General features: G+C 42.4%; 55 protein-coding genes, 2 tRNA genes, 2 rRNA genes and 1 pseudogene (2 of these 60 running past the window's edge). 57 read left to right on the plus strand and 3 right to left on the minus strand.

Annotated features, from left to right (window positions below; translation table 11 throughout):
- From ACN6MY_RS02120 to rsmI, 13 genes are all read left to right on the plus strand, one after another.
- Positions 1-1,027, plus strand: a 23S ribosomal RNA gene (locus tag ACN6MY_RS02120); it begins 1,904 nt to the left of the window's first position.
- Between the two features lie 52 nt (positions 1,028-1,079).
- Positions 1,080-1,196: ribosomal RNA gene (rrf, locus tag ACN6MY_RS02125) — 5S ribosomal RNA — on the plus strand.
- Between the two features lie 605 nt (positions 1,197-1,801).
- Entirely contained in the window at positions 1,802-2,005 is a 204-nt protein-coding gene (locus ACN6MY_RS02130) for a sigma factor G inhibitor Gin (RefSeq protein ID WP_371261482.1), read from the plus strand.
- A 168-nt stretch (positions 2,006-2,173) separates the two neighbouring features.
- Complete coding sequence (locus ACN6MY_RS02135) at positions 2,174-3,613, plus strand: aminotransferase class I/II-fold pyridoxal phosphate-dependent enzyme (RefSeq protein ID WP_419882597.1); 1,440 nt, start codon at positions 2,174-2,176, stop codon at positions 3,611-3,613.
- Between the two features lie 63 nt (positions 3,614-3,676).
- A complete protein-coding gene (gene tmk, locus ACN6MY_RS02140) occupies positions 3,677-4,324 on the plus strand; it encodes a dTMP kinase (protein ID WP_419882598.1) in 648 nt (215 codons plus the stop codon).
- 109 nt (positions 4,325-4,433) lie between these two features.
- Complete coding sequence (locus ACN6MY_RS02145) at positions 4,434-4,763, plus strand: cyclic-di-AMP receptor (protein WP_419882599.1); 330 nt, start codon at positions 4,434-4,436, stop codon at positions 4,761-4,763.
- 23 nt (positions 4,764-4,786) lie between these two features.
- Entirely contained in the window at positions 4,787-5,227 is a 441-nt protein-coding gene (locus ACN6MY_RS02150) for a YaaR family protein (RefSeq protein WP_419882600.1), read from the plus strand.
- A gap of 139 nt (positions 5,228-5,366) precedes the next feature.
- Entirely contained in the window at positions 5,367-6,374 is a 1,008-nt protein-coding gene (gene holB / locus ACN6MY_RS02155) for a DNA polymerase III subunit delta' (protein WP_419882601.1), read from the plus strand.
- A complete protein-coding gene (locus ACN6MY_RS02160; protein ID WP_419882602.1) occupies positions 6,367-7,197 on the plus strand; it encodes a PSP1 domain-containing protein in 831 nt (276 codons plus the stop codon). The genes holB and ACN6MY_RS02160 overlap by 8 nt, the downstream gene beginning before the upstream one ends.
- Positions 7,198-7,210: 13 nt before the next feature.
- Positions 7,211-7,582 (plus strand): DNA replication initiation control protein YabA, encoded by a 372-nt coding sequence (gene yabA / locus ACN6MY_RS02165; RefSeq protein WP_419882603.1) that lies wholly within the window; start codon positions 7,211-7,213, stop codon positions 7,580-7,582.
- Between the two features lie 72 nt (positions 7,583-7,654).
- Complete coding sequence (locus tag ACN6MY_RS02170; RefSeq protein ID WP_419882604.1) at positions 7,655-8,398, plus strand: tRNA1(Val) (adenine(37)-N6)-methyltransferase; 744 nt, start codon at positions 7,655-7,657, stop codon at positions 8,396-8,398.
- Complete coding sequence (locus ACN6MY_RS02175; protein ID WP_419882605.1) at positions 8,385-8,672, plus strand: GIY-YIG nuclease family protein; 288 nt, start codon at positions 8,385-8,387, stop codon at positions 8,670-8,672. Before ACN6MY_RS02170 ends, ACN6MY_RS02175 begins: the two co-directional genes overlap by 14 nt.
- Complete coding sequence (rsmI, locus tag ACN6MY_RS02180; protein ID WP_419882606.1) at positions 8,650-9,531, plus strand: 16S rRNA (cytidine(1402)-2'-O)-methyltransferase; 882 nt, start codon at positions 8,650-8,652, stop codon at positions 9,529-9,531. The genes ACN6MY_RS02175 and rsmI overlap by 23 nt, the downstream gene beginning before the upstream one ends.
- 42 nt (positions 9,532-9,573) lie before the next feature.
- Here the strand turns inward: rsmI and ACN6MY_RS02185 are convergent, their stop codons facing one another.
- Entirely contained in the window at positions 9,574-9,858 is a 285-nt protein-coding gene (locus tag ACN6MY_RS02185) for an AbrB/MazE/SpoVT family DNA-binding domain-containing protein (protein ID WP_071353037.1), read from the minus strand.
- Positions 9,859-10,669: 811 nt separating this feature from the next.
- Here ACN6MY_RS02185 and metG point away from each other — a divergent pair.
- The 26 genes and pseudogenes from metG to ACN6MY_RS02315 all read left to right on the plus strand — a co-directional run bounded on the left by metG (position 10,670) and on the right by ACN6MY_RS02315 (position 36,847).
- Complete coding sequence (metG, locus tag ACN6MY_RS02190) at positions 10,670-12,661, plus strand: methionine--tRNA ligase (protein WP_419882607.1); 1,992 nt, start codon at positions 10,670-10,672, stop codon at positions 12,659-12,661.
- Between the two features lie 299 nt (positions 12,662-12,960).
- Positions 12,961-13,728, plus strand: a complete 768-nt coding sequence (locus ACN6MY_RS02195; RefSeq protein WP_419882608.1) for a TatD family hydrolase — start codon at positions 12,961-12,963, stop codon at positions 13,726-13,728.
- Positions 13,729-14,008: 280 nt separating this feature from the next.
- Complete coding sequence (locus ACN6MY_RS02200) at positions 14,009-15,154, plus strand: ubiquitin-like domain-containing protein (RefSeq protein WP_419882609.1); 1,146 nt, start codon at positions 14,009-14,011, stop codon at positions 15,152-15,154.
- 246 nt (positions 15,155-15,400) lie between these two features.
- A complete protein-coding gene (gene rnmV / locus ACN6MY_RS02205; RefSeq protein WP_071353033.1) occupies positions 15,401-15,964 on the plus strand; it encodes a ribonuclease M5 in 564 nt (187 codons plus the stop codon).
- Positions 15,957-16,850, plus strand: a complete 894-nt coding sequence (gene rsmA, locus ACN6MY_RS02210) for a 16S rRNA (adenine(1518)-N(6)/adenine(1519)-N(6))-dimethyltransferase RsmA (protein WP_419882610.1) — start codon at positions 15,957-15,959, stop codon at positions 16,848-16,850. Before rnmV ends, rsmA begins: the two co-directional genes overlap by 8 nt.
- Before the next feature lie 186 nt (positions 16,851-17,036).
- Positions 17,037-17,915 (plus strand): sporulation peptidase YabG, encoded by an 879-nt coding sequence (gene yabG, locus ACN6MY_RS02215; protein WP_419882611.1) that lies wholly within the window; start codon positions 17,037-17,039, stop codon positions 17,913-17,915.
- A gap of 325 nt (positions 17,916-18,240) precedes the next feature.
- Positions 18,241-18,509 (plus strand): annotated as a pseudogene (gene veg / locus ACN6MY_RS02220) (biofilm formation stimulator Veg).
- A gap of 131 nt (positions 18,510-18,640) precedes the next feature.
- Entirely contained in the window at positions 18,641-18,826 is a 186-nt protein-coding gene (locus tag ACN6MY_RS02225; protein ID WP_419882612.1) for a small, acid-soluble spore protein, alpha/beta type, read from the plus strand.
- A 262-nt stretch (positions 18,827-19,088) separates the two neighbouring features.
- Positions 19,089-19,958, plus strand: a complete 870-nt coding sequence (gene ispE, locus ACN6MY_RS02230) for a 4-(cytidine 5'-diphospho)-2-C-methyl-D-erythritol kinase (RefSeq protein WP_419882613.1) — start codon at positions 19,089-19,091, stop codon at positions 19,956-19,958.
- Between the two features lie 63 nt (positions 19,959-20,021).
- On the plus strand, positions 20,022-20,843 hold the full coding sequence (gene purR / locus ACN6MY_RS02235) for a pur operon repressor (protein WP_419882614.1): 822 nt from the start codon (positions 20,022-20,024) through the stop codon (positions 20,841-20,843).
- Positions 20,844-20,871: 28 nt separating this feature from the next.
- A complete protein-coding gene (locus tag ACN6MY_RS02240) occupies positions 20,872-21,246 on the plus strand; it encodes a RidA family protein (RefSeq protein ID WP_419882615.1) in 375 nt (124 codons plus the stop codon).
- Positions 21,247-21,553: 307 nt separating this feature from the next.
- Entirely contained in the window at positions 21,554-21,850 is a 297-nt protein-coding gene (spoVG, locus tag ACN6MY_RS02245; RefSeq protein ID WP_071353024.1) for a septation regulator SpoVG, read from the plus strand.
- A 400-nt stretch (positions 21,851-22,250) separates the two neighbouring features.
- Positions 22,251-23,624 (plus strand): bifunctional UDP-N-acetylglucosamine diphosphorylase/glucosamine-1-phosphate N-acetyltransferase GlmU, encoded by a 1,374-nt coding sequence (gene glmU, locus ACN6MY_RS02250; protein ID WP_419882616.1) that lies wholly within the window; start codon positions 22,251-22,253, stop codon positions 23,622-23,624.
- 17 nt (positions 23,625-23,641) lie between these two features.
- Entirely contained in the window at positions 23,642-24,595 is a 954-nt protein-coding gene (locus tag ACN6MY_RS02255) for a ribose-phosphate diphosphokinase (protein WP_419882617.1), read from the plus strand.
- Between the two features lie 315 nt (positions 24,596-24,910).
- Positions 24,911-25,540: a 50S ribosomal protein L25/general stress protein Ctc gene (locus tag ACN6MY_RS02260; RefSeq protein WP_419882618.1), complete on the plus strand. Its 630-nt coding sequence runs from the start codon at positions 24,911-24,913 to the stop codon at positions 25,538-25,540.
- 261 nt (positions 25,541-25,801) lie between these two features.
- Positions 25,802-26,359 (plus strand): aminoacyl-tRNA hydrolase, encoded by a 558-nt coding sequence (gene pth / locus ACN6MY_RS02265; RefSeq protein ID WP_419882619.1) that lies wholly within the window; start codon positions 25,802-25,804, stop codon positions 26,357-26,359.
- 87 nt (positions 26,360-26,446) lie between these two features.
- Positions 26,447-26,677 carry an anti-sigma-F factor Fin family protein gene (locus ACN6MY_RS02270; protein WP_090991321.1) on the plus strand — a complete coding sequence of 77 codons (231 nt, stop codon included), beginning with the start codon at positions 26,447-26,449 and terminating at the stop codon, positions 26,675-26,677.
- A 359-nt stretch (positions 26,678-27,036) separates the two neighbouring features.
- On the plus strand, positions 27,037-30,573 hold the full coding sequence (mfd, locus tag ACN6MY_RS02275) for a transcription-repair coupling factor (RefSeq protein WP_419882620.1): 3,537 nt from the start codon (positions 27,037-27,039) through the stop codon (positions 30,571-30,573).
- Between the two features lie 191 nt (positions 30,574-30,764).
- Entirely contained in the window at positions 30,765-31,301 is a 537-nt protein-coding gene (gene spoVT, locus ACN6MY_RS02280) for a stage V sporulation protein T (RefSeq protein ID WP_419882621.1), read from the plus strand.
- Positions 31,302-31,505: 204 nt separating this feature from the next.
- Positions 31,506-33,122, plus strand: coding sequence for a putative polysaccharide biosynthesis protein (locus ACN6MY_RS02285; RefSeq protein ID WP_419882622.1), 1,617 nt, complete (start codon positions 31,506-31,508; stop codon positions 33,120-33,122).
- Between the two features lie 18 nt (positions 33,123-33,140).
- Positions 33,141-34,610 carry a nucleoside triphosphate pyrophosphohydrolase gene (mazG, locus tag ACN6MY_RS02290; RefSeq protein ID WP_419882623.1) on the plus strand — a complete coding sequence of 490 codons (1,470 nt, stop codon included), beginning with the start codon at positions 33,141-33,143 and terminating at the stop codon, positions 34,608-34,610.
- Positions 34,611-34,631: 21 nt separating this feature from the next.
- Complete coding sequence (locus ACN6MY_RS02295; protein WP_419884047.1) at positions 34,632-34,895, plus strand: RNA-binding S4 domain-containing protein; 264 nt, start codon at positions 34,632-34,634, stop codon at positions 34,893-34,895.
- Between the two features lie 80 nt (positions 34,896-34,975).
- Entirely contained in the window at positions 34,976-35,284 is a 309-nt protein-coding gene (gene yabP, locus ACN6MY_RS02300) for a sporulation protein YabP (RefSeq protein WP_419882624.1), read from the plus strand.
- 41 nt (positions 35,285-35,325) lie between these two features.
- Positions 35,326-35,913 carry a spore cortex biosynthesis protein YabQ gene (yabQ, locus tag ACN6MY_RS02305; RefSeq protein ID WP_419884048.1) on the plus strand — a complete coding sequence of 196 codons (588 nt, stop codon included), beginning with the start codon at positions 35,326-35,328 and terminating at the stop codon, positions 35,911-35,913.
- 39 nt (positions 35,914-35,952) lie between these two features.
- Entirely contained in the window at positions 35,953-36,318 is a 366-nt protein-coding gene (locus ACN6MY_RS02310) for an FtsB family cell division protein (protein ID WP_419882625.1), read from the plus strand.
- A 79-nt stretch (positions 36,319-36,397) separates the two neighbouring features.
- Positions 36,398-36,847, plus strand: a complete 450-nt coding sequence (locus tag ACN6MY_RS02315; protein ID WP_419882626.1) for a S1 domain-containing RNA-binding protein — start codon at positions 36,398-36,400, stop codon at positions 36,845-36,847.
- 164 nt (positions 36,848-37,011) lie between these two features.
- On the opposite strand, the gene ACN6MY_RS02320 is transcribed toward ACN6MY_RS02315, so the two are convergent.
- Together ACN6MY_RS02320 and ACN6MY_RS02325 are read right to left on the minus strand one after the other, a co-directional pair.
- Positions 37,012-37,083 (minus strand) — tRNA-Glu (locus ACN6MY_RS02320).
- A 10-nt stretch (positions 37,084-37,093) separates the two neighbouring features.
- Positions 37,094-37,167, minus strand: a tRNA-Met gene (locus tag ACN6MY_RS02325).
- A 323-nt stretch (positions 37,168-37,490) separates the two neighbouring features.
- Here ACN6MY_RS02325 and spoIIE point away from each other — a divergent pair.
- The 18 genes from spoIIE to lysS form a co-directional block, all read left to right on the plus strand.
- A complete protein-coding gene (gene spoIIE / locus ACN6MY_RS02330) occupies positions 37,491-39,965 on the plus strand; it encodes a stage II sporulation protein E (protein ID WP_419882627.1) in 2,475 nt (824 codons plus the stop codon).
- A gap of 97 nt (positions 39,966-40,062) precedes the next feature.
- Complete coding sequence (locus tag ACN6MY_RS02335) at positions 40,063-40,800, plus strand: VWA domain-containing protein (RefSeq protein WP_419882628.1); 738 nt, start codon at positions 40,063-40,065, stop codon at positions 40,798-40,800.
- The gene (locus tag ACN6MY_RS02340) at positions 40,766-41,758 is read left to right on the plus strand and encodes a protein kinase domain-containing protein (protein WP_419882629.1); all 993 of its coding nucleotides are present in this window, start codon (positions 40,766-40,768) and stop codon (positions 41,756-41,758) included. The genes ACN6MY_RS02335 and ACN6MY_RS02340 overlap by 35 nt, the downstream gene beginning before the upstream one ends.
- A gap of 123 nt (positions 41,759-41,881) precedes the next feature.
- Positions 41,882-43,849, plus strand: a complete 1,968-nt coding sequence (gene hpt / locus ACN6MY_RS02345) for a hypoxanthine phosphoribosyltransferase (RefSeq protein ID WP_419882630.1) — start codon at positions 41,882-41,884, stop codon at positions 43,847-43,849.
- Positions 43,850-43,952: 103 nt separating this feature from the next.
- On the plus strand, positions 43,953-46,025 hold the full coding sequence (gene ftsH / locus ACN6MY_RS02350; RefSeq protein ID WP_419884049.1) for an ATP-dependent zinc metalloprotease FtsH: 2,073 nt from the start codon (positions 43,953-43,955) through the stop codon (positions 46,023-46,025).
- A gap of 154 nt (positions 46,026-46,179) precedes the next feature.
- A complete protein-coding gene (locus ACN6MY_RS02355) occupies positions 46,180-46,959 on the plus strand; it encodes a type III pantothenate kinase (protein WP_419882631.1) in 780 nt (259 codons plus the stop codon).
- A gap of 21 nt (positions 46,960-46,980) precedes the next feature.
- The gene (gene hslO, locus ACN6MY_RS02360; RefSeq protein WP_419882632.1) at positions 46,981-47,859 is read left to right on the plus strand and encodes an Hsp33 family molecular chaperone HslO; all 879 of its coding nucleotides are present in this window, start codon (positions 46,981-46,983) and stop codon (positions 47,857-47,859) included.
- 20 nt (positions 47,860-47,879) lie between these two features.
- Positions 47,880-48,773, plus strand: a complete 894-nt coding sequence (locus ACN6MY_RS02365; RefSeq protein WP_419882633.1) for a peptidyl-prolyl cis-trans isomerase — start codon at positions 47,880-47,882, stop codon at positions 48,771-48,773.
- A gap of 155 nt (positions 48,774-48,928) precedes the next feature.
- The gene (cysK, locus tag ACN6MY_RS02370; protein ID WP_071353004.1) at positions 48,929-49,852 is read left to right on the plus strand and encodes a cysteine synthase A; all 924 of its coding nucleotides are present in this window, start codon (positions 48,929-48,931) and stop codon (positions 49,850-49,852) included.
- A 330-nt stretch (positions 49,853-50,182) separates the two neighbouring features.
- The gene (locus tag ACN6MY_RS02375; protein WP_419882634.1) at positions 50,183-51,601 is read left to right on the plus strand and encodes an anthranilate synthase component I family protein; all 1,419 of its coding nucleotides are present in this window, start codon (positions 50,183-50,185) and stop codon (positions 51,599-51,601) included.
- A gap of 3 nt (positions 51,602-51,604) precedes the next feature.
- The gene (gene pabA / locus ACN6MY_RS02380) at positions 51,605-52,210 is read left to right on the plus strand and encodes an aminodeoxychorismate/anthranilate synthase component II (RefSeq protein WP_419882635.1); all 606 of its coding nucleotides are present in this window, start codon (positions 51,605-51,607) and stop codon (positions 52,208-52,210) included.
- Positions 52,211-52,234: 24 nt separating this feature from the next.
- Positions 52,235-53,131, plus strand: coding sequence for an aminodeoxychorismate lyase (gene pabC, locus ACN6MY_RS02385; RefSeq protein ID WP_419882636.1), 897 nt, complete (start codon positions 52,235-52,237; stop codon positions 53,129-53,131).
- Positions 53,115-53,960 (plus strand): dihydropteroate synthase, encoded by an 846-nt coding sequence (gene folP, locus ACN6MY_RS02390; protein ID WP_419882637.1) that lies wholly within the window; start codon positions 53,115-53,117, stop codon positions 53,958-53,960. The genes pabC and folP overlap by 17 nt, the downstream gene beginning before the upstream one ends.
- Positions 53,953-54,312: a dihydroneopterin aldolase gene (gene folB, locus ACN6MY_RS02395; protein ID WP_419882638.1), complete on the plus strand. Its 360-nt coding sequence runs from the start codon at positions 53,953-53,955 to the stop codon at positions 54,310-54,312. Before folP ends, folB begins: the two co-directional genes overlap by 8 nt.
- Before the next feature lies 1 nt (position 54,313).
- A complete protein-coding gene (gene folK, locus ACN6MY_RS02400; protein ID WP_419882639.1) occupies positions 54,314-54,847 on the plus strand; it encodes a 2-amino-4-hydroxy-6-hydroxymethyldihydropteridine diphosphokinase in 534 nt (177 codons plus the stop codon).
- Positions 54,799-55,011, plus strand: a complete 213-nt coding sequence (locus tag ACN6MY_RS02405) for a helix-turn-helix domain-containing protein (RefSeq protein ID WP_071352997.1) — start codon at positions 54,799-54,801, stop codon at positions 55,009-55,011. The genes folK and ACN6MY_RS02405 overlap by 49 nt, the downstream gene beginning before the upstream one ends.
- 32 nt (positions 55,012-55,043) lie before the next feature.
- Positions 55,044-56,042 carry a tRNA dihydrouridine synthase DusB gene (gene dusB / locus ACN6MY_RS02410; RefSeq protein WP_419882640.1) on the plus strand — a complete coding sequence of 333 codons (999 nt, stop codon included), beginning with the start codon at positions 55,044-55,046 and terminating at the stop codon, positions 56,040-56,042.
- A gap of 200 nt (positions 56,043-56,242) precedes the next feature.
- Positions 56,243-57,500, plus strand: partial view of a lysine--tRNA ligase gene (gene lysS / locus ACN6MY_RS02415; RefSeq protein WP_419882641.1) — the 5' portion only. Its footprint extends 224 nt past the window's final position; the window shows 1,258 of its 1,482 coding nt (coding positions 1-1,258); it begins with the start codon at positions 56,243-56,245; the stop codon falls past the right edge of the window.

A 57,500-nucleotide genomic window follows, 5' to 3' on the forward strand; every position in this document is an offset into this window, starting at 1 on the left:
GCGAAGCTTTGAACCGAAGCCCCAGTAAACGGCGGCCGTAACTATAACGGTCCTAAGGTAGCGAAATTCCTTGTCGGGTAAGTTCCGACCCGCACGAAAGGTGTAACGATCTGGGCACTGTCTCAACGAGAGACTCGGTGAAATTATAGTACCTGTGAAGATGCAGGTTACCCGCGACAGGACGGAAAGACCCCGTGGAGCTTTACTGCAGCCTGATATTGAATTTTGGTACAGCTTGTACAGGATAGGTAGGAGCCTGAGATGCCGGAGCGCCAGCTTCGGTGGAGGCGTCGGTGGGATACTACCCTGGCTGTATTGAAATTCTAACCCGCGCCCCTGATCGGGGCGGGAGACAGTGTCAGGTGGGCAGTTTGACTGGGGCGGTCGCCTCCTAAAGAGTAACGGAGGCGCCCAAAGGTTCCCTCAGAATGGTTGGAAATCATTCGCAGAGTGTAAAGGCACAAGGGAGCTTGACTGCGAGACCTACAAGTCGAGCAGGGACGAAAGTCGGGCTTAGTGATCCGGTGGTTCCGCATGGAAGGGCCATCGCTCAACGGATAAAAGCTACCCCGGGGATAACAGGCTTATCTCCCCCAAGAGTCCACATCGACGGGGAGGTTTGGCACCTCGATGTCGGCTCATCGCATCCTGGGGCTGTAGTCGGTCCCAAGGGTTGGGCTGTTCGCCCATTAAAGCGGTACGCGAGCTGGGTTCAGAACGTCGTGAGACAGTTCGGTCCCTATCCGTCGTGGGCGCAGGAAATTTGAGAGGAGCTGTCCTTAGTACGAGAGGACCGGGATGGACGCACCGCTGGTGTACCAGTTGTCTTGCCAAAGGCATAGCTGGGTAGCTACGTGCGGACGGGATAAGTGCTGAAAGCATCTAAGCATGAAGCCCCCCTCAAGATGAGATTTCCCATAGCGCAAGCTAGTAAGATCCCTGAAAGATGATCAGGTTGATAGGTCTGAGGTGGAAGCGTGGTGACACGTGCAGCTGACAGATACTAATCGATCGAGGACTTAACCAATGCAAAAACCTTCTTCTATTATCCAGTTTTGAAGGAACAACGTTCCTCATAGTTTGGTGGCGATAGCGAAGAGGTCACACCCGTTCCCATTCCGAACACGGCAGTTAAGCTCTTCAGCGCCGATGGTAGTTGGGGGTTCTCCCCCTGTGAGAGTAGGACGCCGCCAAGCAAAACGAAAGGCCAGCAGAGATGCTGGTCTTTTTTGTGTGCAGAAATGGATATTTCATAAGAGCTCAAAAGAGGAAACGAGTCCAGTAAGCCAAAATCAAGGAGGGCGGGGTGCGAAGGACTGAAGCTGACGAAGCAATACGCCAGATATTGCATTCCGGATTTTGAACAAGGCCGTTAAGCTCGCACGCTGATGACTGCAAGACAAGAAGCTTCTGCTAAACCTGCCGCGTCCTGTGCAAGTCCTGAGAGAGCTGGACGCCCCCACACAGATGAAAGACAAGCAGCGGTACTGGTCTTTAAGGCAATAGTGAATTAAGCTTTAACACGCCCCTGATACCACATAAGCTAATACCCTTGCAGCCTGTCTATTTGGCAGCTTGAAAGGCCCTTCCCCGTGGAGAAATCCTTTATAAAAAGGTTTATCCTCACTGTTGAGAGTATGGAAATTTCCTATATTTGATTTTTTCAGGCAGAGACATACACTCAAAGCCCAGTGCCCTCATATATTGATATAGAAATTAAACAGCAGCTGACATGAACTATTCTAAAAATTGTATACAACATTTAGATTTTGGAGAGAATGCAGGTATGGAGGTGGGGATATTGAGTTCAGCAGCAGCCAATAAAGCACCAGCGGAAACTTGCGTGGTTTGTGAAAAGACAAAATCGGTTGGCATACATCTTTATACATCATTTTTATGCGAAGAATGTGAACATGATATCATAAATACGGGAACGGATAATCCGATGTACCATTATTATTTAAAACAGCTGAAGAAAGTAAATGTTCCAGAAATTTGTTCTTAAGAAGAAGAGGAATTGGCATTTATGAGAGTCAGAGACTATGAAGAACCGCCTTAAGGTTTTTTATGGTTTCTGATTTTTTTATTTCCATTATTAAAATTGGACAAGCTGGAGTCTGCCCTTGCATTTGTCTGATAAAATAAACAAAGAATAATAAAAAGGAAGTATACCATGAAATCAACAGAGAAAACGCCATTATTTGATGCTCTTGTAAAGCATAGAAAAAAGGAAAGCCTTTCTTTCCACGTTCCCGGCCATAAAAACGGCCGTATATTTAATCATTGGGGCAAACACATTTTTGATCCTGTGCTGTCCATCGATCTGACAGAGCTCACCGGTCTTGATGACTTGCATGACCCAGGCGGCCCCATTTTGGAGGCGGAACAGCTTTTGGCTGATTTGTATGGCTCCCAAAAAAGTTATTTTCTTGTGAACGGTTCTACCTCGGGCAATATTGCCATGATTCTCGCTGCCTGTGAGGAGGGAGATACAGTGCTTGTACAAAGGAATTGCCATAAATCTGTTTTGCACGGCCTGATGCTTGCAAATGTTAAGCCAGTTTTCATATCTCCTGACATCGATGACCAGTTGGAGATTGCAGGCAGTGTAACTGTATCTGCTGTAAAAGAGGCAATCAGGCTTTATCCCGAAACAAAGGCCATTGTTTTAACCTATCCAACCTACTATGGAACCGGCAATGCAGTTTCAGAGATTATCTCATTGGCTCATCAGCACAGCATTACTGTGCTTGTGGATGAAGCTCATGGGGCCCATTTTTGCCTTGGTGCTCCTTTTCCGGAATCTGCCCTGGCAGCAGGTGCAGATGTGGTGGTTCATTCTGCGCATAAGACACTTCCTGCCATGACGATGGGATCGTTTTTGCATTGCAGCAGTGAATTGATCGATTCCAGGAAGCTGGAGTACTGCTTACAAATGCTGCAGTCAAGCAGTCCATCTTACCCGATTATGGCATCACTGGATCTTTCGAGGGCATATCTGGCTACTTACAGCCAGGACGATATAGAAGCATTGAAACAAGCAGTGGGTGACTTCAAGGGGGAACTAAACAACATTTCAGGAATCCATGTGGCAGAGAGCAAATCAGGCATCAGTGATCTCCTTAAGCTTACAATCCGGTCTGAGAAGGGGCATTCTGGCTTTCAATTGCAGCAGATACTTGAAAGTGAAGGGATTTTTACGGAGCTTGCCGATGTGAGAAATGTACTTATGGTGCTTCCGCTAATAAAGAAGAACAGTGATTTTCCATTTCAGGAAACGCTAATGAGAGTTGAACGTGCCATGGAGAATAGCGAAGATGCGGAGGATCATGTATCCTCTCATTCCCTTTTTCAGGAACAGTCCATTCAGCCGCTTGCCCTGACTTATCAGCAAATGAAAAAAAGACAGAAAAAGCTTGCGGCGTTAACTGACTGTTTAGGAGAAATCTCGGCTGAAATGATTACTCCTTACCCTCCTGGCATTCCATTAATAATGCCGGGTGAAAAAGTAACGGCGGGAAAAATAAATAGTATTGAGGAGCTGCTGAGAAAAGGGGGAAGGTTCCATGGGGGCCCTGAGCTTGAAAGCGGGCAGCTGTGGATCTACGAATAAGTTTTCCTTTTTGAATTAGAAAATAGTATACTTAAACCGCAAAGTGATAGTTGGAGGTCATGTATGAATCAAGGAATATTTATAACCATGGAAGGACCTGAGGGTGCAGGGAAAACAACCATTCTGCATATGCTTGGAGAACTCCTTACAGATATGGGGCACAGTGTGCTCATCACTAGAGAACCCGGAGGCATCCCTATTTCAGAACAAATCAGGGAAGTCATTTTAAATAAAGTAAACACAGCTATGGACAGCAGAACAGAAGCCCTGCTGTATGCTGCAGCAAGGAGGCAGCACCTTGCTGAAAAAGTGCTGCCTGCTTTAAGTGAGGGGAAAATTGTACTGTGCGACCGCTTTATTGACAGCTCTCTGGCTTACCAGGGATATGCAAGGGGCCTGGGAATGGATGAAGTCTATTCAATCAATCAATTTGCCATCAATGGAGTTATGCCGGATCTTACGATTTACTTCGATATTGACCCGGCTCTTGGCCTGGAACGCATTGCATCCAACGGAGAAAGGGAAGTAAACCGCCTGGATATGGAAGCTCTGCACTTTCATGAAAAAGTAAAAGAAGGATATATGCTTATTATAGAGAAGTGGAAAGAAAGATTCTTTATTGTAGATGCATCCCAATCACTTGAACGGGTATTGGAGCAAACTGCATCCAAGGTGTACCAGGTTATTAGCAGGGAGGCGGCCTCACGATAATATTTATCGTAAAATGCCTGCAAACCTCCTTTTTGGGGTATAGATAATTGTTATAATATAAATTAAACAAAGCAGAACACATTTGGTGTTCAAGCGGAGGATGATAGATATGAAAATGATTATTGCAGTGGTACAGGATAAAGACAGCCATAGATTGCTGAATGAACTTGTTGAACATAACTTCCGGGCGACCAAGCTTGCCAGCACCGGAGGGTTTTTAAAATCAGGCAATACAACCTTTATGATAGGTACCGATGACATTCGCGTTGAAAAAGCCCTTGAAATTATTAAAAATAATTGCGAGTCCCGGCAGCAGCTGGTAGCGCCTGTATCCCCAATGGGAGGAAATGCCGATTCATATGTTCCATATCCAGTTGAAATCCAGGTTGGCGGAGCGGCAGTATTTGTATTGCCAATCGAAACTTTTATGCAATTTTAACGTACGAAAGCAGTGTGGTATGAATGAAAATTAACCAGGACCTTCCTTTAAGCCTGGATAAAGCCAGGCAAGACAGCAAGCAGGTTCAAACTGGTAATGGAAAATTTCAGCAGCTGGTACAAAAGCAGGATCAAAAAATGCAGTATGCCTCACTGAACCGGCTGCTGAGCGATATTGAGGGAGCTGGCGGCAGACTGGGCAAATCCCGCACTTTTAAGGATATCGCAAAATTCAAAACGCTGGTCAAGCGTTTCGTAAAAGAAGCTGTTGACTTTGGAATGGATCTTAAGCATTCGAACAGCTGGAATCAATTTGGGCAGAGCCGCCCGCTGAAAATTGTCGAAACAATCGATGATAAATTGGTTGAGTTAACCGAAGCTGTATTGTCCAAAGAAAAGACCTCTGTGGACGTTTTGGAAAAAATAGGTGAAATTAAAGGCCTGCTGATTAATTTATACACGTAAAATATCACCGTCCTTTTTTCTGAACCTGCGGATAATAGGCGAATGTTACCCAATTAGGGCCAGTAAATAAAAAAAGAGTCATATTTTTAATATAGTGTTTATATGATGAAATGGACTTACTTAAGCGAGTTGATTGGTTATGACGGAAACTTGGAACGAACTAGCTGATATTCAGCCGACAATCATGGGAATGCTGAAAAATGGCATGCTAAAAAACCGGGTTGCTCACGCCTACCTTTTCGAAGGTGAAAAAGGTGTCGGAAAAAGAGAGGCAAGCATCATTTTCGCCAAGAGCCTGCTGTGTGAGCAGCAGATTGACGGGTATATGCCATGTGAAAAATGCAAAAACTGCAAACGCATAAACAGCGGGAACCATCCGGATGTGCATCTGATTGAACCAGATGGATTGTCTATCAAAAAGGAACAGATTAAAAGTCTTCAAGAGGAATTTTCAAAGAAAAGCGTTGAGGCCAATCGTAAAATTTATATGATTTTCAATGCGGACAAAATGTCAGTGCAGGCAGCAAACAGCTTGCTTAAATTCCTCGAGGAACCTTCTTCAGACACAGTTGCCATTTTGGTTACAGAGCAAATACAGCGAATCCTGCCTACCATCCTGTCACGCTGCCAGGTATTGTCTTTTAAGCCTCTTTCTCCTGCAATTCTTAAGGAAAAGCTGATAAATCAAGGGGTAAACAGCCAAGACTCATCTATAATCCCCCACTTAACCCACAATTTTGAAGAAGGAATAAGAATAAGTAATGAGGAATGGTTTGCACAAGCCCAAAAAATAGTGGTAAAATTATATGAAGTGCTAAACCAAAATCCCATGAAGGCATTATTATATCTTCAGGAAGAGTGGTTTGTGCACTTTAAAGAAAGGGAGCAAATGGACAGAAGTCTTGATTTGTTATTTCTTATCTATAAAGATTTATTATATATTCAGTTGGACAAGCGTGAACTTGCCGTATTTCAAAATAAAACCGGGGAATTTGAAACACACGCTCTTCATCTTTCCCAGAGGCGCCTTGCAGACTGCATGGGCTATATTTTAGAAGCGAAAAGGAAACTGCTGTCCAATACAAATCCACAGCTGTTGATGGAACAGCTTGTGCTGAATTTGCAGGAGGGATCATCATTTGTATGATGTAGTAGGCGTCCGCTTTAAAAAAGCGGGTAAAATATACTACTTTGACCCGGGAGAGCTCGCCATTCCAAAGGATGAGTTTGTTATAGTGGAAACTGTCCGCGGAGTTGAATTTGGCAAGGTTGTAACTGCCCGGAAACAAGTAGATGATAATGATGTTGTGCTGCCGCTGAAAAAGGTTCTCAGGATTGCGGATGCAAAGGATAGGCTGATTGTTGAGGAAAATAGATCGGCAGCATCTGAAGCATACGGAACCTGCTGCCAAAAAGTAGAGGAACACAAGCTTGATATGAAGCTCGTTGATGTTGAATACACTTTTGACAGAAATAAAGTAGTGTTTTACTTTACTGCAGATGGACGAATTGATTTCCGTGATTTAGTGAAGGATTTGGCGGCGATTTTTAGAACCAGGATTGAATTGCGCCAGATAGGCGTCAGGGATGAAGCCAAGATGCTTGGAGGCATAGGGCCATGCGGAAGAATGCTTTGCTGCTCGACATTCCTGGGTGATTTTGAACCGGTTTCCATTAAAATGGCCAAGGATCAAAATCTATCGCTGAATCCGACCAAGATTTCTGGTCTGTGCGGCCGGCTGATGTGCTGTCTTAAGTATGAAAACGATGAGTATGAGAGTGCGAAGGAAATGCTTCCGGATTTGGGTGAAATCATTAAAACCCCTCATGGAAAAGGCAAGGTAGTTGGGCTTAATATTCTAGAACGAGTACTTCAGATTGAATTTGTCGAACAAGAAAGAGTTTTAGAATATACGTTAGATGAGATTCTAAAAGAGGGAGCCGTTTCTATTCAAGCCACAGATTATTAAGGTGGTGGAGAGCGTGGATAAAAAAGAAATTTTTGAATCGGTCACTAATATGGAAACCCAAATCGGCCATCTATACAAGCAGCTTGGTGAGATGAAACAGCATTTGGCGGAGGTTCTTGAAGAGAATAATTCGCTGAAGCTTGAAAACAGCCATCTTAGGCGGCGGTTAGATCAGCTGGAAACAGCAGGAACCAGCGTGAAGGAAAAAAATAAAGTAAAAAATAAGCAAACAGCCCAGGGCGATAAGATGCTCGATATAGGGGAAGGCTACGATAATCTTGCCCGTTTGTATCAGGAAGGCTTTCATATTTGCAACCTTCATTTTGGAAGTTTAAGAAAAGATGGGGACTGCCTGTTTTGCTTATCATTTTTGAATAAAAAATAATCTCAAGCCTTTCCTGTCAAGGGAAGGCTTTTTTAATAACCGAGGGAAATGCATCCAGAGGAGGTATGAGAATTGTTGGAATTAAAAGGTGATGAACGGCTGGATTATCTTTTGGCTGAACGTTTGAGAATTATTCAAAGCCCTTCAGTTTTTTCGTTTTCACTAGATGCTGTTCTGCTATCGAAGTTCGTCAGTGTGCCGATTCAAAAAGGCAAGCTGATTGATATGTGTTCAGGAAATGGAGTTGTGCCGCTATTATTAAGCACGAGGACTAAAGGAAGCATGATTGGTGTGGAAATTCAGGAAAGGTTATATGATATGGCGAAAAGAAGCATTGATTATAATGGGCTTTCCGGGCAAATACATATGATGCATGGAGACATTAAGGAAATCCCTGGACTGCTTGGCCACAGCAAGTTTGATGTGGTAACCTGCAATCCTCCATACTTTCCAACTCCATCAAAAGAAGAAATCAATCAAAACGAACATTTTGCAATTGCCAGGCATGAAATTTACTGTACCCTTGATGATGTGGTGCGCACAAGCAGCCAGCTGCTGCGCCAGGGAGGCAAGGCTGCCTTTGTACATAGGCCTGGAAGGCTGATGGACATACTGAGCCTGATGAGAAAATACCGGATTGAACCAAAACGATTACAGTTTGTTTATCCGAAGGCGGGCAAGGAGGCCAATACCATTCTTATTGAAGGAATCAAGGATGGAAAGCCTGATTTAAAAATACTTCCTCCGCTTGTAGTTTATAATGAGGATCATGAGTATAATCCGGAAATCAGAAGGATTTTATATGGAGAAGAATGAGCATTTTTTTTATGTGCTGAGATGCAGGGATGGCAGTTTTTATGCAGGCTATACAAATGATATAAAAAAGCGGGTAAGCATGCATAATGAAGGAAAAGGGGCAAAGTACACTAGAGGCAGGGGACCGGTGGAGCTGATCCATTATGAGGTCTTTGCAACGAAAACGGAAGCAATGCGTGCCGAGTACAGCTTTAAACAGCTGAATAGGGCACAAAAAGAACAAATTATTGATAAAAAGGAGAAAACTGTTCATGCAGCAGCAGAAAAGCTATGAAAAAGAAGGACTAGAACCGGCTCTGTACTTGGTGCCTACTCCTATTGGGAATTTGGAAGATATGAGCTTCAGGGCTCTGAGAATATTGAAAGAGGCAGATGTGATAGCTGCTGAGGATACACGTAATACTAAAAAACTTTGCAATTACTTTGAAATCGAAACCCCGATCGTCAGCTATCATGAACATAACAAGCAAAAAAGCGGCAAGCAGATGATTGAGCGCCTCCGTTCCGGGCAAATGATCGCCCTTGTCAGTGACGCAGGAATGCCCACGATTTCCGATCCCGGGTATGAACTTGTAACAGAGGCACTGGCAGAGAATATCACTGTAGTCCCGCTTCCTGGCGCAAATGCTGCGTTAACTGCATTGATTGGCTCAGGCCTTATCCCTCAGCCTTTTTATTTCCATGGTTTTCTGCAAAGAAGCAATAAAGAAAAAAAGGCAGAACTGGAAAGATTGAAAAAAATGACGTCGACCTGGATTATTTATGAATCTCCCCATCGTTTGAAGGAAACGCTTAAAAGCATGCTTGGGGTACTTGGAAACAGAAAAATCGTGCTTTGCCGTGAACTTACAAAGAAATTTGAGGAATTTATCAGAGGCACCATTGAAGAAGCTTTAGCATGGGCTGAAGAATCAGAAATCCGTGGCGAATTTTGTCTTGTCATTGAAGGGTCTCAGGAAAGTGAAGATACTGAGGAGAAAAAGTGGTGGGACAACCTGGAGGTTTCAGCTCATGTAGAGGCCTACATCCAGGAAAAAGGCCTGTCTTCCAAGGAAGCCATCAAGCAGACCGCTAAGGACAGAGGCATACAGAAACGGGAAGTATATCAATCGTATCATGTAGATGAAGAATAAATAAGCATAAAAAAGGCTTCCGGATAGGAAGCCTTCACTGTATTATTTTGATGTTTCGAAGCTTTGCTGAATTTCTTTAATCAGCATTTCAGCACCTTCGCGGCTAAGGATAAGCTTGCCGCCAGCAAGAGTCAAGTTTTCATCAGAAACTTCACCAGTTACTTGGCAAGTCATATTTGGCTTGTATTTTTTTAGGATGATGCGTTCGTCATCCACATAAATCTCAAGTGCATCTTTTTCTGCAATTCCAAGCGTACGGCGAAGTTCGATTGGAATAACCACCCGTCCTAATTCATCAACCTTACGAACAATTCCTGTAGATTTCATTCTGTAAATCTCCTCTCAGACTATACTAGTACCTTTTTCTCTTTATCTATTTTCGTCATTATTCGACAATTTTTTTTATAAATTTAATAATACCAGCCATTCCCAAATACGTCAATCATTTTATTTTTAACTTAAGATAAATTCAGCAAGAAAACGTAAAACCCTTTATCCTTAAGGCTTTAAGCTGTTTCCTTAAGTAGGATAAATCCTTTTTTGTATGATATTGGACCTGTTTTATTTTATTACGATAATAAAAATAAGAATAAATCCCTAATAAATTCGACTAAATTCGACAAAAACAAACAAAAGCCAACATAATCCTATCTTTATGCTGATGTTAAAATGAGTAAAGAGACATATTTTGGGATTAGGGGAGAAGGAATGCTTTTAGTAAAAAGAAGACATCGGGGAATTTGAGTAAGGCCTTACTCTTTTTATTGCACAATTTAATTTTTTTAGGTATATTTTGTTCATATAAGAGGTAATGCTGACATCATAGAAGTGTTAAAAAGTCAGGATTACTGCTTTTCACTTTATAAAGCATGTTAACTGAGCGGCCTCTAAAGACCCGTCTCAACATTGTACAGCCATTGAAGCAGTTTAAGCAGGAGCTGACTGCCAGTGAAAGTCTGATATTTTCAGCTAACCATCCCGGGGAAGGCCTCCTGTGGAGGGAAGCTTCACTTTATTTAGCTCGCGTCCTGTTGGGCGTGAGTTTTTTATCGCTCTTCTGTTTATATAAGGGTAAAATGGAAGCAGGTATGCAAGGCAAATTATTATTGCTGTCTATTATTTTTAAGGAGGGAAAAAAATGAAAGAAAAACTGAAAACTTTTTATATCACAACGCCGATTTATTATCCGAGCGGAAATTTACATATTGGCCATGCCTACACGACTGTAGCCGGTGATGCTATGGCCCGTTATAAGAGGATGCGGGGATTCGATGTAATGTATCTGACGGGTACAGATGAGCATGGACAAAAAATCCAGCGTAAGGCTGAAGAAGCTGGCATCACTCCGCAGGAATATGTGGACGGCATTGTATCTGGAATCAAGGACTTGTGGAAGAAGATGGACATCTCTTATGATGACTTTATCCGCACAACAGATGAAAGGCATAAAACGGCAGTAACAAAGATGTTTAAGCAGCTGCTGGACCAGGGAGATATTTATCTGGATGAATATGAAGGCTGGTATTCTGTATCTGATGAAACCTATTATACAGAGCTTCAGTTGGCAGACCCAGTTTATGAGAATGGAAAAATAGTTGGAGGCAAGAGTCCTGACAGCGGCCATCCGGTTGAGCTTGTGAAGGAAGAATCCTACTTCTTCAGGATGGGCAAATATGCAGACAGGCTGCTGAAGTTTTACGAAGAAAATCCAGAATTCATTCAGCCTGAGTCCAGGAAAAACGAAATGATTAATAATTTCATTAAGCCGGGACTAGAGGATCTGGCTGTTTCAAGAACAACCTTTGACTGGGGCATCAAGGTGCCTGGAGATCCGAAGCACGTAATTTATGTCTGGATTGATGCTTTATCAAACTATATTACAGCTCTTGGATATGGAAATGAAGATGATGCCAAGTATTTAAACTACTGGCCAGCTGATGTCCACTTGATGAGTAAGGAGATTGTGCGTTTTCATACCATTTATTGGCCAATCATGCTGATGGCCCTTGACCTTCCTCTTCCAAAAAAGGTCTTTGCCCATGGCTGGCTGTTAATGAAGGACGGAAAAATGTCCAAATCAAAGGGGAATGTTGTTGACCCTGCTACTTTAATCGACCGTTATGGCCTTGATGCATTGCGCTACTACCTGCTGCGGGAGGTACCATTTGGTTCTGATGGCGTCTTTACTCCTGAAGGGTTCGTGGAAAGAATTAACTTCGACTTGGCTAACGACCTTGGTAACCTTTTGAATCGGACTGTAGCCATGATTGATAAATATTTCGATGGGATGATTCCTGAATATAAAGGCGCACTAGGGGAGTTTGATGAATCTCTAGAGGCGAAGAACAGAGAAACGGTTTCCAAGTATGAAGAAGCGATGGAGAAGATGGAGTTTTCAGTTGCCTTATCTACCATTTGGCAGCTTGTCAGCAGAACAAATAAATATATCGATGAAACAAAACCGTGGATTCTGGCTAAAGATGAGGAGAAAAAAGGCGAACTTGGCAGTGTGATGAGCCACTTGGCTGAATCATTAAGAAGAACAGCAATTCTCCTTACGCCATTTTTAACTCAAACTCCGGGTAAAATCTTTTCTCAGTTGAATATTGAAGATGAATCTCTTAAGTCATGGGAAAGCCTTGAAGAGTTTGGAAAAATCCCTGCAATGACCAAAGTGAGTAAAGGGGAGCCGATTTTCCCTCGCTTGGAGATGAAGGATGAGATAGAATATATCAAATTGCAAATGCAGGGCAGCTTGCCTCAGGAAGAAGAAAAGAAGCCTGCAGAGCAAGAGATACCTGAAGTGGAAGAAATCACGATTGATGACTTTATGAAAGTAGAATTGCGGGTTGCCCAGGTACTTGAGGCGGAATCTGTGAAAAAAGCCGACAAGCTTCTTAAACTGCAGCTGGATCTTGGCTATGAAAAAAGACAGGTTGTTTCTGGAATTGCTCAACACTATAAGCCTGAGGAATTGATAGGGAAAAAAGTTATTTGTGTAACTAATTTAAAGCCTGTCAAACTGCGCGGAGAATTATCACAAGGAATGATATTGGCAGGAAGCAGCGATGGAGTTTTGTCTGTGGCTACTGTTAATGATTCGCTGCCGAACGGTTCAAAAGTTAAATAATTCCCAATTAATAACATAAAAATGTTTCACATGGAACATTTTTATGTTATTTTTTTTGCTTTTTTGGGTATGGTGTAAAAATCCATAAAAGAGTGCAGGCAAATCATTTTCCAATGTACATACTTATTTCGTAAAATATAGAAAATCAGCGAGGGACTGGCAAGAGGATAATGCAAGAAGTAAAAGCAGATAATACAAAAGCGGGACACTTACGGCCGTTTGTCATCATTTTGTTACATAATTGTGAGGCATGAAAACTTTTATTCAACAATAGACTATTGCTAGAAAGGGAGAAAATAATGTTATTTGATACACATGTTCATTTGAATGATCTTCAATTTTCTGAGGACTTGGAAGAAGTAATAGATAGAATGAAAGAAGCGGGAGTATCCCATGTAGTTGTTGTCGGCTTTGACCGGCCTACCATCACAAGGGCCATGGAGCTTGTGGAGACATACGAATTCATGTATGCTGCCGTGGGCTGGCATCCTGTAGACGCCATTGATATGACGGATGGCGATCTGGAGTGGATTGAAGAGCTTTCAAGTCATCCTAAAGTTGTGGCAATCGGAGAAATGGGCCTGGACTACCATTGGGATAAGTCTCCGAAAGATGTCCAAAAAGAAGTGTTCAGGAAACAAATCAGGCTGGCGAGGAAGGTTAAGCTTCCGATTATCATCCATAACCGGGAGGCAACGGCAGACATTGTAGACATCTTAAAAGAAGAGCATGCCTCAGAGGTTGGCGGCATTATGCATTGCTTCAGCGGAAGTGCAGAGACGGCAAAGGAATGCATTGATATGAATTTTTACATTTCACTTGGGGGGCCTGTTACATTCAAAAATGCCAAAAAGCCTAAGGAAGTAGCAGCTGAGGTTCCTTTGGACCGCCTGCTGATTGAAACGGACTGTCCTTATTTAGCTCCGCATCCATACAGGGGGAAACGGAATGAACCAGCATATGTGAAGTTAGTAGCCGAACAAATTGCTGAGATAAAAGGGGTTGCACCTGAGGAAATAGCAGCTGTGACTACACAGAATGCAAAGAAATTATTCGGCATAAAATGATAGCACATTTTGTCAGTTTGTTTCTAAGTTTGTCTGCAGAAAAACTGAATTCAAGAAAGTAATGCAAATCTTCGTCACTTTATGGTATGTCCATGTCGATAAGTCTCCCTTTTCAATTAGATAGAGAGTATGCATAATAGAAATTAACTTTCAAGGCTTTCTATAAATCGGATGGGAGTCCGGCAGGGAGTACTATACAATCACCGAGAGGAAGGAGGAGTTTTTCATTTCTTTTAAAAATATGAAAAACTTGATTCCCAAGTCTTTTGGGAAAAAGAGAGTGGCCTTTGGGGCAGGAGCGGCCATAGCCGGAATTGCCATATTGGGATTGCTATATTATCAGGGGACAAAACAAACGGTTTCACTATCGCTTGATGGCGAGAAAAAAGTAGTAAGGACACATGCTGAAACGATTCGTGATATATTAAAAGACTTTGAGATTGACGTGAAGGCCCAGGATTATTTATCGCCATCAGAAAAGAGCAAAGTGGGGGATCACACGAATGTCGTGTGGGAGCCGGCCATGCCTATTGGCATCACTGTGGATGGCAAAAAGAAAACGGTATGGACAACGGCTGAAACGGTCAGCGGGCTGCTGAAGGAACAAAATCTCGAATTAAAGGAAAAAGATCAGATTTCCCCGGCACCCGACACCAGGCTACAGGAAAAAATGGACATTGCAATCGAAAAAGCCTTTCCGCTTACATTGGCAGTTGGCAAAAACGAAAAGCAAGTCTGGTCAACTTCGACTACGGTCGCTGACTTTTTAAGACAACAAGGTGTAACACTCAATCATTTAGACCGCGTTGAGCCAAAATTAGGAGAAAAAGTTCAAGCCAAGAACAGAGTAAACGTCATACGAGTTGAAAAAGTCACCGATGTAGTGGAAGAACCGATTAATTATGCAGTCATTACAAAAAAAGATAACAGCCTTCGGAAAGGAAAAGAAAAGGTCATTATTCCAGGGAGCAAGGGGCTTCTTGCCAAGCATTTTGAGATTACAAAAGAAAATGGAAAAATCGTGGCAAAAAAACTTCTTTCAAAACAAGTTGTTAAGCATAAGCGCGACAGGGTTACTGCCATTGGAACCCGGCAATACATAGTGCAGGCTTCACGCAAGGCTCAGGAGTCTGGCGGCAGGGAAGTCTATGTTTCCTCGACCGCCTATACGGCAAGCTGCAATGGATGTTCAGGAAGAACAGCAACTGGCATTAATCTGAAGGAAAACCCGGGAGCAAGAGTCATCGCCGTTGATCCGAGTATCATTCCGCTCGGCTCCAAAGTGTTTGTTGAGGGATATGGATATGCAATTGCAGCGGATAAGGGCTCTGCCATTAAAGGAAACCGGATCGATGTTTTCTTTTCTTCGCAATCAGACGCCTACCGTTGGGGAGTGAAAAGGGTAAAAGTGCGGATTATCCAGTAGGTAACGTGGAACTTCCGCGTGCGGGAAGGCCTCACAGCCCCTGCCTAGCTGTCTTCGCTGATCATCCACTGAGGCGGCGGATATGGCTTTCCTTTAATGCGGGATAAACTTTTGCAGGAGATTTTATATCTCCTGCTTTTTTACGTTATAATAATAAAGCAGAATTCAGCTATTGCTTGCTGTATTCGATTCATTATGTTTAGGCGAATATAAAGTGAAGAAGGTTTCATCAATTTGGAGGAACACATGAAAAAAATTAAAGAAATTATCGTGGTGGAAGGAAAAGACGACACCGTAGCCATAAAAAGGTCTGTGAATGCCGATACCATCGAGACGAATGGTTCTGCAGTTAATGAGTCTGTAATCGAACAGGTGAGGCTTGCCCAGCAAACGAGGGGTGTCATTATTTTTACTGATCCTGATTTTCCAGGACAGAAAATAAGGAATACGATTACAGATCAGGTCAAAGGATGCAAGCATGCATTTTTAACAAAAAACGAAGCACTTCCTAAGTCAGGAAGAGGTCTCGGTGTGGAGCATGCCTCCCCTGAATCCATCAGAAATGCGCTGAGAGATGCCCAGACTATGGATGAAGAAGCGAAAGAGGAAATTTCAAAGGAGGATCTTGCAGATGCCGGACTGATCGGCGGCGAAGGTTCCAGACAAAGAAGGGAACGGCTTGGCCAGCTGTTAAAGATCGGTTTTACAAATGGCAAGCAGCTGTATAAGCGATTAAAAATGTTCCAAATCTCGAAAGAAGATTTTATTGAAGCATTAAAGCAAATCAAGCAGGAGGAAAATCATGCATAAGGATATTGCAACTCCCCTCAGAACCAAAGAGATACTGAAAAAATATGGCTTTTCCTTTAAAAAAAGCCTAGGCCAGAATTTCTTGATTGATACCAATATTTTAAAGAATATCGTCGAGCATGCTAACCTGACCGAACAAAGCGGCGCCATTGAAATTGGCCCGGGAATCGGCGCTTTGACAGAACAACTGGCAAAAAGCAGCAAAAAGGTAACGGCATTTGAAATAGATCAGAGGTTATTGCCGATATTGAAGGATACCTTGTCACCTTATAATAATGTAAAAGTAATACATGGGGATGTCCTGAAGGCAGATGTGAAAAAGGTGATAGAAGAAGAGTTTGCAGATACCCCGGATGTAATGGTTGTAGCCAATCTTCCTTACTATGTCACAACTCCGATCATTCTTAAATTGCTGACTGAAAAACTGCCGATCCGGGGCATTGTCGTAATGCTTCAAAAAGAGGTTGCTGATCGGATTGCCGCAAAGCCCGGTACAAAGGAATATGGTTCATTATCCATTGCTATACAGTATTATACGGAGGCGGAAACAGTCATGGTAGTTCCAAAAACTGTTTTTATGCCTCAGCCTAATGTAGATTCAGCTGTCATAAGACTTACGGTAAGAGAGCGGCCGGTTGTGGAGGTAAAGGATGAGGACTTTTTCTTTACGCTGACACGCTCCAGCTTCGCACAGCGGCGTAAAACCATCTTGAATAACCTTACAAGCCAGCTTCCAGATGGAAAAGCCAAAAAAGATATTATTTTAGCTGCACTCGAAAAATCAAATATTGATCCTACCCGAAGGGGAGAAACTCTTTCTATTCAGGAATTTGGAAAATTGAGCGATGAGCTGTTTCTTGATTTTACAGGGAATGCATTGAGCTGATAATAGCCAGGACCGGAAATTACCGGATTCCTGGCTATTTTTATATTATCTGCTCATTAACGGCGAAAAAGATTTCGGCTGCTGGCCATGGTGCCGTTGCATTTCACCATTTTCGGCTGGTTGCATAACTTAAGAAAGAACATAATTTTGACAGGGCCATAGGTGATCTTGTTACGGGGTGAGGCCATGAGTATTAAAATCCATGATATTGTAGCTAGGAAGTCATATGAAGGCGATGTCCTTTTCCGTGTTATAGATATCAAAGAGAAAAAAGGAATCAAGGAAGCTGTTTTATACGGAGAGGATGTCCGGCTGATTGCAGATGCACCATTTTCCGATTTGTTGAAAATCGATGAAAATGAGAGGAATCAGCGCCACAGAAGCGATTTGGAAAAGCAGGATCAATCATTCCGCCTGTTTACGCAGGAGCAGGAGCTTCAAAAACAAAAAAGCGATTATGAAGCAAGCGGCGGCTACAGGTATAGCGGCAACTATTTTCAGATGCCTGGCAGGGTTCTGCATGTAGACGGTGATGCTTCCTATCTTAGAAAATGCCTGGACTTATATGAAAAAATCGGGATTCCTGTGAACGGTGTCTATTGCAATGAAAAGGAAATGCCAGAGAAAATCGGCCAGCTTCTTGATCATTATCGCCCAGATATCCTAGTGATCACAGGCCATGATTCTTACTCCAAAACCAAAGGAAATCCTGAAGATTTGAGTGCATACCGGCATTCCAGGCATTTTGTCCAAACTGTTATGGAGGCAAGAAAAAGGGTATCTCACTTGGATCAGCTTGTTATTTTTGCCGGTGCCTGCCAGTCCCATTTTGAATCACTCATTCGGGCAGGAGCCAATTTCGCAAGCTCTCCATCAAGAGTGAATATCCATGCGCTGGATCCGGTTTATATTGTTGCGAAAATCAGCTACACACCTTTCATGGAACATATCCGTGTATGGGATGTGCTGAGGAATACATTAACAGGCGAAAAAGGGCTCGGCGGCATTGAAACACGCGGAGTTTTAAGAACAGGAATGCCCTATAACCTTACAACTGAAGAATAAACGCTGCATGTATAATACATGCAGCTTGTTTTTGTTTATCTCGCAGCAATCAGAGATTTGAATACATTTCGGGGCTATCGGACAATTTTTGCAGAGAGAGTTGGTTTTTTTGGAAATAAAATAGCTGAAATGGCTGGTTTCATAAAAAGATTACATAATTTTTCAATTGCGGAGGATACTAGTGGGGTAAAGAAGGATGCGAATTTTGAAGGAACATGCGATAAAAAACCATTGACAAACAAATTTAACTACTGCTATAATTTATTATTTTGTTTGACCTTGGTTGGTGTTTGTGATATACTACACTTAGTGAGGTGGACCGAAAATGCCAAAAACTTTAGCTGATATTAAACATGCACTGGACTCCAATCTTGGAAAAAGGCTGCTATTGAAAGCAAACGGTGGAAGAAGAAAAACTGTAGAACGTTTTGGTACGTTAGCAGAAACTTATCCAGCTGTTTTTGTAATCGAACTCGATCAAGATGAAAATGCATTCGAAAGAGTATCTTACAGCTATGCAGACGTATTAACGGAAACCGTACAACTAACATTTTTGAATAAGCAGCAGGAAATGTAGCTTTGAGTAGGCAGTAAACACAGTTTGCTGCTTTTTAATTTGTCCAAAATTCCTGTCTGCTGTTGATTTATAACAAAAAAGGATAAAAGAGCTGGTTATGAAAAATCATCCTATGCAGATGCTAACTATGTGTCAGCTGTGAAAGGGGATGTTCATTTTGGGCAGAAATAAAGGGATTATGTCAGAGCGTTTTAAAGAAGAACTGGCAAAAGAACTTGGATTTTATGATGTGGTCCAAAAAGAAGGCTGGGGAGGAATACGGGCCCGTGATGCGGGAAATATGGTTAAGCTGGCCATTGAAAAGGCTCAAAGCCAGCTTGCGAATAAAAACTGACGTTATATATACCGCGTATTCTGACTTAAAACAGCACACAATACACCGCAGAAGGGGAAGCTCACTTAAGCTTCCCCTTCTGCTTTGCCGGTCAAGCAGGCAAAGCCCCGCACTTAAACCCCGATAAAAACCATGTATGTTCTATATAATTTGCGAAATTCCTTTGCTGCATTGAAATTACCCTTAAAAAACCTTTAGAATGGAAACAAATATGATAAAATAGGACAAGAACTTTCTAGAACGTTAAAAGTAGGTGGTAAATTTGAAGCTTATGGAGAAGGCGCCAGCTAAGATAAACTTAGCGCTGGATGTGCTTAATAAGCGGCCGGATGGATACCATGAAGTCGAAATGATTATGACTACGGTTGATCTTGCGGATAGAATTGAATTAAAGGAAATCAGACATAATGAAATTGAAATCCTTTCGCATAACAGGTTTGTTCCGGATGACCAGAGGAATCTGGCATATCAGGCAGCTTTTTTATTAAAAGAACGTTACGGCATTAATAAGGGAGTTTCGATTGCCATAGAAAAAAACATTCCGGTGGCAGCCGGGCTCGCTGGAGGAAGCAGTGATGCAGCGGCAACTTTAAGAGGATTGAATAAGCTATGGAAGCTTGGTTTATCGTTGGATGAATTGGCAGAACTGGGTGCGGAAATCGGTTCGGATGTTTCCTTTTGCGTATTTGGCGGAACAGCACTCGCAAAAGGCAGAGGAGAGAAAATCACTCACCTGCCCGTTCCTCCAAAATGCTGGGTGATCCTGGCTAAGCCAACTCTTGGAGTCTCGACGGCAGATGTTTATAAACGCTTGCAGCTATCTAAAATGTCCCACCCGGATGTACCCGGAATGATTTCTGCCATCGAGGAAAATAGCTACGAAAAGGTTTGCGGCGGACTTGGAAATGTGCTGGAAAGCGTCACTCTGCCTCTTTACCCTGAGGTGGCCAATATAAAGGATCAGATGAAAACCTTTGGAGCAGATGCCGTGCTTATGAGCGGAAGCGGCCCCACTGTTTTTGGCCTTGCTGAGCATGATTCCAGAATGCAAAGAGTATATAATGGACTGCGCGGCTTTTGTGATCAGGTATATGCGGTCCGCATGCTTGGAGATATAAACATTCTTGAGTAAACACGTACATTAATGATATAATTTTATAAAAATATTCGGAAAATGGAATGGGGGTGGAAAAAAGTGAAATTTAGGCGCAGTGAGAGACTGGTGGACATGACAAATTACCTCTTGGAACATCCTGGCCAGCTCGTCTCGCTTACATTTTTTGCGGAACGTTATAGTTCTGCTAAATCCTCTATTAGCGAAGATTTAACGATCATCAAGGAAACCTTCGAACAGCGCGGAATCGGATCATTGAACACTGTTCCGGGGGCAGCAGGCGGTGTGAAATATATCGTAAATGTAAACCGCGGTGAAGCGAAAGGCTTTATTGATGAATTGTGCAGGGTCATTGCGAGTCCTGAAAGGCTTTTGCCTGGCGGTTATTTGTATATGACAGATATACTGGGCGATCCCCAGACTGTCAATACCGTCGGGAGAATAATAGCAGCCGCTTATGCAAAAAAGCGTGTGGATGTCATTATGACTATGGCGACAAAAGGGATACCTCTTGCATATTCCGTTGCCCATTATTTAAATGTCCCGGTTGTAATCGCGAGAAGAGACAATAAAGTGACCGAGGGTTCGACGGTCAGTATCAATTATGTTTCTGGATCTCTAAAAAGAATCCAGACTATGGTGCTTTCAAAAAGGAGTCTTGCAGAAGGCTCAAACGTACTGATTGTAGATGATTTCATGAAGGCTGGCGGAACGGTAAACGGCATGGTTTCGCTGCTTGAAGAGTTCAAAGCTACATTAGCTGGCATAGCTGTTCTGGTAGAATCAGAAAAAGCGGATGAACGCTTAGTGGATGATTATACTTCCCTCATCAAGCTTTCCGGAGTGAACGAAAAAGATAAGAGTATCAATGTAGCACAAGGAAATTATTTTGCAGCAGAATAAAATGCATTAAGCCATAAGGAGGAGCACTATGAAAATCGTTCATACTAATGAGGCCCCGGCCGCAATTGGACCCTATTCACAAGGAATTACGGTAAATAACCTATTCTTTAGCTCAGGCCAGATTCCCCTCACAGCGGAAGGAACAATGGTGACTGGCGATGTCATGAAGCAGACTCATCAGGTTTTTAAAAATCTGAAAACCGTTTTAGCCGAAGCAGGCGCTTCACTGGAAACCGTTGTAAAAGCGACAGTGTTTATTAAAAGCATGGACGACTTTGCAGAGATCAATGAAGTATACGGAACATACTTTTCAGATCATAAACCTGCCCGTTCTTGTGTAGAAGTGGCACGACTTCCAAAAGATGCATTAGTGGAAATAGAAGTAATTGCGCTCGTTAAGTAATTTAAGACGGGCGTTTTTTTTATTTTTGGCCTTTTTCTATACAACAAAAATCAGCTTGGAAAAAAATTTATGGAGCTTCGGTTATTTATTAGCAGGGACATAAGTATTTTCTATACAGGTTATTTGCATAGAAAGTTTTTAAAACGCTTTCATATCAATGTTTTAGGCGCAGCGAAAACATGAGATTAAAAAATTCAAGAAATATGCATAGTTTTTTTAAAAAATTTACAATAATTAGAAGGAGTTTAGAAAGCGCTTGTAGAATATGTATTTTAAGTTTCTATCATGAAAAAAGGTGGTGAACAGAATGGAAGTAACTGACGTAAGATTACGCCGCGTAAATACAGATGGGCGCATGAGGGCAATTGCATCAATTACATTGGATAATGAGTTTGTGGTACACGATATCCGTGTAATCGACGGAAATAATGGTTTATTCGTTGCTATGCCGAGTAAACGCACTCCTGATGGAGAATTCCGTGATATTGCACACCCGATTAATTCTTCAACACGCGGTAAAATTCAGGATGCTGTGCTTGCTGAATATCATCGTTTAGGAGAAATGGAAGTCGAGTTAGAAGAAGCAGGAGCTGGAGCTTCATAAAAATTTGAAATAAATATGCATCAGGAGCCTACTTCAAAAGTAAGGCTCTTTTTATCGAAAAAAACAGACTTCATTATAACATTTCAATTCCCCCGATTATTAGCATGTAAACCTTTTTTAACGCCAATTTTAAAAAACCCTCCAAAAAAATTCAGAAACTCTTAATTTGACTCCTTGAAAGGTATATAATTGACAAGATGTGATTTCTTTCACAATTAAGAATGAAAATACCATTGCCATGGACAGCCAGTATGCAAAGTGGCATGCTTTTTAATTAAGCAGAGAGCAAATGCAGGTTTTCTTATTGACAATAATTTGTACTTTTCTCAGAAATGTTGAAAAGAAGGTTCATTTGAGATAATATTTTTAATGGATAAAAAGGTAAAATTGGAGGCCTGTTATGACGAATCGTTATGCAATAATTTTGGCCGCGGGACAAGGTACCAGAATGAAATCTAAGCTTTACAAGGTTTTACACCCTGTTTGCGGAAAACCAATGGTACAGCATGTTATAGACCACGTTAATGAACTTAAAATAGAAGATATAGTCACGATTATTGGCCATGGAGCTGAAAAAGTGCAGGATCAGGTGGGCAATTTAAGCCAGTATGCCCTTCAAACGGAGCAATTGGGAACTGCCCATGCAGTGATGCAGGCAGAAGCAGCGCTTGCCGGCAAAGAAGGAACCACTCTTGTGATTTGCGGGGATACTCCCTTGATTAAATCCGATACCATGCAGGCATTGATAGACCTGCATGAAGAAAAACAGGCAAAGGCAACTATATTGACAGCTTCAGCCCAAAATCCTGCTGGTTATGGACGGGTCATCCGCAATAGCGATGGGGAAGTTGAAAAAATTGTAGAACACAAAGATGCTAATGAATCCGAGCTTAAGGTAAAGGAAATCAATACTGGAACCTATTGCTTTGATAACATGGCGCTATTTTCTGCCCTTAAAAAAGTTTCGAATGACAATGTGCAGGGCGAGTATTACCTGCCTGACGTTATTGAAATCCTGAAGGCTGAGGGAGAAATTATCACAGCCTATGAAACGGATGATTTTGGCGAAACAATGGGAGTGAACGATAGAGTCGCTTTGTCCCAGGCAGAAGCCATCATGCGAAGCAGAATTAACGAAAAGCATATGAGGAATGGAGTAACCATTACAGATCCGGCATCGACCTATATTGAAGCTGACGTAACCATCGAACAGGATACAGTAATTTATCCTGGAACCATGATCATGGGCAGCACCCATATTGGCCGGGAATGCCTGATCGGTCCTCATACAGAAATTAAAGACTGCAGGATTGGCGATCATACCGTACTTCGCCAATCTGTTGCACATGACAGCTCGATTGGCGCAGAAGTGAAGATTGGACCGTTTGCCCATATCCGCCCGCAATCTGAAATTATGGATGAAGTAAAAATTGGGAATTTTGTCGAAATTAAAAAAGCGGTCTTTGGCACGGGAAGCAAAGCTTCTCATTTAAGTTACATTGGTGATGCTGAAGTTGGAAAAGATGTTAATATCGGCTGCGGATCCATTACTGTAAATTATGACGGAAAAAATAAATTCTTGACTAAAATAGAAGACGGGGTTTTTGTTGGCTGCAATTCCAATCTGGTTGCTCCTGTTACCATTGGAAAAGGAGCATACGTAGCAGCAGGCTCAACCATAACGGAAGATGTTCCAGGTGAAGCTTTATCAATAGCCCGCGCACGCCAGGTGAATAAAGAAGACTACGTAAAAAACCTGAAGTTCAATAAATAACCCAATGGAGGTTCATCATGTCAAACCAGTATTTAGATCCTAACTTAAAAGTCTTTTCTCTAAATTCCAATCATGGATTAGCTCATGAAATTGCTAAAGCTATCGGTGTTGAGCTTGGAAAATGTTCAGTGACTCATTTCAGTGATGGTGAAGTGCAAATCAATATTGAGGAAAGCATCCGCGGCTGTGACGTGTTTGTCATTCAATCGACAAGCCAGCCTGTTAATGAGCATTTGATGGAATTGCTGATTATGATTGATGCATTAAAGCGTGCTTCCGCTAAAACAATCAATATTGTTATGCCTTATTACGGATATGCGCGCCAGGATCGGAAAGCGCGTGCCAGGGAGCCAATCACTGCCAAGCTTGTTGCTAATCTTTTGGAAACTGCAGGCGCAGACCGTGTCATCACACTGGATCTTCATGCACCTCAAATACAAGGATTCTTTGACATTTTAATCGACCATTTAATGGGTGTGCCGATTCTAGCTGATTATTTCAGAGAAAAGAATTTGCAGGATATCGTAATTGTGTCTCCTGATCATGGCGGAGTTACCCGTGCCCGGAAAATGGCAGACCGCTTAAAAGCGCCGATTGCCATCATAGATAAACGCCGTCCCCGCCCGAATGTTGCTGAGGTGATGAACATTGTCGGAAATATTGAAGGAAAAACGGCCATTTTAATTGATGATATTATTGACACCGCCGGGACTATTACATTAGCAGCAAATGCCCTTATGGAAAACGGGGCAACAGAAGTGTACGCTTGCTGTACACACCCTGTTCTTTCCGGTCCGGCTATCGAGCGTATTCAAAACTCAACTATCAAAGAACTTGTAGTAACGAATACAATTTCTCTTCCGGAAGAAAAGAAAATCGATAAAATTGTAGAGCTGTCTGTAGCTACTTTGATCGGTGAAGCAATCATCCGTGTACACGAAGAACAATCAGTAAGCACATTGTTTGATTAATTAAAAAGTGCGGGCGCCTCGTCCAGCACGCGAAGCTTGATTATAAAAAGTGCAGACGCCTGTTCAGCCGGGAACATAATTCCGGGTGCCTGTCAGGTAATGCCAGCCAGATTTACTAGTATTAAAAAAGACGATGATTCATTTTTTCATCGTCTTTTTTTTTGCCAAAAGTGCTTCTGAAGCCGCTCATCCAGCCGATTCCGGCAGACTCTGCCAGTAGCAGCATTGCCGAAAGATGTTTAGAATCTTTCTTTTTAGGGCAATTTTTAAGTAAGAGAAGCAATAATTTATTTCATTCGGAAAGGCGGAGGATTTATGAGTAACGTATTAGCGGCAAAAGAACGGGAAAAGACTAACTTAAAACATTTAAGGGACAGCGGTGACATTCCTGCTATCGTTTATGGCAATAAAAATACAAGCACTGCTATTTCTGTGAGTAATGGAGACTTCCAGAGGGTCATCAAGGAAGTCGGCCGCAATGGAATTATTTCTTTGGATGTACAAGGAAAAAAACATGATGTTATGCTGTCTGACTTTCAGAAGGATCCGCTAAAAAATGAAATTTATCATGCGGATTTCCTGATTGTAAACATGTCAGAGGAGCGCCAGGCACAAGTGCGCATAAACTTGGTTGGCGATTCTAAAGGTGTAAAAGATGGCGGCGTTCTCCAGCAATCCATCCATGAAGTCACTGTGACGGCTAAACCAAATGACATTCCGGAATCGTTTAATGTGGATGTTACGAATTTAGATGTTGGCGATACAGTTACCATTGCAGATGTGAAAAATGCGAATGGGATTACGATTGACCAGGATGAGGAAGAAGTCATCGCCTCTGTACTTGCTCCGAGACAGGAAGAAGAAATCAGTACAGGCGAACAGCAGGATGGCGGTACTCCGGTGAACGAAGAAGGCCGTGAAACCTCTCCATCTTCTGAGTCTTGATAATGCATGATAGAAGCAAAAACATGGTATAATAGGCGTAACCTATACAGGTTACGCCTTTTGTCAGGAGAGATTAATCAGCTTTCTTGGCATTTTTGGCTTTGGAATATTCCTGCTGCCTATGGCTGGATTTTTTTAAAATAGAATAGGCCTGGAGCCGCTTGCAGGATAAAGTGCAGATGGGTTACGCTTTTTATAAGATTTAATATAAAAAAAGCGTGAACCGCTTCAAGTATGGAAAGCAGTGACGGAGAGTGAAATATGAAGATAATTGCAGGACTGGGCAACCCGGGAAAACAATATGAAAAAACAAGGCATAACATCGGCTTTGAAGCAATAGATGAATTATCAAGAAATTGGTCAATACCTTTGGATCAGGCTAAGCATAAAGGAATATATGGATCTGGAAGTGTAAATGGAGAAAAGGTCATACTTCTTAAACCTCTTACATATATGAATTTATCTGGAGAATCCATTGGGGCAGTTATGGATTTTTTTAAACTGGAGGTCAATGATCTTGTCGTCCTGTATGATGATTTAGATTTGCCTGCGGGAAAAATCAGATTGCGCCAAAAAGGAAGTGCAGGTGGACACAATGGAATAAAATCCACTATTGCCCATATGGGCACACAGGAATTCAACCGGATCCGGATTGGAATTGGCAGGCCGGAAGGAAGAATTCCTGTTACGGATTATGTCCTCGGCAGATTTACAAAGGAAGAGTGGCCAGTCATGAGCGAAGCAGTCGATAAAAGTGTGAATGCTTGCGAAGAATGGCTTAAAAAGCCGTTTCTTCAGGTAATGAATGAATTTAACTGATCGTAAAAAGTATCTGCAGCCAGATGAATAAATCCCCCTTTTTTTGGTGAATACTAAACCATAAAAAGAGAGTAGGGGGTTAGCGATATGGCTCTCCATTATAATTGCAGACATTGCGGAATGAAGCTTGGAAGCATACACCAGCAGGTTTTGGATATAGAACAATTGGGTTTTGATAAACTTAATGATGAAGAACGCCAGGAAATGATTGTTTATGATTCTTCAGGAGATATATATGTTAAATCCATATGTGCAGATTGCCAGGAATCACTGCAAAAAAATCCTGGATTGCATCAAAACGATTATATTATTCATTAATGGAAATCAGCTTTGGGACAAATCCAAAGCATTTTTCCGTTTGTTTCAATTTTAAAGGCTCTTTTCATAAAGATTGTTGTCTTTAATTGGGGGGCGGTCCCCTGGTTAAATCGGCTGATTGTAGCAGAAGGTGTATGACTCCCGCGGCAAGCGAGCATCCTTAAATGGAAATCAGCCATATTGTTCCATGTCAGCAAAGTTTATGAAAACAGCCTAATTAAAGATGCTGGATTCATTTATTTCCTTTATGTGATTTGAAAAATGCAATTGGTATAAACGCGTTAAAATTATAGAACGTATCTAGGAGCATGAATCCTGGGGACATATCATTTTATTTATTGAGAGGGGAGGGGCAGAGTGTGAAAGGATTGCAAAATCTGTTTTCCAAACACGAGGATGTCCGCTCATTAATAACGGGAATAGATGAGGGGTTAAGGGAGCAATTGGTTTCTGGATTATCTGGTTCTTCAAGATCGGTGCTGATCGCTTCGGTTTATGCTGAAACAAAAAAATCCATCCTGGTGGTTACACATAACCTTTTGCAGGCACAGAAGCTTCAAGAGGATTTGTCCGGCTTCATTTCTGAGGAAGAATTATTTATATATCCGGCAAATGAGCTGATTGCTGCAGAACTTAGCGTTTCCAGTCCAGAATTAAGAGCGCAGCGTGTAGAAGCGCTGAACCATTTGACACATGGTAAAAAAGGAGTCATTATCGTACCGATTCCGGGATTAAGGAAGCTGCTTCCTCCTAAGGAGCTTTGGAAAAGGTATCAGCTCGATCTTAAGGTTGGTGAAGATATTGAAGTGGAGAACACGCTCCAGACTTTTGTTCATATGGGCTATTCGAGGGCGGAAATGGTTTCATCTCCAGGCGAATTCAGCATAAGGGGCGGTATCATTGATATTTACCCGATTACTGAAAATAATCCTGTCAGGATAGAATTGTTTGATACCGAAATAGATTCCATACGGACCTTCTCACTCGAAGACCAGCGATCCATCGAGAGGCATCCAGCGGTTTCCATTGGTCCTGTTACTGAAACGCTATTAGAGCCTGCACATATTGACTCTATTATTGAAAAGCTAGAAAGCGGCTTGAGCAAAAGCCTGAAAAAAATAAAAAATGAAAAGACAAAGGAACAGCTGGTACAGACTATCGGGTATGAGTTAGAACAATTTAAAACTGGAAATCTGACGGATCAGATTTCAAAATACTTAAGCCTTGGCTATGAAAAACCAGCTAGTTTGATAGATTATATGCCCAGCGACGGCATTGTCATCCTTGATGAAATCAGCCGTATTCAGGAAATAAGTGATTCCCTGGAAAAAGAAGAGGCAGAATGGTACACAAATCTGCTTGCAGAAGGCCAAATCATCCATGATGTCAAACTGGCCCACCGCTTGCCGGAGCTTATAGCAGGCTCTGACCGGCCGTTTATTTATTTATCTCTTTTCTTGCGCCATGTGCCGCATACGAATCCTCAGAATATTATTAATTTCACCTGTAAACAGATGCAAAATTTTCATGGCCAAATGAATGTGTTTAAAGCTGAGACTGACCGCTGGAAAAAGGGGAAATTTGCAGTGATTATTTTAGGCCCTGATGAAGAGCGGGTCAAGAAACTGCACAGGGTGCTAGAAGACTACGAGATTGAAGCAGCCGAGCTCAAAAGCGGCAGCGAAATCCTTCCGGGGAAGGTGCAGATCCTCCAGGGAAGCCTGAATTCAGGTTTTGAACTGCCTATGCAAAAATACGCAGTCATAACAGAGCAGGAGCTTTTTAATACTAAAGTAAAGAAAACGGCAAGAAGGCAAAAACTTACCAATGCCGAAAGAATAAAAAGTTATTCAGAATTAAAGACTGGCGATTATGTTGTTCACGTTAACCATGGAATCGGAAAATATCTCGGTATTGAGACTTTGAACATAAATGGCGTTCATAAGGATTATCTCCATATTCGATATCAGGCTAACGATAAGCTTTATGTGCCTGTTGACCAAATAGATTTAGTGCAAAAATATGTCGGCTCCGAAGGGAAAGAGCCCAAGCTTTATAAACTTGGCGGTTCGGACTGGAAAAGGGTCAAAAGCAAGGTGCAGTCTTCCGTTGAGGATATTGCGGATGATTTAATCAAGCTTTATGCAGAGCGGGAAGCTGCAAAGGGCTATGCGTTTTCACCTGATGGAGATTTGCAGAGGGAGTTTGAGACTGCTTTCCCATATAACGAAACAGAGGATCAGCTCAGGTCCATACTTGAAATCAAGAAAGACATGGAACGTGAACGGCCAATGGACCGCCTGCTTTGCGGAGATGTCGGTTACGGAAAAACGGAGGTTGCCATACGGGCTGCATTTAAGGCCATTATGGACGGGAAACAAGTCGCATTTTTAGTTCCGACAACCATTCTCGCACAGCAGCATTTTGAAACCCTCCAGGAAAGATTCCAGGATTACCCGATTACCATTGGATTGTTGAGCCGTTTCCGCACTAAAAAGCAGCAGACTGAAACTACGAAGGGATTAAAGGCGGGGACTGTTGACATAGCAGTCGGCACACACCGCTTGCTTTCGAAGGATGTGCAATACCGTGAGCTTGGTCTTCTGATCATTGATGAGGAGCAGCGCTTTGGTGTAACACATAAAGAGAAAATCAAAAAACTGAAAACAAACGTGGATGTACTGACCTTAACAGCCACCCCAATTCCAAGAACCCTGCATATGTCGATGCTTGGTGTCAGGGACTTATCGGTCATTGAGACTCCGCCGGAGAATAGGTTCCCTATACAGACTTATGTCATGGAGTATAACGGAGGCCTGGTAAGAGAGGCAATAGAAAGGGAATTGGCGCGGGATGGGCAGGTTTACTTCCTTTACAACAGGGTAGAAGATATAGCAAGAAAAGCAGAAGAAATTTCCATGCTGGTGCCGGAAGCGCGTGTAGCCTTTGCTCACGGGCAAATGACTGAACAGGAACTTGAATCGGTGATGTATGGATTAGTCAATGGAGAATATGATGTGCTGGTAAGCACCACAATTATAGAAACCGGTGTGGATATTCCGAATGTTAACACGCTCATTGTTCATGATGCTGATAGAATGGGCCTTTCACAGCTTTATCAGCTGCGCGGCCGTGTAGGACGCTCAAACCGGGTAGCTTATGCTTTCTTTACCTATCGCAAGGACAAGGTGTTGACAGAGGTCGCAGAAAAAAGGCTTCAATCCATCAAGGAATTCACTGAATTGGGTTCTGGTTTCAAGATTGCCATGCGGGACCTTTCCATTAGAGGAGCAGGCAACCTGCTTGGAGCAGAACAGCATGGGTTCATCGATTCTGTAGGTTTTGACTTGTATTCTCAGATGCTAAAAGAAGCGGTAGAAGCAAAACAGAATGATAAGCCGGCCGAGGAACGGGCCTCTATCGAAATCGACCTAGAAATTGATGCTTATATTCCTGATTCATACATTTCTGATGGACATCAGAAGATTGAGATGTATAAAAGGTTCAGGGGAATCACTTCCATAGAGGAATTTAACGAGCTTCAAGAGGAAATGCTGGATCGTTTTGGTGAATACCCTGATGAGGTAGCCTATTTATTTTTAATTGCAGAGATAAAGGTGTATGCTTTACAGGCGGGGATTGAAAGCATTAAACAATCCAAGCAGGATGTTACTATTTTAATTTCACAAAAAGAAAGCAGCAATATAGATGGCCAGAAGGTATTTCAGTTAAGTTCGAAATTTGGCCGCATGGTCGGTCTTGGCATGGATGGAAGCCGGATGAAATTAGTCCTTCATACCAAAGGCACTGTACAGGATAAGTGGCTGAATGTATTATTTGAGACTGTAAAAGGTTTGCAGCATGTCAGGAAAGCAGATCAAACTGTAAAAAAATAACAGCGCCTGCTGTTATTTAGAGATAGGATGGCATTCTATTCAGAGAAATATTTTAAAATAAAGAAAATTTTTTTCAAAGTGCATAGAACTTTCCATTAGAAAAATACTAAGTTTCACAGAGGTAATGATTACTACCAATCAAGGAAAGCTCATTATCAGAAATCAATTAAACGAAAGCGAGGCAACACAACATGAAAGCAACTGGTATAGTTCGCCGAATTGATGATTTAGGAAGAGTTGTAATCCCGAAAGAAATTCGCAGAACCCTTCGCATCAGAGAAGGAGATCCGCTTGAGATCTTTGTGGACAGAGATGGTGAAGTCATTCTAAAGAAATATTCTCCTATCAGTGAACTTGGAGATTTTGCGAGAGAATATGCAGAAGCGCTATTTGATAGCCTGAGCAATCCTATCTTGATTTGTGACCGTGATACATATATAGCGGTTGCAGGCGGCTCAAAGAAGGATTACTTAAACAAAAGCGTCAGTGAACTAGTAGAAAAAACAATGGATGAGCGCAATTCCGTTCTTGTCACTGAAAAAGGCCAGATTACATTAGCGGATTCCAATGAAGAAGATGTCCAGTCTTACACCATTGCTCCTATTGTTGCAAATGGAGATCCAATTGGTGCAGTTGTCATCTACTCTAAAGAGAGCACAGTCGGAGAAGTTGAACATAAAGCTGTAGAAACGGCTGCAAGCTTCCTTGCCCGTCAAATGGAACAATAATAATACGGACAATCTTATATATGCCCCTGCTAAGGACAGCCTCTGGCTGTTCTTTTTTTGGAGCAAACATAGAGCCATCTTGCCTGCTTGGAAAACCCTATTTCATTTGAAAGATGAGATCCTCACGATGGGGTTCACGGGTACACAGCAGCTTTTCTAATTATGTTATAATACAACCACATATGTTGGAAGTGGGGTTCTGGGATGGCTGGTCAGCCTTTAGGTGCATCTAAGAGTTTTTTTCATGGAGCTTTAATTTTAAGCGCAGCTGCCCTTTTTATTAAGGTTTTAAGTGCGGCGTATCGTATTCCTTATCAGAATATTGCCGGTGATATAGGGTTTTACATATTTCAGCAGGTGTATCCCTTCTATGGGATTGCGATAGCATTGTCAACATTGGGATTTCCTGTTGTGATTTCTAAGTTGATAGCGGAATCTCAAAGCTCTGAACATGTTTTTTCTGCAAAAGAGATTGTACAGACATCTTTTGCTGTGATCGGGCTGATTGGAGTATCGATTTTTATCGGGCTTTATTTCGGTTCAGACTGGATAGCAGATTCTATGAAAGATCATAAGCTTGCTGGGCTTTTAAAAATGACTGCCTTCTATTTTTTGCTTATGCCTTTTTTGTCGGTTTTTAGAGGATTTTATCAAGGGCGCCATGATATGATTCCCACTGCCGTTTCTCAGGTCCTGGAACAAATAATAAGAGTGGCGGGCATTCTTATCCTGTCTTTTATTCTCATTCATCAGGGAAAATCCTTATATGCAGCAGGAACAGGGGCAGTGTTCGCTTCGATTCTTGGAGGATTTGTTAGTCTTTTAATACTTGCAGGCTTTGTATTTTTCCGCAGTGATTGGGCTGATTTTCATGGAGGAAGAGCTGCAAAGGGCTATTTTTTAAAAATCGCAAAAGCCCTCCTGTTTGAGGGGTTTTCTTTTTGCCTGACAAGTCTCATTCTGGTTCTCATACAGCTTGTTGATTCGCTTCATCTTTATTCCTTGTTGAAGGAATCGGGAATGGGGCAAATGGAGGCGAAGGAGTGGAAAGGGGTATATGACCGGGGGCAGCCGCTCATTCAGCTGGGGACTGTTATCTCGAATTCGATTTCACTTTCTATGGTTCCCCTCATTTCCCGCTGTGTGAAAATGGGAAACAAAAAAGAATTGTATAATAAAGTTAATCTTTCTCTCAGGTCGGCTGTTACTATCGGGGCAGCTGCATCGGCGGGTCTGATTTTCATAATAAAGCCGGCCAATTATATGCTGTTTACCGACACGAGAGGAACAGCGGCTTTAGGTATATTGGCTTGTTCAATCTTGTTTACTTCATTGATAATGGCTGAAGCCTCGGTATTACAAAGTCTTGGGCGCACTAGGGCGACAGTATGGATTGTGTTTGCGGGTATCGCTTTCAAATGGCTGTTCAATCTGCTTTTGGTAAAGGTTTATGGAATTACCGGTGCAGCTCTTGCTTCCGTGGCCGCCTTTGCATTCATGTCACTTTTGTTTTATGCTGTTTTAAAATTAGAGCTTAAAAGAACGCTATTGGAGAAAAGGCATCTTTTTATTGTGTTGACAGGTCTGGCAGTTATGGCAGCAAGCTTGATGGCTGTAAATGGATTATTTCATTTGTTTTTTCGAGGCCTGCAGGTCAGCCGTGTTCTCGCAGCGTGCCAGGCGCTGGCGGGCGCCGGAATAGGAGGGGCTGTATTCATTGCCTATATCCTTCGCGCAAAACTGTTCAATAGAGAAGAACTGGGAATTCTGCCTATGGGTGATAAGCTTGCCAAGGTGATGCAAGATCAACATGAAAACTGAAATAAGGAGTACGTCTTTATGATAAATGAAATAGTAATAATCGGATTAGGCGCGGGGGATCTTGATCAGCTTCCTTTAGGAGTTTATAAATTACTGAAGAAGTCTTCAATGTGCTATGTCAGAACGATTGAGCATCCTGTTATCAGGGAACTGCAATCTGAGGGGATAGCATTTGAAAGCTTTGATGCTGTATATGAAAAGCACGATGGGTTCAGCGAGGTTTACGAGGAAATATCAGACATACTGCTGGATAAAGCAGAAAATGAATCGGTATTATACGCGGTTCCCGGCCATCCGATGGTCGCCGAAAAGACGGTGCAGCTCCTTCTGGAAAAGGGAGAAGAAAAAGGCATCAAGATTACAGTATCCGGAGGCCAGAGTTTTCTGGATGCCCTTTTCCAGTCTGTTAAAATTGATCCGATCGAAGGGTTCCAGCTGCTGGATGGAACGGCATTAAAAATGGAACAGATCCATATCGAGCAGCATATGATCATTGGCCAGGTATATGATGCATATGTCGCCTCTGATGTGAAACTGACTTTGATGGAAAAATTGCCGGATGATCATGAAGTTTTCATCGTTACGGCCGCGGGAAGTAAAGAAGAAGCAGTCAGGAAGACTGTTTTGTATGAACTGGACCGGCATCTGGAGTTAAATAACCTGACGAGTGTATATGTCCCTCCAGTGAAGGAAGAAGAGAAGAAATTCCGTGAGTTTTCAAAGCTAAAGCAAATCATTGCAAGGCTCAGAGGTCCCGGCGGATGTCCATGGGATCAAAAACAAACCCATGAAAGCCTGAAAACCTACCTGATAGAAGAAGTCTATGAGCTCATAGACGCCATTGATTCGGATGATGTCGAAGCAATGATAGGCGAACTTGGTGATGTGCTGCTTCAGGTCATGCTTCATGCGCAGATTGGCGAAGATGAAGGCATGTTTTCTATTGAAGACGTGATTGAGGAGGTATCCTCAAAAATGGTCCGCCGTCACCCGCATGTATTTGGGGATGTGGAAGTCAATGGGGTCGAAGATGTCCTGGCGAATTGGCAGGATATAAAGGAAGCCGAAAAAGAAAGTGCGCCGAAAACTAATTCCCTGCTTGATGACGTAGGAAAAGCACTGCCGAACTTAATCAGAGCAAATGAATACCAGCGGAGGGCTGCTAATGCCGGATTTGATTGGGATCAGGTTTCTGAGGCATGGGATAAGGTTAAAGAAGAAGTACAGGAAGTAGAAGCCGAACTGTATGTTGCTAATAACAGGGAGCGTATAAAAGACGAACTTGGCGACCTCTTCTTTGCATTGGTAAACGTTACGAGGTTTTATGGTATTCAGGCAGAAGAAGCGGTGCATGCAGCAAATCAGAAATTCTACCGCAGATTTTCATATATAGAAGAGTGTGTGGCGCGCGATAATAAGCAATTCGCCGATTACTCTCTTGCCGAGCTGGATAGGTACTGGAATGAAGCGAAATCAAAAGGACTTTAAAAGGAGCGATAAAAGATGTCAATGAGATTGGATAAGTTTCTAAAGGTTTCAAGATTGATAAAGCGCCGTACACTGGCAAAAGAAGTAGCTGATAAAGGAAGAATATCCATCAATGGGCTGCAGGCAAAAGCCAGCTCCAATGTAAAAGCGGGCGATGAACTTGCTGTGCAATTTGGCCAAAAGCGTGTAACGGTCCGGATTGAAAAAATTCAGGAAACTACCCGCAAAGAAGATGCAGCGGATATGTATACTGTAATAAAAGAAGAAAACCTCTCCCAGGATTGAATCATGGTCTATGAGGCTTGTTCTAATTTCCTGCAGGTGCACATATATTGGAACAAACTGTGCTAATGTGGGGGATGAAAATGAGCCAATATTTAGATCCAGCCCAAAACAGCTCCAAAGGAAACATACCAGAACATGATGTAATTATGAGAGGCCGCCGCTTACTGGAGATTACTGGTGTAAAACATGTGGAAAGCTTCGATAATGAGGAATTTTTGCTGGAGACTTCCATGGGATTTCTGTCAATCAGAGGCCAAAACCTGCAGATGAAAAACCTGGATGTGGATAAGGGAATTGTATCAATAAAAGGAAAGATTTTTGATTTGATTTATTTAGATGAGCAATCAGGGGAGAAAGCTAAAGGATTCTTTGGCAAACTGTTCAAATGACACTTTCCACCCAATTCTATACACTGATTGCGATGATTGGAATGGGCAGCTGCTTTGGGGCTGCCCTGGATACTTACAATCTTTTTCTGAAAAGGTCCAGGCGACAGGGCTGGATAGTCTTCATCAATGACTTTCTTTTTTGGATTGTTCAGGCTCTTATCATATTTTATGTTCTTTTTACTGTCAATGAGGGTGAGCTTAGGCTATATTTATTTTTAGCACTTTTATGTGGATTTGCTGCATACCAAAGTCTATTTAAGGGTATGTACATGAGGGGTCTCAAGGCTTTCATTTTTGCAGTGGTTTCAGTGGCCCGGTTCGCGGGAAAATCCTTTAAGGCACTTATTATCTCGCCAATTACCTGGATTTTATCAAGCATTCTGTTTTTGATCCTTGCAATTGTAAAAGCTATCTATTTACTCTTAAAAGGGCTTTGCAAAAGTGTGCTATTTATTTTGCTTATAATATTCAAGCCATTTCTATGGATATTGACAGGATTATGGAATATTTTGCCGAAATTTGTTACAAATAACGTCGGGAAGTCTTATAATATAGTTACAGGATTATCTGACAGGACAAAGAAGTTTATAATTAGGACTTTACGTCGGTGGAGAAATAAAAAGGAATAAGGAGTGGTAATAAAAATGGGAAGCCTCAGGAAAAAGAAAGTGGCTAAGTTAGAAACCCCGTATGTCTTCCAACAAGAAAAGAACGTTCAAACTGTGGAGAGAAAGCGAAAAGGATTGGTTCGCCGGCTCACTTTTTATGCAGTTTGTGCAGCCATCCTTTCGGTCCTGGCAATCACTACACTCCTGACCCAAGCTGCAGCATTAGATAAGAAGGAACAGGAAAAAGCGGTGGTCCATAAAAAGCTTACGGCTCTCAAAAGCCGGGAATCTGATCTTCGTGAAGAGATTGTAAAACTGAATGATGATGATTATATTGCCAAATTGGCAAGACGTGATTACTTCCTATCTGATAAAGGGGAAATCATTTTTAATCTTCCGAAGAAAAAGAATCAGAACAGTGACTAATATTGACACTGTTTTTTTCTGTTCGCTATAATATAGTGTATATGAATTTTTTACTTTTCTAAGGAGGAGCATTTTTTTTATGTCAATCGAAGTAGGCAGCAAGTTACAAGGTAAAGTAACAGGCATTACTAATTTTGGAGCGTTTGTGGAATTACCTGAAGGAACTACTGGACTTGTTCATATCAGCGAAGTGGCCGATAACTACGTGAAAGATATCAATGATCACCTTAAGGTCGGCGATCAAGTTGAAGTTAAGGTCATTAATGTTGATAAAGACGGAAAAATAGGGCTTTCCATAAAAAAAGCCAAAGATAAGCCAGAAGGCCAATCTTCCTATAATCCGCGCCCGCGCCAAGGAAGAGGGAATGACAATCGTTCCAAAGACTTCCGTTCAAAAGGAAATTTTGTGCCTAAAGAAAACTTTGAACAAAAAATGGCTCGTTTCTTAAAAGATAGTGAAGACCGTTTATCTTCCCTCAAACGCAGCACCGAAACCAAGCGGGGAGGAAGAGGAGGAAGACGGAGCTGAACTGCTGCTGAAAATATGATTATGGCATTTTTCCCTTCGAATAATTTATAAGTTGACTTCTTATAGATACAGACAGGCTCGTGGGCTTGTCTTCTTTTAATTTTATTCAAAAAGAAATCCCCGCTGCTACTAGGCAGCGGGGATTTCTTTTTGATATTTAAGGATGACCCATACGGGATTCGAACCCGTGTTACCGCCGTGAAAGGGCGGTGTCTTAACCGCTTGACCAATGGGCCGTAATAAGGATAGCGGCAGAGGGGATCGAACCCCCGACCTCACGGGTATGAACCGTACGCTCTAGCCAGCTGAGCTACGCCGCCATAATATTATCAAAAGCACAAGTTGTATCTTACCGTTCTGAAGACTAAATGTCAATAGAAAAATATAATTTGTCGGTTTTTTATAGTTTTTAATTTATTCCAGGTTTTATATGCAAAAATCAGATAAAAAGATTGGTTTTAAGCAGAAATCTGGGAACGGGTGTTTTGAAATCAGCCCCTTCCTTTCAAAATGATGTATAGATATGAATCATCTGGGAGAATCCCGTCGAACATTTCTTTTCCGTGGAATCAGAATTGTGACAAAAAAATAAAAACCATCTACTTATAATGATACACAATAAGAAGAATGGGGAGTGTTACAAATGGAAAAGATTGAACGGAATATGATAGAGCCGATTGCTGATGTAAATATACACGAAGCAAAGGCGGGGGCCATCAATTGGATCCATAAACTGCAGGCGAAAAGTGAAGACTTTTTTCTGAAAAAAGGCATATCTTTGGCCATTATAGGTTTTTTGTTGGGACGGGCCCTTATTCTTTCAGAGCTTTCTCCATTTGGCCTTCCATTTTTTGCAGCTGTTTTTTTAATGCGGCGTGACCGTGCCCCGCTTGCTTTAATTGGACTACTAGCAGGAGCTGCAACTGTCGGCATTTCAAATAGCGTAACATTAGTTGTATCATCCTTTTTGCTGATGTTCATGATTAAAATGAAAAATCCAGGGACGGAAGGACAATTCAAAACAACGTCAATTTACGTTTTCATTTCCCTTTCACTCGTTAACATAGCGGAACAATATATCTTACACCGTAGCATTCAACTGTATGATGGGCTGATGATAGGCGTAGAAGCTGGACTTGCCATGATTTTGACCCTTATCTTTATACAGTCCATACCCTTACTGGCAGTCAGAAAAAAAACCCAATCATTTAAAACGGAAGAAATTGTCTGCATCATTATCCTGCTTGCCTCCGTAATGACTGGTACAATCGGCTGGAAAATCCATGGTTTATCCGTTGAACACGTTTTGTCCCGGTACCTTGTCCTCCTTTTCGGCATGGCAGGGGGCGCGGCCATCGGCTCCACTGTGGGTGTAGTGACAGGGCTGATATTCAGTCTTGCAAGTGTAGCAAGCCTGTATCAGATGAGCCTGCTTGCGTTTTCTGGGCTTCTTGGCGGCCTGCTGAAGGATGGCAAAAGAATAGGAGTATCGTTCGGCCTGCTGATTGCGACTCTCCTGATTGGCTTATATGGAGAAGGGACGAATAATGTCACTGTTACATTATATGAATCTGTTATCGCAGTTCTTTTGTTCACACTGACTCCCTATGCGATTATTTCAGGCATTGCAAGGCATATTCCCGGAACAGCAGAGCATTCCACAGAGCAGCAGCAGTATGCCAGAAAGGTGAGGGATGTAACCGCTCAGCGGGTCGCCCAATTTTCTAATGTTTTTGAGGCGCTATCCAATAGCTTCACGCAAATGGATGAAAGGGGCCGGCATGAAGAAGATGAAAAGGAACTGGATTACTTCCTGAGTAACGTGACGGAAAAAACGTGCCAGCTATGCTTCAAAAAAGATCAATGCTGGACAAAGAATTTTGATGCCACCTATGAAGGAATGCAGGATATCATGTTGCAATTAAGCGAAAACCAAGGTCAGCTCTCGCAGAATACAGCAAGGGAATGGGGAAAATACTGCAGCAAAAGCCCCCAGGTTATTGCCGCTATTTCGCAAGAACTAATGTATTACCAGGCAAACCAGAAATTAAAGAAGCAGGTGCATGAAAGCAGGAAGCTGGTTGCTGACCAGCTCCGCGGTGTATCAGCTGTAATGGATGATTTTGCAAAAGAAATTCAAAGGGAGCGCCAGAACCATCATCAGCAGGAAGAACTGATCATGGAGGCAATACAGGATTTTGGCCTTCATGTAGGAAATATTGAAATTTATAGCCTTGAACAGGGAAATGCTGATATAGAAATGAATATTCCTTACTGCCAGGGCCGGGGCGAAGCTGAAAAATTAATTGCTCCCATGCTATCGGACATCCTTGGCGAGACAATTGTTGTCCATACGGAAGAATGCTCAGAATATCCTGATGGACAATGCGAAGTGACCTTCCGTTCAGCCAAGAAATTCACGGTGGAAACAGGGGTTGCACATGCCGCTAAAGGAGGAGGCCTGGTATCCGGTGACAGTTTCACAACCATGGAAATCGGCTGCGGAAAATATGCGATTGCCATAAGTGATGGAATGGGGAACGGTGAGCGTGCACACTTTGAAAGCAGGGAAACCCTCAAGCTGCTCCAAAAATTCCTGGTATCTGGAATTGAAGAGAAAATTGCCATAAAATCGGTCAATTCCGTATTATCACTGCGCACAACAGATGAAATTTTTTCTACATTAGATTTGGCGATGATTGATCTTCAGGATGCCAAAGCCAGATTCTTAAAAATTTGTTCCATTCCCAGCTATATTAAAAGAGGTGATAAGTTAATTAAAGTAGAGTCCAGCAATTTGCCGATGGGCATTATTCAAGATTTGGATGTGGATGTGGTGACGGAAGAACTGAAAGCAGGAGATATCCTGATCATGATGAGTGACGGTGTTTTTGAAGGCCCTAATCTAGTAGAAAACTTCGAGTTTTGGATGAAGAGGAAAATCAAGGAGCTTCAAACAGATGATCCTCAGGAGATATCTGATTTGATTCTGGAGGAAGTGATTCGGGCAAAAGGAATGATTGATGACGATATGACGATTGTAACAGCAAAAATTAAGCATAACACACCAAAGTGGGCTACGATCCCGGTTCAGCCCCGCAGAAAAAAAGCACAGTAAAATAAGGGTGCGATCCTTATAGATGTTTATATAGAAGTATAAATTCTCTCTTTTTCGTCGAAGATGGTAACACATTTGGATAGGAAGGGAGAATCATATGGAACTAGGAACTTTACGCCAGATATTGCTTATTACCGATGGATGTTCGAACCAGGGACAAGACCCTGCTGCTATGGCTGCTCTTGCACGCGAGCAGGGGATTACTGTAAATGTCATAGGAGTCATGGAGAACGATACGATTAATGAGCAGGGCTTGCAGGAAATAGAAGCTATAGCTTCTTCCGGAGGCGGGGTCAGTCAAATCGTCTATGCACAGCAGCTTTCCCAAACCGTGCAGATGGTGACCAGAAAGGCAATGACTCAAACCATTCAGGGAGTAGTAAATAAAGAACTTCAGCAAATCTTAGGGAAGTCGAGCACGATGGAGGATCTTTCTCCGGATAAGCGCGGCGAAGTGATGGAAGTAGTCGATGAGTTAGGAGAAACGAGCAAGCTGGATGTACTGATTCTTGTCGATACAAGCGCCAGTATGAAGCACAAGCTTCCGACCGTAAAAGATGCGCTCCTGGACCTATCCCTCAGCATGAATGCCCGTTTGGGTGATAATCGGTTTTCGGTTTTCGTATTTCCCGGGAAAAGGAAAGATGTCGAAAAATTGCTGGATTGGACCCCGAAATTAGAAGTCCTGACTAAAATATTCCCTAAGCTTACAACAGGAGGGATAACACCAACAGGACCCGCCATTGCGGAGGCATTGGATTACTTTAATAAAAAACGTTCATTAAGGGGATTGTTATCACATGATGATGAACAATACTTTGAGGAATCAATGTAATATACCGCCCGGGAGCATTATCACTGGAAAATGGAATAAAAACCAATACAAAGTGGTAAGGGAGTTGGGGAATGGGGCTAATGGAATTGTTTATCTGGCTGAAAACAATAAAACCTTATTTGCTTTAAAGATAAGTGATAACGGTGCATCCATTATTTCAGAGATGAATATTCTCAAAGAGTTTTCCAAGGCCCAGGGCTCTGCTCTAGGGCCTTCCTTCGTGGAGGCGGATGATTGGGTGAAGAACGGAAAGCCGATTTCTTTTTATGTTATGGAGTATATTAAAGGGGAGGGATTTCTGGAATTCATCCAAAAGAAAGGGCCGTCATGGACCGGCATTCTCATGCTCCAGCTTCTTGCAAGTTTAGAATCCTTACATAAACAAGGCTGGGTGTTTGGCGACTTGAAACCAGAAAATCTGATTGTGGCTTCTCCTTCGAGCAAAGTACGCTGTGTGGATGTGGGAGGAACAACAAAACAAGGGAGATCAATCAAAGAATTTACCGAGTTTTTTGACCGCGGGTATTGGGGGCTGGGGTCGAGGAAAGCAGATCCCAAATATGATTTGTTCGCTGTGGCCATGATTATCATCAATTCGGCATATCCTGCACGTTTTTCAAGAAATGGAGAAGGGTATAAACAGCTAAGCGAGGCAATCATGCAAAAAAAAGAATTGCGCCCATTCAAATCAATTCTAGAAGACGCTTTGCACGGCAGGTTTTCTGCTGCTTCAGAAATGAGGGACCGTCTAATCGGTATTCTTAGCCAAAGGGAAAGATTTGCAGGCACAGCAATAAAGAAACAAGTGAATTCACCCGGAAAACCGTCTGCATCATCCAGGACAAAAAGAAAACGGGCAGCTAACAAAAAAGGGAAAGGCGGCTTTGTTGAAACGTGCCTGCTGGTTGCTGTTGTCTCACTGTTATACGTTCTTTATATTTACGAACAATTCTTATGATATAGTTAAAAGATATTTTCACAGTTAATATTTATTTTATTTTGAAACCATTTTGCTTTTTACTCGTATTATAAGGACCAGCTCATATTGAACTATATATGGGGACTGAAAAGGAAGATCATTATGTTTGAGAAAAAAATCCTCGGGGCTATCAGCAAGCACGGCTTGATTCCCAAAAAATCGAAACTGCTGGTTGGCATCTCCGGAGGGCCGGATTCATTGGTTCTGCTTCACTTTTTAAAATCTGTCAGAGAACTGCTGGATATCGAATTAACGGCAGCTCATATTGACCATATGATTAGAGGTGAAGAATCCTATCAGGATTTTCTCTTTGTTAAGAGAATATGCAAAGCTTGGAACATTCCGTTTGAGGGTAAAAGGATCAATGTTCCCGTGCGTATGCAAAAAACAGGAGAAAGCACTGAATTGGCAGCAAGAAATGCGCGGTATGCTTTTTTTGATGAAGTGATTAGAAGGAATGAGCTGGACCTTTTGGTTCTAGGCCATCATGCGGATGACCAGATTGAAACCATGCTGATGAGAATGGCTAGGGGAGCCACTGGCAAGGCCAGGGGAGGCATACCTGTCATAAGGGCATTTGGAAAAGCAAAGCTTGTAAGGCCATTCCTTGTGGTTTCCAAGGAAGAAATTATGCAATATGCAAGCAGGCATGGGCTCGAGCCAAGAATGGATCCGAGCAACGAACAGGACATTTATACAAGAAATCGTTTCAGGCACTCGATGCTGCCCTTTTTGAAGAAAGAAAACCCAAAAGTCCATGAGCATTTCCAGCGACTCAGTGAAGAAATATATGATGATGAACAGTTTCTTCTGGATATGGCCAGGGATAAATTGGGCACGATACTGCTGGAACAAAATCAGGACTTTTCATCAGTTGATATAAGGCAGTTCTTCACAGTGCCTAAGCCTTTACAAAGAAGGATGATTCAACTAATATTAAACTATCTTTATATAGAGAGACCTTCATCGCTTTCAGCATTACATATTGACCAGCTTTTCGCTTTGTTTTCAAATCCTCACCCATCCGCTGAATTGCATCTTCCGGAAGGGCTGATTGCGGAAAAATCCTATGGCACTTGCTTTTTTCGGTTTTTTCAAAATCTGGCTCCTGATTATTCCGTGGTTCTGGAAATTCCCGGTGATACTTTTCTTCCGAATGGATATAAAATTAAAGCGCAATATATAGAAGAAGAAATTCCGAAAACGATTGGAAGCCATTCTTTTATCTTCGGATCCGATAAGCTGCGTCTTCCTCTCATTGCCCGGACAAGAAGCAACGGAGACAGGATGGCAGTCAAGGGATCAGGAGGCACAAAAAAGCTGAAGGATATTTTCATTAACGAAAAGATTCCGATGTCACAACGTAATGCGTGGCCGATCGTAACAGATCAAGCGGGGGAAATTATCTGGCTGCCTGGACTTAAAAAGTCAAACAGGGAGTTTGATGGTGCAACTGATGAAATGTCTTTAATTTATTTAGAATATACAAAGCATAGATCTTCTGGGGGGCAAACAATCACAATGACGATGCAAAATGACATTGAAAAAGTGCTAATTACTGAGGAAGAAATCCAAGGGAAAATCAGAGAGTTAGCGGCACAGCTAGAAAAGGATTATAGCGAAAGCTTTCCGCTGGCCATTGGTGTTTTAAAAGGAGCCATGCCTTTTATGGCAGACTTGCTAAAGCGGATTGATGCCCATTTGGAAATGGATTTCATGGATGTTTCGAGCTACGGGAATTCAACGGTTTCTTCAGGTGAAGTCAAAATCATAAAAGATTTGGACACTTCTGTTGAAGGAAGGGATATCCTAATCATCGAGGATATCATCGACAGCGGTTTAACGCTCAGCTACCTGGTGGAATTATTCCGCTACAGAAAAGCAAAAACCATTAAAATTGTTACTCTTCTGGATAAGCCTACAGGAAGAAAAGCTGATCTTAAACCGGATTATACGGGATTTATCGTTCCGGATGAATTTGTAGTCGGTTACGGTCTTGATTACGCAGAAAGATATCGCAACTTACCGTATATTGGGGTGCTGAAGCCTGAAATATACGAAAATAAGTAATGCAGGCCTTTGGCTGTGCTTCAATTTGGCTGAATAAAACAGCAGTGTAAATTAATTGTAATACATTTGTTTAATATGATAGTATTTACTATAGTTTGTTTACCTGTGGGAGGAGGCAAGGGATGAATCGGATTTCCGTAACACCATATTTTATTTACTTATCTTTTTGGTCATTATTGGTATTGTAAGCATTTTTAATAATAACAATGAGCCGAATAAGAATATAACCCAAAATCAATTCTTTGAGTACTTGGACAGTGGAAAGGTTAAATCATTTTCCATGCAGCCTGAACGGTATGTATACCAGGTTAAAGGGCAGCTGGACGGATATGATAAAAACACCTACTTCCAAACGTATGTAACAGACAGCGAGAACAATCAGGCGCGCATTGAAGCGGCTGAAAAGAAAAGCGATGTAAAAGTTGAGGTCCTGCCGGCAAAGGAAACCAGCGGCTGGGTTACCTTCTTTACTTCCATCATCCCGTTTGTCATTATCTTCATCCTGTTCTTCTTCTTGCTTAATCAGGCTCAGGGCGGCGGAGGCCGTGTCATGAACTTTGGGAAAAGCAAAGCGAAGCTGTACAACGATGATAAAAAGAAGGTTCGCTTTAATGACGTTGCAGGAGCTGACGAAGAAAAGCAGGAACTTGTCGAAGTTGTCGAATTCCTGAAAGATCCCCGTAAATTTGCAGAGCTTGGGGCCCGCATTCCTAAAGGGGTACTTTTAGTAGGACCTCCAGGAACCGGTAAAACCTTGCTTGCGAGAGCGGTAGCTGGTGAAGCAGGAGTGCCTTTCTTCTCAATAAGCGGTTCTGATTTCGTGGAAATGTTTGTTGGTGTCGGTGCATCCCGTGTACGTGATTTATTTGAAAACGCTAAAAAGAATTCGCCATGTATCATTTTCATTGATGAAATTGATGCAGTCGGACGCCAGCGCGGTGCCGGTTTAGGCGGAGGGCACGATGAGCGCGAGCAGACACTGAATCAGCTCCTTGTCGAAATGGACGGCTTTGGCGGCAATGAAGGCATTATCATCATTGCAGCGACAAACCGTGCAGACATCTTGGATCCTGCATTGCTGCGACCTGGCCGTTTTGACCGCCAGATCACAGTTGGGCGCCCGGATGTAAAAGGACGGGAAGCGGTTCTTAAGGTGCATGCCCGCAATAAGCCATTACAGGAAAATGTAGATTTGAAGGCCATTGCCCAGAGGACTCCAGGTTTTTCTGGTGCAGATCTTGAAAATCTTCTTAATGAAGCTGCTTTGGTTGCAGCACGCCAGAACAAAAAGAAAATTGATATGTCCGACCTTGATGAGGCTTCTGACCGGGTTATTGCCGGTCCAGCCAAGAAAAGCAGGGTCATTTCCAAGAAGGAAAGAAATATCGTGGCCTTCCATGAAGCCGGACATACAATCATCGGGTTAGTCCTGGATGATGCTGAAATTGTCCATAAGGTTACAATTGTTCCACGCGGCCAGGCTGGCGGATATGCGGTTATGCTTCCTAAGGAAGATCGTTTCTTCATGACTAAGCCTGAATTGCTGGATAAAATTACAGGTCTTCTCGGAGGCCGTGTTGCCGAAGAGGTTGTTTTCGGCGAAGTAAGTACAGGGGCCCATAATGACTTTCAGCGTGCTACTGGCATTGCGAGGAGCATGGTGACTGAATACGGAATGAGCGACAAGCTTGGACCGCTTCAGTTTGGCCAGTCACAGGGACAGGTTTTCCTTGGGCGCGACTTTAATAATGAACAGAATTATTCTGATGCCATTGCTTATGAGATTGATCTTGAAATTCAGCGGATCATCAAAGAATCCTATAGCCGCGCCAAGAAGATTATCACAGATAAGCGCGATAAACTGGATATTATTGCAAAGACACTGCTTGATATCGAAACCTTAGATGCAGAGCAGATCAAGCATTTATATGATCATGGCACGCTGCCTAAACGGGATTACAGCTCACTTAATGGAAACATTGATGACGATGTAAAAGTTACAATCAACCCGAAAAAAGAAGAAAAAGAAGCTCTTTTAAAACCTTTGGATAAACGGACAAATGGTGATTTAGATGAAGTGACGGATGATAAAATCCCAACTCCGCCAATTGAAGAAGGACATCCTCAGGATAAACCATTCTCATTTCCGAATGAGGATGATGATAAGAAACTTTAATTTTTCAAGAAAAGGTATTTCCTTCAGAGGAAATACCTTTTCTCTATTTAGGGGAAACTGAATTACAGGGATCTATCAGTAAGGTGGACTAATAGCGCAGCTAAAGACTCTATGGTATGATGTTGGAGAATAATTTTCCGGAGTGATGATAACGATGATTTTTGTACTGGATGTCGGAAATACCAATACGGTCTTGGGTGTGTATGATGACGAAACATTAAAACATCATTGGCGCATCGAAACCAATCGCCATAAAACTGAAGATGAATATGGAATGATCATTAAGTCCCTTTTGGAACATGAGGAATTATCTTTTGAGGAATTTGACGGGATTATTATTTCTTCTGTAGTGCCTCCGATCATGTTTGCCCTGGAAAGAATGTGTAAAAAGTATTTCCGGATTAAACCTATAATAGTGGGTCCTGGGATGAAAACAGGTTTGGATATAAAGTATGAAAACCCCCGTGAGGTAGGAGCAGACCGTATCGTGAATGCGGTGGCAGGAATTCAGGAGTATGGCAGCCCGCTGATTATCGTGGATTTTGGAACAGCTACAACCTATTGCTATATTAACGAAGAAAAACAATATATGGGCGGTGCCATTGCACCTGGAATCGGTATTTCAACGGAAGCGCTTTATTCAAAGGCTGCCAAGCTTCCGAGAATTGAAATTGCAAGACCTGATGATATTATTGGCAAAAATACAGTTTCTTCCATGCAGGCCGGCATACTGTTTGGATATGTAGGACAAGTTGAAGGGATTGTAGCACGAATCAAAGAGCAAAGCCAAATTTCCCCGACAGTTATTGCGACAGGCGGACTTGCAGGACTTATTGCCTCTGAATCAGATGTTATAGATATCGTCGATCCATTTTTGACGCTAAAAGGACTTCAGCTTATTTATAAAAGAAACAGAGATCATTTTAAACAGTAATAAACGAAGGGGGCAATAAATATGAGTGATTACTTAGTTAAGGCCTTGGGATTTAACGGCCAGATTCGCGCTTATGCAGCTACAACAACAGAAACTATCGGGGAAGCGCAAAGGCGCCATTATACTTGGCCTACAGCTTCAGCTGCACTTGGACGCGCCATGACAGCGACTGTCATGATGGGAGCCATGTTAAAAGGCGAGGAAAAACTGACTGTGAAAATTGAAGGCGGAGGCCCTATAGGAGCCATTCTCGTTGACAGCAACGCTAATGGGGAAGTGAGAGGATATGTGACACATCCTCAGACGCATTTCGACTTAAATGAAAAAGGAAAGCTGGATGTAAGGAGAGCCGTAGGTACAGATGGTTTATTGACTGTAGTAAAAGATATTGGCCTGAGAGACCATTTTACAGGACAGGTTCCGCTTATATCAGGAGAGCTTGGCGAGGATTTTACCTATTACCTATTGAATTCAGAACAGGTTCCCTCTTCCGTAGGTGTTGGAGTCCTGGTGAATCCGGACAATAGCATTTTAGCATCAGGCGGTTTCATCATTCAATTGATGCCGGGAGCAGAGGAAGAGACCATTTCCCGGATTGAAGAAAGCCTGAACAACATTCCGCCTATTTCAAAATTGATACAGCAAGGTCTTTCGCCTGAACAGATTCTCGAAAAAATTCTTGGTGCAGATAACTTGAAAATCCTTGAAACCATGCCTATTCAATTTGTGTGCCAATGCTCAAGGGAGCGGATTTCGAATGCGCTGGTTAGCCTGGGTGCAGAAGAGATCCGGGATATCATCAATACAGACGGCCATGCCGAAGCGCAATGCCATTTTTGCAACGAAAAATATCATTTTTCTAAAGAAGAATTAGAAGAATTAGAAGAACAGGTCAAATAAAACCTGACGGGGGGATGGAGTTGTCTCATAAACAGCTGTGGTCCATAATTACCGGGCTTATCTTATTGAATGTTGTGACCATCCTCGTCTTTGTTATAAAGCCGCTTGACTCTGCCAAAACTGCTGGTTTTGGCGGAGATGAGGCGGTTGCCAAAGTAGGGGATACCCAGATCACGCGGGCTGTATGGATGAAGGCGCTTGAGGATCGTTATGGAAAAGAAGTATTAAGCGATCTTGTGGACGATAAAGTCATCCGGCGGGCTGCTGAGAAATACAAGGTAAAAGTTACGGATAATGATGTCGAAAGAGAATATAAAGTAACGAAAACAATGTATGGAGCGTCTGCACAGAATAATAAAAGTGCCAAGCAGTGGAAACAGCAGATAAAGTCGAATTTACTGCTGGAAGAGCTTCTCACAAGGGACGTCAAAATTTCTGAAGAAGAAAAAAAGAAGTTTTATGATGAAAACCAGGAACTATATAAAATACCAACTGCCTATCATCTTTCGCAGATTCTCGTGTCTTCTAAACATCAGGCTAACGTAATACGGAAAGAACTGAAGGGCGGTTCAACTTTTGCTGTATTAGCAATGGAGAAGTCTTTGGATGAATTTACAGCCAATCAGGGCGGGGATATGGGATTTTTATCAGCGGATAATGAACAGGCTCCCAAGCAATATTTAAAGGCCGCTGCAGCATTAAAGAACAACAGCTGGAGTAAGCCAATTAAAATGAAGGATGGCTGGGCTGTTATTTATCTCCATGAAAAAATTTCAGGCGAGCAATTCAGCTTCTCTGAATCTAAAAAGCAAATCAGGCGCCAAATAGCACTAGAACAGCTGAATATGCCGATATCAAGCAAGGTCTTCTGGAATGAGATGAAGGTAGATTGGTATTATGGTAAAAATAAATAATGTACGCAGTATAAAAAATAAACAAGAGAATAAATTGTTATGAAACTAATTGCTGTAAAATCATCTGAATAGTTCAAAAATATTGACAATGATATTGGAAAGATGTAAATTTTATATAAAACCAATAAAAATAGTCGGTATTAGGAGTGGAGAAAATGACCAGAGTTGCAAATTCAATCATCGATTTAATTGGCCAGACACCATTGGTGAAACTCAACAGAATGACGGATGAAAACAGTGCAGATGTTTATTTGAAATTGGAGTATATGAATCCTGGAAGCAGTGTGAAGGACCGGATTGCACTTTCCATGATCGAAGCGGCGGAACAAAGCGGCAAGCTTAAAGAAGGCGATACGATTATTGAGCCTACCAGCGGCAATACCGGCATCGGTTTGGCAATGGTTGCAGCTGCCAAAGGATACCGGGCGATTTTAGTCATGCCCGAAACAATGAGCCTTGAGCGCCGTAATCTTCTTCGGGCCTACGGTGCTGAGTTAGTGCTGACACCTGGACCGGATGGCATGAAGGGAGCAATTGGCAAAGCGAGTGAACTTGCCAGGGAAAACGGATACTTTATGCCGCAGCAATTTGAAAATGCTGCAAATCCGGAGATTCATAGAAATACCACAGGAAAAGAGATTGCAGAACAAGCTGGCGGACAGCTGGATGCCTTTATTTCTGCAGTTGGTACAGGTGGAACCATTACTGGTGCCGGTGAGGTGCTTAGGGAAAAATTCCCGGATATCAAGATTTATGCAGTAGAGCCCACAGATTCACCTGTCTTATCAGGCGGAAAACCAGGACCTCATAAAATTCAGGGAATTGGAGCAGGTTTTGTTCCTGATATTTTAAACACCAGCCTGTATGATGAAGTTATCACTGTCACTAATGACCAGGCATTTGAATATGCTCGCAGGGCAGCAAAAGAAGAAGGCATCCTGGGCGGTATTTCTTCTGGGGCAGCCATTTACGCCGCATTGGAAACAGCAAAGAAGCTTGGAAAAGGAAAAAAAGTCATAGCCATTATTCCGAGCAACGGCGAGCGTTATTTAAGTACACCTCTTTATAATTTCGAATAAGTTAATTAGGCAATAGCCCGTATGGCTGGGCTATTCATTTCAGCATAAGCAGCAAAGCTCCATTAGGGGCTTTGTTTTTTTATTGCTCTGTGAAAGCCCCATTATTTTGGCCTCATGGGATGGGGAGAGACCCGATTAACTGTGGCATGGCCCATTGGATTTGCTTCGTTATAAGTCATTTATAGATTGTGTTCCAGTTCCCGGCACTTGCCCATCGCTTTTGTTCTTTAATTTTCAGTTAGAAATGATTACACTTAATGAGAATATAAAAATGTTACTGAGACATAAAATGACTTGGCGGACAGGCTGCATGAAATGGGGGATGAATAAATGGGTAAACGAAAGGTTTATGCAACACACATACCATTTTCTTATAATCAGTTTTTTGAAGCATATAAATCATTATCATCTGGGAGGGACAAGCATGTTTTGCTTGAGAGCGGAAGAGGCGGCTCCTTCAGCATGGCTGGTCTTGATCATGTGGCTGAATTAATAGGAAAAGATCATCTGACAGACATCTTTTATCGAGATGGATCGAGTGAAAGAGCAGCAGGAAAGCCCCTTGATGCCCTAAAGAATTGGATGGCAGGACGCGAGGCAGAGCAAAACAAAGATTTTCCCGACTTTCAAGGCGGGGCCATGGGGTTTATCAGCTATGATTATGCCCGTTATATTGAAGATCTTCCTAATACCGCACAAGATGACCTTAACACACCGGATATGTATTATTTGGTGTTTGATGAAGTTGCAGTATTTGACCATAAAAAAAGCCGGCTCTGGTTTATGTACACATGTGAGGAAGATGGTCTGTATGCCGACAAAAGACTTGAAGAAATGAAAAGGCAATGGACCTCTGCCGTAAAGCTGGGTGACAATGAAAGAGTTGCAGGCACCGCAGAAGCAGATTTGCTGAAGGTTTCCCTTCAAGAAGGGCAGTTCAGAGAAGCGGTTGAAAAGGTACGCCAGTACATTGCCCAGGGTGATATTTTCCAAGTTAATTTGTCTGTCAGGCAGTCTAGGACACTTCATGTTCCGGCTATAGAAGTGTACGAACATTTACGAAGGATTAATCCATCACCTTATATGGCGTACATTCAAACACCTCAATTTCAGATTATATGCGGTTCGCCGGAACTTTTGGTGAAAAGAAAAGGTAAGGAAATTAGTACAAGACCGATTGCCGGCACGAGATCAAGAGGGACAGATCAGGCAGAGGACGAGAAGCTGGCCAAAGAACTGATAGAGAATGAAAAAGAACGGGCAGAGCATGTGATGCTTGTTGATCTAGAAAGAAATGATATGGGGCGTGTATGTAAATATGGCTCCATTCATGTTAATGAGTTTATGGTGATCGAGAAATACTCCCATGTCATGCATATTGTATCAAATGTCAGAGGCGAAATCTCTGAGGGGAAAAACTCTTTCGATGTCATAGAGGCGGTTTTTCCGGGCGGAACAATAACAGGGGCGCCAAAAGTCAGGACGATGGAAATTATTGAAGAATTAGAGCCTGTTAGAAGAGGGGTTTATACAGGTTCGATCGGCTGGATTGGCTATTCGGAAGATATGGAGTTAAATATCGTGATCAGGACAGTATTTGTCCAGGGCGGCATGGCGCATATCCAGGCAGGGGCTGGAATTGTCATTGATTCAAACCCTAAGCATGAGTATAATGAGTCATTAAAAAAAGCCGTCGCACTTTGGAAAGCGATAGAGTCAGCAGAATTATACCAAACAAAGGCGGATTAATTGATGATTCTCATGATAGATAACTATGATTCATTTACATATAATCTGGTGCAATTCCTTGGGGAGCTTGGTGAAACCCTGATTGTAAAAAGAAATGACAGCATTACCCTGTCAGAAATAGAAGAACTGGACCCGGATTATTTAATGATTTCCCCTGGGCCCTGCAGCCCTGACGAAGCAGGCATCAGTATGGAGGCTATCCGTTTTTTTGCAGGCAAAATACCCATTCTTGGCGTCTGCCTTGGCCATCAGTCCATCGCACAGGTTTTCGGCGGAAAGGTTATGCAGGCAGAACGGCTGATGCATGGAAAGACATCTCCCATTTTCCATGACGGGAAAACGATTTTTTCTGATATTCCAAACTCTTTTCTGGCAACACGCTATCATTCGTTAATTGTGGAACGAAGCACGCTTCCTGACTGCTTTGTTATTTCATCAGAAACAGAGGAAGGTGAAATTATGGGAATCCGCCACACTGGCTATCCATTAGAAGGAGTACAGTTCCACCCGGAATCCATTATGACTGAGCATGGAAAGAAGCTGCTGCGCAATTTCTTGGATCATTATAAAAAGCAGCAGGATGTCAATAACGATGGTTTAGTTTGTTAAAAGAAATGGAGCTGTGAACTGCTGATGTATATGTATATGAATGGTGAAATAATAGATGAGAAAGAAGCGGCCATCTCTCCGTTTGATCATGGTTTTTTATACGGGCTTGGCCTTTTTGAAACCTTTCGCATATATGATGGCCACCCTTTTCTTTTAGATGACCATATAAATCGCATAAATGAAGGGCTGCATGAGCTGAATATTGATTTTTCCTGCACAAGGCAAGAAATCATGCGCATAATTGATCGATTGATGCATGCCAATGCGTGCAGAAATGCGAGATTGAGGCTTAATATTTCAGCCGGGGAGGCTCCGGTTGGACTGCGGTCAGTGCCGTACACCTCGCCCAATGTGATTATGCTGATGACTCCGGCCGTATCAGCGAGTGAACTTCAAGCTAAAAAAGGTGTCATCCTGCAAACAAGGCGAAACACACCCGAAACGTCAATCCGCTTAAAATCACATCATTATCTAAATAATGTAAAAGCAAAACTGGAAATAGGAAACAAGGCAGACATGGAAGGCATTTTTCTTACAGAAAATGGGTATATAGCAGAAGGGATTACATCCAACCTATTCTGGGTTAAAGAGGGCCTCTTGTATACACCTGAGATAAATACAGGAATTCTTAACGGCATTACCCGCCAGTGGATAATTAAGCTTGCAGGAAATATAGGCTTTCCTATTGCCGAGGGACTTTTTCCCCTGGAGGACCTCTTGGAAGCAGACGAATTCTTTTATACAAATTCGGTACAGGAAATCGTGGCTTTTTCTTATGTTGAAAACGTAAAAACTTTTCCAGGGCAAAACGGGGAAGTGGCCCGTGTATTATTTAAAGAGTATCAGCGTTACAAAACAAACCTATTTGGTAAATCTCAGCTAAGAGGCATGCAGGAGGAGAACCATGGAAAAGAATCTTAATACTGTCATTGATTGCGGCGCTTATAAACTGGACTACAGCAAGAAAACACTAATTATGGGAATTCTAAATGTGACACCCGATTCTTTTTCGGACGGCGGGAGATATAATCGGGTCGATACTGCATTATTCCATGCTGAAAAGATGCTTGAGGATGGTGCAGATATCATTGACATCGGCGGGGAATCCACTAGGCCCAATTATAAAAAAATCACGGATGAAGAGGAAATAGAAAGAGTCGCGCCGGTGATTGAAGCCATATCAAAGAACCTTGAAATCCCCATTTCCATAGATACCTATAAATCCAGGGTAGCAAGGGAGTCAGTAAATGCAGGAGCACATATCATTAATGATATCTGGGGAGCAAAGGCAGACTCTGAAATGGCCAGGACGGCTGCTGAAGCCGGGGTTCCGATTATCCTGATGCACAACCGCCCAAACATGGAGTATAAGAATTTCTTGAGAGATGCCTGGAATGACCTCTATGAAAGCATTGCCTTAGTGAAAAAAGAAGGTGTCAGGGATGATAAAATTATTTTAGATCCCGGCATCGGATTTGCTAAGGACTTCGCTCTTAACCTGGAGATGATGCAGAATCTCGATAAGCTTGTATCGTTAGGATATCCGGTACTCCTTGCTACATCAAGGAAATCAATGATTGGCAAGGTTTTGGACCTTCCTCCTGAAGAGCGTGTTGAAGGCACTGGTGCTACAGTTTGCTCAGGCATTCAGCAAGGCTGCCACATGGTGAGGGTGCATGATGTCAAAGAAATGGCGAGAATGGCAAAAATGATGGATGTTCTGGTTGGAAAGGGTGAATATATTGGATAAGATTTATCTAAATAGAATGGAATTCTATGGTTATCATGGTGTTTTTCCTGAAGAAAACAAGCTGGGCCAGCGTTTTGCGGTAGATGTACTGGCAGAAACGGATTTATCCGCTGCCGGAAATAGTGACAGCCTTGAGGATTCAGTCAACTACGGAGAGATCTATCAGGTGTGCAAGGATATTGTGGAGGGCATGACGTTTAAGCTAGTGGAGTCGATCGCAGAAAACATTGCAAAAGAAATGCTGTTAAAGTTTCCTAAAATCCAGTCTGTAACGGTCAAAGTCATCAAGCCGGATCCTCCGATACCCGGGCATTACCAATCAGTAGCTGTAGAAATTACAAGGAGCCGCTGATTTGGAGAATATTGTATACATTTCTATAGGGTCCAATATGGGGAATCGAAAGGAAATTTTTGCGGATGCCTTAAGGCTTCTTCAAAACCATAGCGAAATACAGGTCGTCGACAGTTCTTCTTTATATGAAACAGAGCCAGTGGGTTTTTTGGATCAGGAAGATTTTTTAAACGCAGTCATAAAAGCGGAAACCTCTCTTAAAGCAGATGAATTATTGGTTTATTGTCTGCAAATAGAAAAAGAACTTGGGAGAAAAAGGATAATAAGGTGGGGGCCGCGGACTTTAGACCTTGACATTTTACTGTATAATCACGAAAATATTGAAACAGAGGATCTTATTATTCCTCATCCTCGGATTTTAGATAGAGCCTTTGTCATCATTCCATTGCTGGAAATAGATCCGCACATCACTCTGCCGAAGATGGAGACCCCTTTAAGAGTTATTCTTGATAATATGCAGGATAAGGATAAAGAAGGAGTTCGATTATGGAAGCAGAAAAATGGGGAAGGCGTATTCGCGCTTTTCGAAAGCTGAAAGGTTTTACACAAGAGGAATTTGCTAAAGAACTAGGTGTGTCAGTTTCCTTGCTGGGTGAAGTGGAGAGGGGCAATCGTACACCGACTGAGAGCTTTTTAGTGAAGGTTGCCGATAACCTTCACGTTTCCCTGGAGGAATTAGAACCGCCTGAAGATAGATAGAAGCTTTAATTAAGGCTCAAGGAGGCTTTACGGTGTTTAAAATAGGCGATATCGAAATGAAAAACCGGGTTGTGCTGGCTCCGATGGCTGGTGTTTGCAATTCCGCTTTTCGTCTCACAGTAAAAGAATTCGGCGCAGGCCTGGTCTGTGCGGAAATGGTCAGTGATAAGGGAATCGTACTTCAAAATGCGAAAACAATGAATATGCTATATATAGACGAAAGAGAAAAACCGCTGAGCCTGCAGATCTTCGGAGGAGAAAAAGAGACCCTTGTAGAAGCTGCGCAGTTTGTAGATAAAAACACAACAGCAGATATCATTGATATTAATATGGGCTGCCCGGTTCCGAAAATTACAAAATGTGATGCGGGCGCAAAATGGCTTCTGGATCCGGATAAAATATACGAAATGGTATCAGCTGTAACAGATGCTGTTGATAAGCCGGTTACTGTAAAAATGCGCATGGGCTGGGATGAAGACCACATTTATGCAGTGCGGAATGCCCAGGCTGTCGAACGTGCTGGCGGAAAAGCCGTTTCTCTTCATGGGCGCACCCGTGTGCAAATGTATGAAGGGAAAGCAAACTGGGATATAATCCGCGAAGTAAAGAACTCTGTGAATATCCCTGTAATTGGCAACGGAGATGTTGAAACGCCTCAGGATGCGGAAAGAATGATTAGAGAAACAGGTGCAGATGGAGTCATGATAGGCCGTGCGGCACTTGGAAATCCGTGGATGATCTACCGCACAGTGAAGTACCTTGAAACAGGAGTGACTGTTGATGAGCCATCCGTGCGCGAAAAGATGGATGTCTGCATGCTGCACCTGGACCGCCTGATCGCACTTAAAAATGAATATATTGCAGTCCGCGAAATGCGTAAGCATGCCGCCTGGTACCTAAAAGGCGTGCGCGGAAATGGAAAAGCCAGAAAAGGCATTAATGAATGCAACACGCGGGAAGATGTCCATACACTTTTATATACCCTTGTCGATGAAGTGGAAGCTGCTGAACAAAACGTCCAGGTTGTATAAAAAGTTGACATGCCTTGTTCTTTTTACCTATAATACGCTTACAATCACTGCCAGGTTTCTCTGGCAGTTTTTATTTAGGCGGAAGAGTCAGATTTTTGGGCTAAAGTACTGTTCGATTACTTTACTTTGTGTGAAAATAAGTAAGGATGCATATTTCACTTATATATAAGTTTTGAATAACAAGATGGAGATGATTATAAATGAGCGAAGAATTAAACGACCAGCTCAAAGTAAGACGGGAAAAAATGCAGGCTTTAATCAATGAAGGAAAAGACCCGTTCGGAAGCAAATTCGAACGTACCCACCTTACTGAGGAAGTCGTGAAAGAATTTGGTGAAGAAAGCAAAGAAGACCTGGACGAAAAAAATATTGAAGTAACTATTGCTGGACGTGTCATGACGAAGCGCGGAAAAGGCAAGGCGGGATTTGCTCATATTCAGGATATTAGCGGCCAGATTCAAATCTATGTCCGTCTTGATGCAGTCGGAGAAGAGCAATATAAACTTTTTGAACAAACCGATCTTGGCGATTTAGTCGGCATTAAGGGACTGGTATTTAAAACAAAAGTCGGCGAGCTTTCGATTAAAGCTAAGGAATTTGTTTTCCTTACCAAGGCACTCCGACCGCTTCCTGATAAATTCCATGGCCTTAAAGATGTGGAAGAACGCTACCGCAAGAGATATGTGGATTTAATTACGAATGAAGAAAGCAAAAGCACGCTAATCATGCGCAGTAAGATTGTACAGGCTATGCGCCGCTATCTTGATGACCACGGATATTTAGAAGTAGAAACCCCATTGCTTCATTCTGTTGCTGGCGGAGCGGCTGCCCGTCCATTCCTGACGCATCATAATGCACTTGATATGCCTTTGAATTTAAGGATTGCCATTGAATTGCATCTGAAGCGCCTTATTGTCGGCGGCCTGGAAAAGGTATATGAAATCGGCCGTGTTTTCAGAAACGAAGGAGTTTCCACCAGACACAACCCTGAGTTTACTTTGATTGAGTTATATGAAGCATACGCAGACTATAAAGATATCATGAGCCTTACTGAAAACTTAATTGCACATATCGCAGAGAATGTACTTGGTTCTACTACCATTCAATATGGGGAAAATGAAATCGACCTGAAGCCTGAATGGAAAAGACTTCATATGGTCGATGCTGTTAAAGAATATACAGGTGTTGACTTCTGGAAAGAAATGACCAAAGAAGAAGCACATCAGCTTGCCAAAGATCATGGCATTGAAGTGAAAGCCAATATGGAGTTCGGGCATATCGTAAATGAATTCTTCGAGCAGGTTGTGGAAGAAAAGCTGATTCAGCCAACATTTATTTTCGGCCATCCTGTCGAGATTTCTCCTCTGGCAAAGAAAAACGAAACAGATCCAAGATTTACAGACCGTTTTGAGTTATTCATTGTCGGCCGCGAGCATGCAAATGCATTTACAGAATTGA

The sequence above is a fragment of the Peribacillus sp. B-H-3 genome, assembly GCF_048572925.1.
Classification (GTDB): domain Bacteria; phylum Bacillota; class Bacilli; order Bacillales; family DSM-1321; genus Peribacillus.

What these genes read in the sequence shown, in the direction of transcription:
- spoIIE (WP_419882627.1), top strand. Translation starts at nt 37,491, where the DNA reads ATGGAAAAGATTGAACGGAATATGATAGAGCCGATTGCTGATGTAAAT.
- folP (WP_419882637.1), top strand. Translation starts at nt 53,115, where the DNA reads ATGGAAAAGAATCTTAATACTGTCATTGATTGCGGCGCTTATAAACTG.
- rsmI (WP_419882606.1), top strand. Translation starts at nt 8,650, where the DNA reads ATGCAGCAGCAGAAAAGCTATGAAAAAGAAGGACTAGAACCGGCTCTG.
- ACN6MY_RS02375 (WP_419882634.1), top strand. Translation starts at nt 50,183, where the DNA reads ATGGGTAAACGAAAGGTTTATGCAACACACATACCATTTTCTTATAAT.
- rnmV (WP_071353033.1), top strand. Translation starts at nt 15,401, where the DNA reads ATGAAAAAAATTAAAGAAATTATCGTGGTGGAAGGAAAAGACGACACC.
- hpt (WP_419882630.1), top strand. Translation starts at nt 41,882, where the DNA reads ATGTTTGAGAAAAAAATCCTCGGGGCTATCAGCAAGCACGGCTTGATT.
- metG (WP_419882607.1), top strand. Translation starts at nt 10,670, where the DNA reads ATGAAAGAAAAACTGAAAACTTTTTATATCACAACGCCGATTTATTAT.
- ACN6MY_RS02195 (WP_419882608.1), top strand. Translation starts at nt 12,961, where the DNA reads ATGTTATTTGATACACATGTTCATTTGAATGATCTTCAATTTTCTGAG.
- spoVT (WP_419882621.1), top strand. Translation starts at nt 30,765, where the DNA reads ATGAAAGCAACTGGTATAGTTCGCCGAATTGATGATTTAGGAAGAGTT.
- ACN6MY_RS02295 (WP_419884047.1), top strand. Translation starts at nt 34,632, where the DNA reads ATGAGATTGGATAAGTTTCTAAAGGTTTCAAGATTGATAAAGCGCCGT.
- yabP (WP_419882624.1), top strand. Translation starts at nt 34,976, where the DNA reads ATGAGCCAATATTTAGATCCAGCCCAAAACAGCTCCAAAGGAAACATA.
- yabQ (WP_419884048.1), top strand. Translation starts at nt 35,326, where the DNA reads ATGGGCAGCTGCTTTGGGGCTGCCCTGGATACTTACAATCTTTTTCTG.
- ACN6MY_RS02135 (WP_419882597.1), top strand. Translation starts at nt 2,174, where the DNA reads ATGAAATCAACAGAGAAAACGCCATTATTTGATGCTCTTGTAAAGCAT.
- ACN6MY_RS02355 (WP_419882631.1), top strand. Translation starts at nt 46,180, where the DNA reads ATGATTTTTGTACTGGATGTCGGAAATACCAATACGGTCTTGGGTGTG.
- yabG (WP_419882611.1), top strand. Translation starts at nt 17,037, where the DNA reads ATGAGTATTAAAATCCATGATATTGTAGCTAGGAAGTCATATGAAGGC.
- spoVG (WP_071353024.1), top strand. Translation starts at nt 21,554, where the DNA reads ATGGAAGTAACTGACGTAAGATTACGCCGCGTAAATACAGATGGGCGC.
- ACN6MY_RS02260 (WP_419882618.1), top strand. Translation starts at nt 24,911, where the DNA reads ATGAGTAACGTATTAGCGGCAAAAGAACGGGAAAAGACTAACTTAAAA.
- ACN6MY_RS02405 (WP_071352997.1), top strand. Translation starts at nt 54,799, where the DNA reads ATGGAAGCAGAAAAATGGGGAAGGCGTATTCGCGCTTTTCGAAAGCTG.
- pabC (WP_419882636.1), top strand. Translation starts at nt 52,235, where the DNA reads ATGTATATGTATATGAATGGTGAAATAATAGATGAGAAAGAAGCGGCC.
- ACN6MY_RS02150 (WP_419882600.1), top strand. Translation starts at nt 4,787, where the DNA reads ATGAAAATTAACCAGGACCTTCCTTTAAGCCTGGATAAAGCCAGGCAA.
- holB (WP_419882601.1), top strand. Translation starts at nt 5,367, where the DNA reads ATGACGGAAACTTGGAACGAACTAGCTGATATTCAGCCGACAATCATG.
- ACN6MY_RS02240 (WP_419882615.1), top strand. Translation starts at nt 20,872, where the DNA reads ATGAAAATCGTTCATACTAATGAGGCCCCGGCCGCAATTGGACCCTAT.
- ACN6MY_RS02255 (WP_419882617.1), top strand. Translation starts at nt 23,642, where the DNA reads ATGTCAAACCAGTATTTAGATCCTAACTTAAAAGTCTTTTCTCTAAAT.
- ACN6MY_RS02225 (WP_419882612.1), top strand. Translation starts at nt 18,641, where the DNA reads ATGTTCATTTTGGGCAGAAATAAAGGGATTATGTCAGAGCGTTTTAAA.
- glmU (WP_419882616.1), top strand. Translation starts at nt 22,251, where the DNA reads ATGACGAATCGTTATGCAATAATTTTGGCCGCGGGACAAGGTACCAGA.
- ACN6MY_RS02340 (WP_419882629.1), top strand. Translation starts at nt 40,766, where the DNA reads ATGATGATGAACAATACTTTGAGGAATCAATGTAATATACCGCCCGGG.
- tmk (WP_419882598.1), top strand. Translation starts at nt 3,677, where the DNA reads ATGAATCAAGGAATATTTATAACCATGGAAGGACCTGAGGGTGCAGGG.
- ACN6MY_RS02285 (WP_419882622.1), top strand. Translation starts at nt 31,506, where the DNA reads ATGGCTGGTCAGCCTTTAGGTGCATCTAAGAGTTTTTTTCATGGAGCT.
- ACN6MY_RS02145 (WP_419882599.1), top strand. Translation starts at nt 4,434, where the DNA reads ATGAAAATGATTATTGCAGTGGTACAGGATAAAGACAGCCATAGATTG.
- pabA (WP_419882635.1), top strand. Translation starts at nt 51,605, where the DNA reads ATGATTCTCATGATAGATAACTATGATTCATTTACATATAATCTGGTG.
- ACN6MY_RS02185 (WP_071353037.1), bottom strand. Translation starts at nt 9,858, where the DNA reads ATGAAATCTACAGGAATTGTTCGTAAGGTTGATGAATTAGGACGGGTG.
- ACN6MY_RS02175 (WP_419882605.1), top strand. Translation starts at nt 8,385, where the DNA reads ATGGAGAAGAATGAGCATTTTTTTTATGTGCTGAGATGCAGGGATGGC.
- cysK (WP_071353004.1), top strand. Translation starts at nt 48,929, where the DNA reads ATGACCAGAGTTGCAAATTCAATCATCGATTTAATTGGCCAGACACCA.
- rsmA (WP_419882610.1), top strand. Translation starts at nt 15,957, where the DNA reads ATGCATAAGGATATTGCAACTCCCCTCAGAACCAAAGAGATACTGAAA.
- hslO (WP_419882632.1), top strand. Translation starts at nt 46,981, where the DNA reads ATGAGTGATTACTTAGTTAAGGCCTTGGGATTTAACGGCCAGATTCGC.
- ACN6MY_RS02270 (WP_090991321.1), top strand. Translation starts at nt 26,447, where the DNA reads ATGGCTCTCCATTATAATTGCAGACATTGCGGAATGAAGCTTGGAAGC.
- ACN6MY_RS02315 (WP_419882626.1), top strand. Translation starts at nt 36,398, where the DNA reads ATGTCAATCGAAGTAGGCAGCAAGTTACAAGGTAAAGTAACAGGCATT.
- ACN6MY_RS02335 (WP_419882628.1), top strand. Translation starts at nt 40,063, where the DNA reads ATGGAACTAGGAACTTTACGCCAGATATTGCTTATTACCGATGGATGT.
- pth (WP_419882619.1), top strand. Translation starts at nt 25,802, where the DNA reads ATGAAGATAATTGCAGGACTGGGCAACCCGGGAAAACAATATGAAAAA.
- mazG (WP_419882623.1), top strand. Translation starts at nt 33,141, where the DNA reads ATGATAAATGAAATAGTAATAATCGGATTAGGCGCGGGGGATCTTGAT.